The following is a 57671-nucleotide window of genomic DNA, read 5'->3' as shown; positions in this document are numbered from 1 at the left end:
GATCCAGCAGCAGCTCGTAGGCGTTACCGTCCACCATTGACTGGCTACGGGCACGCATACGATACAGACGAAAAGCGGGCAGTTCACGCTCACGCAGAGTAAACAGACGACCATCACGGATGGTAAATGCCACAGTGGAGTTACCGGCGTGATCTTCCGCATCTTCAAAGAAGAAGAAGGAGTGAATATGCAGGCCGTCATCGTCTTCAAAGAAACGTGCCGATGCTTCGATGTCTTCCAGTTCCGGGCGGGTTGCCAGGCTCTGGCCAAGTTCAGATTGTACGCGCAGTCGCTCGTCGTCGTCCGGTTCGACAAGATCAATCCATACTGCATTTACAAGGGGTTGTGACTCTTCGACTTCCAGCCGGGTCAGTCGGTTATTTTCCAGTTGAAATGCGCTCAGCATGACCGGGACTCCCAATGCTTAAAATATCGGACAGTTCGGTGGGCACACAGAAACAAATTGGGTTTCAGACCATTAAACAGCCTGACTCAGCGCGACGGGAAAAATTGAGGTCGCTGACAACCGCTAAGGCTATCAGCAAAAAGGGATAGCCTTAGGAGTTGATCCTGGATGACAGGATAATGAGCCAGTATCTACTGGGTGTGTCCAAGGCGAATGTCCTCTTAGAGTGATCGTGCGCGCATGTTACGCCAGCAAAATTTTGCCGTCAACACGCAACAGAACACCACAGAACAATAGTTGAACTTCGCGCTTTTTGGTACTCGTCAAGGTCGCTAACAGGATAAAAAAATCCCACATTCAGGGCCTATAATGGCGCATCGGCTATTCATTGGTAAAGGAATGATCACCTTGAATCTCAAACGGATTTTTCTCACCCTCACCTTACTTCCCTTGTTTGCTGTTGCCGCTGATGATTGCGCACCCTCAGATCCGACGCTGACCGTACAGGCGTATACCGTTAATCCTCAAATAGAGCGGGTGAAAATGTACTGGCAAAAAGCCAATGGCGAAGCGTGGGGAACGTTACATGCTCTGCTGGCGGATATTAATAGTCAGGGTCAGGTGCAGATGGCGATGAACGGCGGCATCTATGATGAAAGCTATGCGCCGCTCGGTTTGTACATCGAAAACGGTCAGCAGAAGGTGGCGTTAAATCTCGCTTCAGGTGAAGGGAATTTCTTTATTCGTCCTGGCGGAGTGTTTTATGTCGCGGGAGATAAAGTCGGCATCGTTCGTCTGGATGCCTTTAAAACCAGTAAAGAGATTCAGTTTGCGGTGCAGTCAGGGCCATTGTTGATGGAAAACGGTGTAATTAATCCGCGTATTCATCCCAACGTCGCCTCACGTAAAATTCGTAACGGTGTTGGGATTAATAAACATGGGAACGCCGTGTTTTTGTTGAGCCAGCAGGCGACAAATTTTTATGATTTTGCCTGTTATGCCAAAGCGAAACTGAACGTTGAGCAGCTGCTTTATCTTGATGGCACAATTTCACATATGTATATGAAAGGCGAGGCAATCCCGTGGCAACGCTATCCTTTTGTCACCATGATTTCCGTCGAGCAGAAAGGTTAAACATTGTACACTCGAGGAGGCCAGACAAACTGGGGCTGGCTACACAGCTGGAAAATCATCAGATAAATGAAGGGAAACAAAAATGAAAAAAACGCTCGCAACATTATTTTTATTAACCTGTCTGGGGTCATCATCCGCTTATGCGGATAACGCTTTGATTTTACAAACGGATTTTAGCCTGAAAGATGGCGCCGTCTCGGCGATGAAAGGGGTCGCTTTCGGCGTTGACCATAATCTTAAAATATTTGATTTAACACACGAAATTCCACCGTATAACATCTGGGAAGGCGCTTACCGCCTGTATCAGACTGCCAGTTACTGGCCGCAAGGTTCGGTGTTTGTTAGCGTGGTCGATCCAGGTGTTGGTACAGAGCGTAAATCGGTAGTGCTGAAAACCAAAAACGGTCAGTACTTCGTTTCACCAGATAACGGTACGCTTACGTTGGTGGCGGAATCGCTGGGTATTGAGAGCGTCCGGCAAATCGATGAAAAAACCAACCGTCTGAAAGGTTCCGAAAAGTCATATACCTTCCACGGTCGTGACGTGTATGCCTACACCGGTGCACGTCTGGCTTCCGGGGCGATCACGTTCGAGCAGGTGGGGCCAGAGCTTCCTGCAAAAGTTGTCGAACTTTCTTATCAGAAAGCCAAAGCAACAAAAGGTGAAGTGAAGGGCAATATCCCGATTCTCGATATTCAGTACGGCAACGTCTGGAGCAATATCAGCGACGAGTTGCTGAATCAGGCAGGAATCAAACTCAACGACACGTTGTGTGTGACCATTTCCGAAGGTTCCCAGCAAAAATACGCAGGGAAAATGCCGTATGTCGCAAGCTTTGGCGATGTGCCGGAAGGCCAGCCGATGGTGTATCTGAACAGCTTATTGAATGTTTCCGTGGCGCTGAATATGGATAATTTCGCGCAGAAACATCAGGTTGCGTCTGGTGCTGACTGGAATATTGATGTGAAGAAGTGCGCTAAGTAAGGTGCTGATGCGGAATGCGGTGTGGCGCACCGCATTCCGCAACGTCACACCGTCTCCAACCGGGCGTAAGCCGCCACCAGCCATTTAATACCCTGGCCCTGGAATGCCACCTGCAAACGGCTATGTTCACCGCTGCCTTCCATATTGACGATGGTGCCTTCACCAAACTTAGCGTGGCGTACGCGCTGGCCGAGCTTGTAGCCGCTGTCGTTCTCGACCATCGGCGTACCCATCCGTTGATGGCTGACCGGACGGCTTACCGTAGCGCGCAGGCGCACCTCTTCCACACACTCTTCCGGCAGCTCGCCAATAAAGCGCGACGGGCGATGGTAAACCTCTTTGCCATACAGACGGCGGGTTTCCGCGTAGGTCAGCGTCAGTTTCTGCATCGCGCGGGTTACGCCAACGTAGGCCAGACGGCGTTCTTCTTCCAGACGCCCGCCTTCATCCAGCGACATCTGGCTTGGGAACATGCCCTCTTCCATACCAACGATAAACACCTGCGGGAATTCCAGACCTTTCGCCGAGTGTAGCGTCATCAACTGCACCGCGTCCTGCCAGGTATCCGCCTGCCCCTCGCCCGCTTCCAGCGCCGCATGGGAGAGGAATGCCTGCAGCGGCATTAAATCTTCGTCTTCTTCGTTGTAGCTGAACTGGCGCGTTGCCGTCACCAGTTCCTCTAAGTTTTCGATACGCGTCTGACCTTTTTCGCCCTTCTCCTGCTCGTACATGGTGCGCAGGCCGGAGTCTTTAATTACCCGGTCAGTCTGTACATGCAGCGGCATATCGGCAGTTTCCTGCGCTAAGGCGTCGATCAGCTCCATAAACCGCTGTAAGGCGCTGGCAGCACGTCCGGCGAGGGCTTTTTCCTGCAACAGTTCACGACATGCCTGCCAGAGTGTTAACTGGCGATCTCGCGATGTCTGACGTACCACGTCCAGCGTCCGGTCACCAATACCCCGCGTTGGCGTATTAACCACACGCTCAAAGGCCGCGTCGTCGTTGCGGTTGGCAATCAGGCGCAGATACGAGAGCGCATCTTTGATTTCCTGGCGTTCGAAGAAGCGCATCCCGCCGTAAATACGATACGGCATACTCGCCTGCAATAACGCCTCTTCCAGCACACGCGACTGGGCGTTGCTGCGGTAGAGAATGGCGCACTCGGCAAGCGCCCCGCCGTTGTCCTGCCAGGTTTTGATGCGGTTAACCACAAAACGCGCTTCGTCGAGTTCGTTAAAAGCGCAATAGAGGGAAATAGGCTCACCGTCCGCGCCATCGGTCCACAGTTTTTTACCCAGACGCCCGTTATTGTTTTCAATCAGGGCGTTAGCGGCGCTCAGAATATTGCTGGTAGAGCGGTAGTTCTGCTCCAGACGGATAGTTTCAGCACCGGGGAAATCATTGAGGAAACGCTGAATATTCTCCACCTGCGCTCCGCGCCAGCCGTAGATTGACTGGTCGTCATCGCCAACGATCATCACTTTGCCAGTATCGCCTGCCAGCAGTCGGATCCACGCATACTGAATGTTGTTGGTGTCCTGGAATTCATCCACCAGAATATTGGTGAAACGTTCGCGGTAATGTTGAAGGATATGCGGTTTGTTGAGCCATAATTCGTGGGCACGAAGCAGCAATTCAGCAAAATCAACCAGGCCCGCGCGGTCACACGCTTCCTGATACGCCTGATACACCTTCTGCCAGGTCTGCTCCACCGGATTACCGTAGCTCTGAATATGATGCGGACGCAGCCCCTCATCTTTCTGGCTGTTGATGTACCACATTGCCTGGCGCGGCGGCCACTGCTTCTCGTCGAGGTTCATCGCCTTGATTAGGCGTTTGAGCAGGCGTAGCTGGTCCTCGCTGTCGAGGATCTGGAAATCCTGCGGCAGGTTGGCGTCCATATGGTGCGCACGCAGCAGGCGGTGCGCCAGCCCGTGGAAGGTGCCGACCCACATGCCGCCCTGGCTGGTGCCCATCAGTTGCCCGATACGATGACGCATCTCCGCCGCCGCTTTGTTGGTAAACGTCACCGCCATAATCGAATACGGCGAGCAGTTTTCCACGCTCATCAGCCAGGCGATACGATGCACCAGTACGCGCGTCTTACCACTGCCCGCGCCCGCCAGCACCAGAAGGTTGCTGCGTGGCGCGGCCACCGCTTCGCGCTGTTTATCATTAAGGCTGTCGAGCAGGTAAGAAACGTCCATTGGCACCGCCGCGTAAAAATAGGTTGGGCGGAGAAGCGCAACGCCCTCCGCCAAAAAGCTGGGTATATATACAGATTTGCTGATTATATCAGCGAGGTCAGAGATGCCAACCGGGAAATTTCCAGATGCGGCAGTAAACGGCTGTCCCAGGTTTGCATCAGATCGCCATTTTCCGGTCTGATCCAACAGGCCTGCATTCCGCTGCGAATTGCCCCACCCACGTCGGTGGAAAGATCGTCACCTACATGTAAGATCTCGCCGATCGGCACGTTGAGTTTTTCCGCCGCCAGGAAGTACATATCGCTGAACGGTTTCGAACGCCCGTGCGGGCCAGCGCGCAGCACAAACTCAAAATAATCCCCCAGACCAAACAGCTCCGGCTGGGCGTTACCGTTGGTGATCGCCACCAGCGGCCATTTCTTCGCCAGCTGTTTTAAGGTGTCGTGAGTTTGCTGCGGGACGTCGATTCGGCTGCGCCATTTGGCAAAGTTAATCATTGCTGCGTGTGCGCCTGCACTGGCTTCTTCGGCACTCAGCCCGGCGTCGAGCATCGCTTGTTCAATCGAACGAAAACGCCAACGCGTCACGTCGTGATAAATCTCGGGTTCCGCTTCCCGTACCGCCTGGCGCAGGCGTTGCAGATCTTCATTCTGGAAGCTGCGCAGCGCCGGATGATAATTTTGCACAAAGGTAAGCGCCTCTCGCTCGGTGCGCAAAATCACCGGACGGTTATCGTAAAGGGTATCATCCAGGTCAAAGGTGAGCGCCGAGATGCGCCCCAAAGGCCGGTAAAAACGCATTATTTCCCCCGTTTGGCGCGTGGATGCGCCGCATCGTACACCGAGGCAAGGTGTTGAAAATCAAGATGAGTATAGATTTGCGTGGTGGAGAGGTTGGCATGACCCAGCAGCTCCTGCACACCACGAAGATCGCCGCTCGACTCCAGCATATGCGTAGCGAACGAGTGACGTAATTTATGCGGGTGAACGTGATTATTCAGCCCTTGTTTTATGCCCCATTCGGCAAAGCGTTTCTGCACATTACGCGCGGAGATACGTTTGCCCAGTTTCGACAGAAAAAGCGCGTCGTCTTCACTACCAAACAGGTCGCGCAAATCAAGCCAGTGCTCAATCCACGCCACGGCGTTGCGACCAATCGGCAGGCGGCGCTCTTTGCTGCCTTTTCCCATCACCCACACTTCGCCAGACTCCAGGTCGAGGTGTTTGATATCGAGCCCCACCAGCTCGGAAAGACGCAGACCCGCGCCGTACATCACTTCCAGCATTGCCCGATCGCGCACGGCGAGGGGATCGTTGATATCAATATCCAGCAGCCGATTCATATCATCGACGTCGATGTTTTTCGGCAGATGACGCGGCGCTTTCGGTGCCGAAACACCTTTCGCCGGGTTAGCTTTGAGTTCGTTCTGGCTGACCAGCCAGTCAAAAAAGCTACGTAGCGCAGAAAGCCGTAACGCCAGACTTGCAGCTCCCAGCCCTTTACGGCGACTGCGTACAGCAAAATTACGCACCATCGTCACATCACATTGCTGCCAGCTTTGCAGGCCGTTTTCGCTGGCAAAATGGATGATCGCCTCAAGCTGTCGCTGGTAGTTAAGCAGGGTTATCGGGCTAAGCTGGCGCTCCACGCTCAGATAACGTAGATAGCGTTCTACATCGGTGTGTAAATCGGTCATACGCGTTCAATCCAACGCGCCAGAAGCTCCGGCAACATCAGTGCAATTTCATGAAGTAACTGCGTTCCCTGCCCTTGTTGATAGTGACTGGCATCGCGACTGGTAAACAGCACAACACCCAAATCAGCATCGCTTCCCAGCATCGACATCGCCACCGATCCCACCGCTTTCGCTTCCGGTAGCACCACCAGAAGCTCCGGTCCGTTAAGCGGCCCCAGATAGTGCTGTTCCTGCCCCAGACGCTGAATACGCAGCGGTTCGAAAGACTGACGGCTTAATGCCAGATGAGTGTGGTTCGACGGCGCACCTAAGCGCCAGCGATCCGGAAACAGACGCAGACTCGCACCTGCCAGCCCTAAATCACGCGCCCAGCGATGGAAACGCATCAGCATATCGTCGAGACTACTGGCGGCGGTGAGACTGCGCTGCAGGTAGAGTAGACGATAAAACAGGCCTTCGTTGGCGATAGCCTGTTCCATCAACAACGCCATGTTCTCTTCCAGAACATGAATATGATTACGTGCGCGGGCCATGTGCCACTCGACCAACGAAACGGTGCCGCGTACCGGATGCGGCACACGTATCGCTTCTACTGCGCGCGCATTGCGGATAAAAAACTCAGGATTTTTAATCAGATAATCGACAACCGCCCGGTCATCAAGCTCCGTGAGTGTTTCCTGCAGTTCTTCCCCTGGTTGCTTCATAGATGAATAAATCCGTCGTAGACATGTACCGCCGGGCCAGTCATATATAACGGGTGACCCGGACCTTTCCAGGCGATATCAAGACGACCGCCAGGGAGTTCCACGCGTACTTCTTCGGCCAGCAAACCTTGCTGAATCCCTACCGCCACCGCCGCACACGCGCCGCTGCCGCAGGCCTGGGTTTCTCCTGCCCCACGCTCATAAACGCGTAAACGAATATGCTCGCGCTTAACCACTTGCATAAAACCGATATTGGCGCGCTCCGGAAAACGCTCGTGGCTTTCCAGAACAGGACCAAGCGTTTCTACCGCCGCGGTATCGACATCATCGACCTGAATCACGCAATGCGGATTTCCCATCGACACCACGCCGCATAAGATTGTCTGCTCGGCGGCGCGCATAATATAGGTCTTTTCCGCTTTGTTAGCGCGAAACGGCACGGCGGAAGGTTCGAAGTTGGGTTCGCCCATATTTACGCGGACCAGATCATCATCGGTGACGGTCAGAACCATCCGCCCGTTGGCGGTGCTGACGCGGATATCGCGCTTATTGGTCAGCCCTTTCAGGCGCACAAAACGGGCAAAGCAGCGCGCGCCGTTGCCGCACTGCGCCACTTCACTGCCATCAGCATTGAAAATGCGATAGTGAAAATCCAGTTCAGGATCATACGGCGGCTCAACCACCAGCAATTGGTCAAACCCTACCCCCAGGTGCCGATCCGCCAGGCGACGAATCAGATCCGGTGAAAAAAAGACATTCTGCGTTACCGCGTCGACGACCATAAAATCGTTGCCAAGGCCATGCATTTTCGAGAACTGCATCATTTACTCCAATCACGCGGGTACAGAAACTGACTTTTAGTAATTCACCTGGGATGGACCATCGCCAGTGGCGCGGTCGTTTTTATCCGGCACCGTGGATTGCGTTTGCGTCTCTACCGGTTTGGTCGGCGGCGGTGCGTTTTTATCTGCAGGCGGGAAATAGAGCGGACCTTTCAGACCGCAGCCCGTCAGGCTGAAGAGAGTAAGTAATACAGTGAGTGCCTTAAACACGTTTTTCATTATGGATTGCCTGTAAAGTTCATCGCTTTCTGCTTTCTATCATCGCAGGAGAAGGCGTAAAAGCAAGCGTTTAGCGACTCTTTATGAAGTCTGAAAAGTGAGGAATTGCTGCGAGTATAACGCTTACACGTGGCGATTTATGTTTTGCTGGTAGTTTCGTGATCGGCACCTCGCGCCAGGATGGCTTTATGCACTATCGCAATGTGGTTTGTTTATTGTCTTGTTCGTTGTTCTTATCGTCGGCATGGGGATGTCGGCTTGATGAGCCGGAACATAATATTTACCAGAAACAGGGAAAAGGCGTGGTGTACCTGCGCCCTTATGAAAAGACCAATCTTTCGCTACCGCAGATTAACTACAAGCGTCTGCGTCTGTTACCGAATTTGCTAATTGACCCAACCAAACTGGAGGATTGGGAAACGGTGCCCCCAGCTACCAATCTCATGACAGACGTTGTCTACAGCGGCGCAAACGCAACTCTTCCCCATTACTCTTACTATAGCGATGGTCGCGCTATTCTCTACGCTGGCGAGATTGTGCAAAACCCTCCAGGCACACCGCCAGTCGATATCTCGTCATTTCAGGCATGGGGTGATTTTGCCGCAGATAAGTACAGCCTCTATTACGAAGGCAAACGCACCGATAGCAACCAGCAACTAAACCGCCGAACGTTGCGTCAGGTAGAATTTAACCCGCAATGGAAACCAGACTGGCTAGGTTTGATTCTCCGTGACAAGCACTATCTTTACGCAAATGGTCAGCGCCTTGATGATCCCGACACCTTTACGGTACTGGCTCAAAAGTCATGGGATCAGCGCGGTAAATTCTCTACAGCATTTAATCCCTGCCTTCTTGCCCCATTTGGCCCCTGGGATACGCTAGCCCGCACACAGACGAAAATCATGATCAACGGAGAACAACTGGATGCCGACCCGGACACCTTTTCCGTCGTGCGCTGGATGCCCGGCTCACTCTTGACCTGGCGTGATAAAAACGGGTTACAGCGTAAAGTCCTCGACAAGGAAAATCTGGCGTGGGATGAGGATCTAACAAAGCACTGTCTGGATTTTTCTCTGCTGGAAAAGAAAGTGTTCTGGCGTCAGGGGCCTGACTGTAAACAGGAAGAATTACCGGGACTCGATCCGGAACAGTTTCACCCCATCAGTGATGCTGTCGCCCAGTATCAGGACTCGCTTTATACCATCATCGAAACAGAGTCAGGTGACCGCAAGTTGGAGATCGTGAAACTTGATGATCCCAATCTTATTATCAACAAACGTTTCAACGCCGGGAAACGCCACGGCTATTTACTTACGCGTGCCGAAGGGTGGCCATACCATTCCGGTTTACACGTGTTTGAATCTGACGGACCGCTGATCTTACTGGATAACCGTTCTCCGGATGAACGCGAAGCCCATCTTAATGACCATCCCTTTTTGCGCAGATGGTATGCCCGCGATAACCGCTACGTTTACAGCTTTGATGGCGCGCAGCTCTGGCGATACCGCACTGCGGATCCGAAACAAGTTCGCTTAATCTGGAAGGAACAACATTCGGGATATGGCTACGGGGTAAATTACAAAACGGGATATCTGGACGGAAAAATTACCGATGACGGCGAATTTATTCCTGCCCCGCGCAATGAGGCGACAAAATGAATGGTCAAATAATCACTGTTGCACTCATCCTGTTGGGGCACATATTTCTGACGCCTGCTGTACAGGCCATAGGGTTCGACTATTACAATGATCACGGTGTTATGTCTTACGGTAAAGGTTATGGGGAGGATGAGAAAATCATTGCCCAATTTCCGAAGATGAACAGAGCCGATTTGCGCCTTGTGACAAATATATCCGGGGAGCGGGAGTTGGTGGAAGGCTATATACCCACCGATGAAATAAGCATAAAAAATGAGGAATACCATTGGGTGACAGACGGCCGCGTTATTCTCTGGCGTGGCAAAATCGTTAGCAATCCACCGGGAACACCCACTGTCGATATTGCCAGCTTTCAGGCTATGGGCCGCTTCGCGGTCGATAAATATAGCCTCTATTTTGACGGACAGCGCACCGAAAGTAATAGCGGCGCGTCACGTGTTGATCTGGCGACACTAAAAGCTATCGAAGGTAACTCTACCACGCTGGTGGATAGTAAAAATCTCTACTTGTCCGGTCGACGTCAGGGGAGCAGCAGTAATGTTACTGTATTAGAAAAAAGATGGTGGGGTATTAATCCACGTCTTATGAGTGTAAACAGAAATTTGTATTCCAATGATCTGCTTATCCGCAGTGGGCAGAATATTTATTTAAATGGCGCTCACCTTACGGCGAATGCAGACTCATTTGAGATAATTCGCTGGATACCTCATTCACTGCTGGTTTTTCGCGACAATAAGGGTCTGCATCGTTATCCCTTTGGTCAATTATCTGGCAAAGCGATACCCGTAGATGATGACGTCTCTTTTGAAGTAGGGGAAAGTCGCGTTCGCTGGCGTAAACAGCTCACGCCCGACCGTCAGTGGAGCCAGTGGATAGACCTACAAGGTATTGAACCTGAACAATTTCATCTGATTACTGACAATATTGCGCAGTATAAAGATCGGCTGTATGTAACAAAATTATCGACTTTTGGTGAAGACCAGCTTGAAATAATCCCGCTGGATTCGCCAGACCTGGTCATTGATCACTCATTTAATCGCGGCAAACAGCATGCTTACTTTATCCACCAATTACGGTCACGCAAGAGCGTGCAAATTATTCCAACTAACAACGGCCCGCTAACTAAAAACGATCGCTTTGCTTATGACGATCGCAATGTTTATACATGGACCGATACAGAGGTAAGGATTACGCCCTCCCCCTGCCCGGCGAAAACACGCGTCAGAGAAGAGAATGTGCATGAACTTCACAACAGAGACATTATTATTCCGTTGACGGATGAATCATGCCAGAACGCAGCAGACGAGCAAACTTTGAAGCCCTGACCCCATGCCGCTATACTGCCGCCATCACTTAAAAACAGGATACAACAATGAACGACAGTGAATTTCATCGCCTGGCTGATCAACTCTGGCTGACCATTGAAGAACGCCTGGACGACTGGGATGGCGACAGCGATATCGACTGTGAAATCAACGGCGGTGTACTAACCATTACCTTTGAGAACGGCAGCAAAATCATTATCAACCGCCAGGAACCACTGCACCAGGTGTGGCTGGCAACCAAACAGGGTGGCTACCATTTTGATCTGAAAGGCGACGAGTGGATTTGCGATCGTAGCGGTGAAACCTTCTGGGATTTGCTGGAACAGGCGGCGACGCAGCAGGCGGGTGAAACAGTTAGTTTCCGCTAAGATTGCATGCCGGATAAGCCTCGCTTTCCGGCACGTTCATCACGAAAAATACTGCTGCAACAGCGGCGCGTCATGCTCCTGATTGGCAGGTGGCATGTTACCGATAGATTTGGTGCGAAACGGAATCACCTGTTCACGACCATCAACCTTCACAATCTGATAGAACTGCGGCAGGTTGAAGTTGATGAAGCTTGAGCCGTAGGTGAAACGGTCGTGCGAAGACGAGTAGAAGCGACTGACGTCACGCACCAGTTCCTCTTTGCTGCCTTCGCAGTGGTGATACACCTCAACCCGGTTGCTTTCGTCGAGAATGTAGATATTAAAGCCATTCTCGTCTTGCGTTTCTTCGAAGAAAAACTGGATGATCCCTTCGCTGGCAAAGCCGTCCACCACCGCCGGTAATTTGACGTGATTGGTTTCAACCTGCACTGACAGGCCGTGCAGTTTGTTATGCGAAATAGCGCCATAAAACTCGATGGCGTTTTCCAGTTTCTGTACCGAGACATTCAGCCGTTCGAAGAACAAGCCCCAGGTTTGACCGGAGACGCGCAGCGCCTTGAAGCGCCCGGTTTCCTGGCGGGTGCTGGAAAGACGCAGTTCAATACACTCAGAAACCAGTTGCTGCACGCGAGTACGGATTAAGCCGCGCAGATGCTGGCTATAACAGAAGACTTCCACGCTATCTGGCGGTGCGGCGTCCTGATGCATTTTGCCGAGAATAGTTTTCAGGGCTTCGATCATCGATTGCTCGCCGTTGAAGTGCAGCGTACGCACTTCGTTCCACGAGTTGCGATACAGCAGGTCAACGCTACCTACCAGGCAATTTTGATTCTCGCCAAAGCTGAAGACATCCAGCTTACGGAAATCAAAATGCACCACCTGATTGCGGAACGCAGCTGTCGGGTCATATTCCAGGTTAACGATAATCGCCAGATGGCGGATCTCACACGGGCTGTAGAGCGCCTTCGGTGTCGGTGCAGGTAAGCGCAGCGGGAAATGGTGCGACACGTCGGCGACCATCTCCTGCAACTTAGGCAAATCGACAATGCCGTTACCTTTAATATACAAGCGGGTGCGCGAGGTCAGCAGGCCGTTAAACCATGCCCACGCCACCAGTTTATTCAGGTAACGGTTATATTCCAGCGGCTGATGGCTGATGATCGACTCAATATTTGGCGCGCGGTTATACAGATACCAACCTGAACGGTTAGCCCGGCCCGGCGGCACATAAATAAAGGTCAGATTCGGTTCCGAGAGATCGGGTGAAATCTGCGGGTTTACCAGCGTCACTTTACCCGGTAACGCTTCAAACGCGGCGTACAGTTTACGTGTCAGAACACCGATATCCTGCGGGCTGGCGGAAACGCTAAGGTTATTGCGACGCGCAAAGCGGATCAGATTGCGGTAGCTCTGCATCATCGCGTCGAGCAACTCGTTGTGCGCCTCACGCACCTGATCTATCTTCCAGTTAGCGCGGTTATCAAGCATTGCCAGACGAGAATCGTCCCATTCCCACTCTTTCACCAACTGGCTTAACACTTCACGACGCCAGCCTACGCAGGCGCGTTCACGGCTGAGTTTTTCGCAAACTTTTAAATAGAAGCATCGGCGAACTAAATCCAGACGAGTAAAATCTTCGATCGCCGTCAGATATTCAGTGACGCGCTCCAGCATCATGCAATACGGGTCGAGACCAAACGACACTATTTCGCCGTCGTGCAAACGCTGTTTGATATCTTTCGCCAGCAGACGTGGGTTCGGGTATTCCCAGGAATAGGCTTCCAGCAGCAGTGTTTTCAGCACCGCTTTGTATGGGGAATCGATACTCTTGTAGAGCTGCCAAAGGCTGGCACCAAAGTACTCTTCAGCAGAAAGCGAGCTTAAGCCACCAAGATCCAGCCATTCATTTGGCGTCAACACGCCCTGCGCGTAAAGCGTCATCACATAGTCGTCGTAATGCTCTTCTTCGTCGCACGGCACCATATTCCACAGAATACGCTTACCGGCGAGACGCACGGCGGTACGATAAAATTCGTCAAGCAGCAGTATATGCTGGGTGGAGCCACAATCTTCGCCCCCCAGGCTGCCGCTTTCATTATGACGGAAGCGGTTTTCATCAATCAGGAAGAAGCTGACTTCCACACCCAGCGAGGCGGCCCAGCTTTCCAGCAGACTACATTTACGTTGTAGCAACTGGCGCTCTTCGCTATCGAGCCAGGATTGATGACAGACCCAGATATCCAGGTCAGAGGAACAACTTTGCCCTACGGACGAGGTGCTGCCCATGGTGTATACACCAGTAATTGGAAGCTCACCTTTCGGTGGGTCCTGTACTGACATTCCACGATACAGTTCAAGCTCGTTCAGGTAGTGGCGTTGAGTTTCATCAGGCGTGTAAAGGCAAATGCCTTTGGGAACGTTACCATCAAGGTAACCCGGCATTAGCGGATGGTGATAGTGCAACAATGTCGGCAGTAGACTGTAGACCTGTTGGAATGCAGGCCCCATAGCAGCAAGCGCGCGATCCACACGCAATTGATTTATGGCATCCAGTCTCTGTTTCAGAGTCTCAATATAGAGGTACAAGACGTATCGCCTGATTTGCTACCCGTCATGACTGTGATTCCGCCAACATCAACGGTAACACGCGGCATTCGGGATATTTCGTATGTCAAAGGTAACCGTTACCACTTTTCGCGCCTGGTTTTTTTAGTTTCACGACGAAAAAATGGTCTAAAACGTGATCAATTTAACACCTTGCTGATTGACCGTAAAGAAAGATGCGCTACATACAAGTGTAGCACCGTTTATTCTCTGTAAATTCCTTATTACGAAGGCTCAAAGCGCCTGTCAGGATCCACTGCCAGACCTCATTTTACGGTTTGCGCAGGCGTCTACGTTTCACCACAACACTGACATCGCTCTGGCAAGGATGTTAGGATGGACCACGGATGATAATGACGGTAACAAGCATGTTAGACAATGTTTTAAGAATTGCCACACGCCAAAGCCCACTTGCACTCTGGCAGGCACACTATGTCAAAGACAAGTTGATGGCGAGCCATCCGGGCCTGGTCGTTGAACTGGTACCGATGGTGACGCGCGGCGATGTGATTCTTGATACGCCGCTGGCAAAAGTAGGCGGGAAAGGCTTATTTGTGAAAGAGCTGGAAGTCGCGCTCCTCGAAAATCGCGCCGATATCGCCGTACATTCAATGAAAGATGTGCCGGTTGAATTCCCGCAAGGTCTGGGGCTGGTCACTATTTGCGAGCGTGAAGATCCTCGCGATGCATTTGTGTCCAATAACTATGACAGTCTGGATGCGTTACCGGCAGGCAGTATCGTCGGGACGTCCAGTTTACGTCGCCAGTGCCAACTGGCTGAACGCCGCCCGGATCTGATTATCCGCTCCCTGCGCGGCAACGTCGGCACTCGTCTGAGCAAACTGGATAACGGCGAATATGATGCCATCATTCTTGCCGTAGCCGGACTAAAACGTTTAGGTCTGGAGTCCCGCATTCGCGCCGCGTTGCCACCCGAGATTTCTCTTCCGGCGGTAGGGCAAGGTGCGGTGGGCATTGAATGCCGCCTTGATGATGCACGCACTCGCGAGCTGCTCGCCGCGCTGAATCACCACGAAACTGCACTGCGCGTTACCGCCGAACGCGCCATGAATACCCGTCTCGAAGGCGGATGTCAGGTGCCAATTGGTAGCTACGCCGAGCTTATTGATGGCGAAATCTGGCTGCGTGCGTTGGTTGGCGCGCCGGACGGTTCGCAGATTATTCGCGGTGAACGCCGCGGTGCGCCGCAAGATGCCGAACAAATGGGGATTTCGCTGGCAGAAGAGCTACTGAATAACGGCGCGCGCGAGATCCTCGCTGAAGTCTATAACGGAGACGCCCCGGCATGAGTATCCTGGTCACCCGCCCGTCTCCCGCAGGAGAAGAGTTAGTGAGCCGTCTGCGCACACTGGGGCAGGTGGCCTGGCATTTTCCGCTGATTGAGTTTTCTCCGGGTCGACAATTACCGCAACTTGCTGATCAACTGGCAGCGCTGGGAGAGAGCGATCTGTTGTTTGCCCTCTCGCAACACGCGGTTGCTTTTGCCCAATCACAGCTGCATCAGCAAGATCGTAAATGGCCCCGACTACCTACTTATTTCGCCATTGGACGCACCACCGCGCTGGCACTACATACCGTAAGCGGACAGAAGATTCTCTACCCGCAGGATCGGGAAATCAGCGAAGTCTTGCTACAATTACCTGAATTACAAAATATTGCGGGCAAACGTGCGCTGATATTACGTGGCAATGGCGGTCGTGAGCTAATTAGGGATTCCCTGACGGCGCGCGGTGCTGAGGTCACTTTTTGTGAATGTTATCAACGATGCGCAATCCATTACGATGGTGCAGAAGAAGCGATGCGCTGGCAATCCCGCGAGGTGACGACGGTCGTTGTTACCAGCGGTGAAATGTTGCAGCAACTCTGGTCGCTGATCCCACAATGGTATCGTGAGCACTGGTTACTACGCTGTCGACTATTAGTCGTCAGTGAGCGTTTGGCGAAACTCGCCCGGGAACTGGGCTGGCAAGACATTAAGGTCGCCGATAACGCTGATAACGATGCGCTTTTACGGGCATTACAATAACTCTCATAACAGGAAGCCATAATGACGGAACAAGAAAAAACCTCCGCCGTGGTTGAAGAGACCAGGGAGGCCGTGGACACCACGTCACAACCTGTCGCAACAGAAAAAAAGAGTAAGAACAATACCGCATTGATTCTCAGCGCGGTGGCTATCGCTATTGCTCTGGCGGCGGGCGTCGGTTTGTATGGCTGGGGTAAACAACAGGCCGTCAATCAGACTGCCACCAGCGATGCCCTGGCTAACCAACTTACGGCACTGCAAAAAGCCCAGGAGAGCCAAAAAGCCGAGCTGGAAGGCATTATCAAGCAACAAGCTGTACAGCTTGAGCAGGCGAATCGTCAGCAAGAAACGCTGGCAAAACAGCTGGATGAAGTCCAACAAAAGGTCGCCACCATTTCCGGCAGCGATGCTAAAACCTGGCTGCTGGCCCAGGCCGATTTTCTGGTGAAACTCGCCGGACGGAAGCTGTGGAGCGATCAGGACGTCACGACCGCTGCAGCGTTGCTGAAAAGTGCAGACGCCAGCCTGGCGGATATGAATGACCCGAGTCTGATTACCGTTCGCCGGGCAATTACCGATGATATCGCCAGCCTTTCTGCGGTATCGCAGGTGGATTATGACGGTATCATCCTTAAGCTTAATCAGCTTTCAAATCAGGTAGATAATCTGCGTCTGGCCGATAATGACAGCGATGGTTCGCCGATGGATTCTGACGGTGAAGAGCTTTCCAGTTCCATCAGCGAATGGCGTATCAATCTGCAAAAAAGCTGGCAGAACTTTATGGACAACTTCATTACGATTCGCCGTCGTGATGACACCGCCGTACCGCTGTTAGCGCCAAATCAGGATATCTATCTGCGCGAAAATATTCGCTCTCGCCTGCTGGTCGCAGCACAAGCTGTACCGCGTCACCAGGAAGAGACTTATCGCCAGGCGCTGGAGAACGTCTCCACCTGGGTACGTGCTTACTACGATACTGATGATGCCACCACCAAAGCGTTCCTCGACGAGGTGGACCAGTTAAGCCAGCAAAATATCTCGATGGATCTTCCGGAAACCCTGCAAAGCCAGGCGATGCTGGAAAAATTGATGCAGACCCGCGTGCGTAACCTGCTGGCACAACCGGCAGCAGGGACAACGGAAGCTAAACCTGCACCTGCACCTGCACCTGCACCTGCACCTGCACCTGCACCGCAAGCTGATGCTCCGGCAGCCGCGCCGCAAGGAGAATAACCATGCTAAAAGTGTTATTGCTCTTTGTGTTGCTGATTGCGGGGATCGTGGTTGGCCCGATGATTGCCGGCCATCAGGGTTACGTGCTGATCCAGACCGACAACTACAATATTGAAACTAGCGTCACGGGCCTCGCGATTATTTTGATTCTGGCGATGGTAGTGCTGTTTGCCATTGAGTGGCTACTGCGGCGAATCTTCCGCACAGGCGCGCACACCCGTGGGTGGTTTGTCGGACGTAAGCGTCGCCGTGCACGTAAGCAGACCGAACAGGCGCTGCTGAAACTGGCGGAAGGCGATTATCAGCAAGTTGAAAAGCTGATGGCGAAAAATGCCGATCACGCTGAACAACCGGTGGTGAACTATCTACTGGCAGCCGAAGCCGCGCAACAACGTGGTGATGAAGCACGCGCCAACCAACATCTGGAACGCGCAGCGGAGCTGGCCGGCAATGACACCATTCCGGTAGAAATCACCCGTGTACGTCTGCAACTGGCCCGTAATGAAAACCATGCAGCACGTCACGGCGTGGATAAGCTGCTGGAAGTTACGCCACGCCATCCGGAAGTATTACGTCTGGCGGAACAGGCGTATATCCGCACTGGTGCATGGAGTTCGCTGCTGGATATCATCCCATCAATGGCGAAAGCCCATGTTGGTGATGAAGAACATCGTGCAATGCTGGAACAACAGGCATGGATTGGCCTGATGGATCAGGCGCGTGCCGATAACGGTAGTGAAGGTTTGCGTAACTGGTGGAAAAACCAAAGCCGGAAAACGCGTCATCAGGTGGCCTTGCAGGTGGCAATGGCGGAACATCTTATTGAGTGTGACGATCATGATACTGCCCAGCAAATTATCATCGACGGCCTGAAACGCCAGTATGACGATCGCCTGCTGCTGCCGATCCCGCGTCTGAAAACCAATAACCCGGAACAGCTGGAAAAAGTGCTGCGCCAACAGATCAAAAACGTGGGCGATCGCCCGCTGTTGTGGAGCACACTGGGTCAGTCGCTGATGAAACACGGAGAATGGCAGGAAGCATCGCTCGCCTTCCGCGCAGCGCTGAAACAACGTCCGGACGCCTACGATTACGCATGGCTTGCCGACGCGCTGGACAGACTGCACAAGCCGGAAGAAGCCGCAGCGATGCGTCGCGACGGTTTGATGTTAACGTTGCAGAACAACCCGCCACAGTAGCTCTTTCTCACCCGGAGGCAAGCACCTCCGGGGCCTTTCTGATATATAAAAAAACGCCTGCTCTTATTACGGAGCAGGCGTTAAAACAGGTCTGTATGACAACAAGTGGGTGCTTCACTCAACGTTGTGTCCATGGTGTCTGATGAGGCATAAGCGACATCTGTCAGTGGACGATAAGCACCGTAAACGGCTCTGCGTCATTCCGGAGTTTATGAGGCACTAAGGCGAACATAAGAGATGGAATGAGCATCTACTCTTTTATTATGCCACAGAGAACCGGGAAATAACATCCCTTAACACTTGTTATGAGATAATTCTGTAATCCTCTTTACTTCCTGAGTAATAACTTCCTGAGTGAATATTTCTCCTGCGCACAATTCTACACATATATATAATGAATAATAAAAGTCATTCAATTAATAACATATATATTAATTGCCGTTAAAACTAAAAACAGCATCAATAATCAACGCGATATAACATCACCGCCTTACATATCACCTGCGCCAGAGGTAGGATTGAAAATGCTCTCCTGATTTTTCAATTCATTTTCTGGATAAATAAATAATTTATTTTTATCACTATTATTTATGCAATCATCCTGTCAGGGAGAGGGATCTCAATTATCAATGCTTAATTACGTCATCATTTTGACGACATGAAACCGGAGCATTTTGCATGGAATTTTCGTTTTCACCCAAACTTCTTGTTGTTGCTGTCGCCGCAGCTCTTCCTCTCATAGCCAGCGCAGCAGATACCCCGTCAACCGCCACCGCACGCAAAGGCTTTGCCGGATACGATCACCCAAACCAGTATCTGGTTAAACCGGCGACCACTATTGCCGACAACATGATGCCGGTGATGCAGCATCCTGCACAAGACAAAGAAACCCAGCAGAAACTGGCGGAACTTGAGAAAAAAACCGGTAAGAAACCGAACGTGGTTGTTTTCTTGCTGGATGATGTGGGCTGGATGGACGTTGGCTTTAACGGCGGCGGCGTGGCGGTGGGTAACCCTACACCAGATATCGACGCCGTTGCCAGCCAGGGGCTGATTTTAACTTCGGCGTATTCTCAACCGAGTTCTTCCCCAACCCGCGCCACGATTCTCACCGGACAATACTCCATCCACCACGGCATTCTGATGCCGCCAATGTACGGGCAACCGGGCGGTCTGCAAGGGTTAACCACGCTGCCGCAGTTGCTGCACGATCAGGGCTACATCACCCAGGCTATCGGGAAATGGCATATGGGGGAAAACAAAGAGTCGCAGCCGCAGAACGTTGGCTTTGATGATTTCCGCGGCTTTAACTCGGTGTCCGATATGTATACCGAATGGCGTGATGTTCATGTCAACCCGGAAGTCGCCCTGAGCCCGGCTCGTTCTGAATACATCCAAAAACTGCCGTTCAGCAAAGATGACGTTCATGCCGTGCGCGGTGGTGAACAGGAAGCCATTGCCGACATTACGCCGAAATATATGGAAGACCTGGATCAACGCTGGATGGAATATGGCGTTAAGTTCCTCGACAAGATGGCGAAGAGTGATAAGCCTTTCTTCCTCTATTACGGCACTCGCGGCTGTCACTTCGATAACTACCCGAACGCCAAATATGCGGGTAGCTCTCCGGCGCGCACCTCTTACGGCGACTGCATGGTGGAGATGAACGATATCTTCGCCAATCTGTATAAAGCACTGGAGAAAAACGGTCAGCTTGATAACACGCTGATTGTGTTCACCTCTGATAACGGTCCGGAAGCCGAAGTTCCGCCGCACGGTCGCACGCCGTTCCGCGGTGCGAAAGGTTCTACATGGGAAGGCGGCGTTCGTGTGCCAACCTTCGTTTACTGGAAAGGCATGATCCAACCGCGTAAATCTGACGGCATTGTCGATCTGGCGGATCTCTTCCCTACGGCGCTGGATCTGGCGGGGCATCCTGGGGCGAAAGTAGCGAATTTAGTACCGAAAACCACCTTTATCGATGGTGTGGACCAGACATCTTTCTTCCTGGGAACAAATGGTCAGTCTAACCGTAAGGCCGAGCATTACTTCCTCAACGGTAAACTTTCTGCTGTGCGTATGGATGAGTTCAAGTATCACGTCCTGATTCAGCAACCTTACGCTTATACCCAGAGCGGATATCAGGGTGGATTCACCGGCACAGTAATGCAAACGGCGGGATCGTCGGTGTTTAACCTGTACACCGATCCGCAGGAAAGCGACTCTATCGGCGTGCGCCATATCCCAATGGGTGTACCGCTACAGACCGAAATGCATGCGTATATGGAGATCCTGAAAAAATATCCACCACGCGCGCAGATTAAATCTGATTAAGCCGGCGCTATCGCTGAGATCTACCTTTGCCGGATGCGATGCTGACGCATCCGACAATCAACCGCAGGCGGCCACAAAATGGCTACTTTTTTACTTATTCACCACCAGCAAATGCGCCTGCATAATGTCGCTGGCCGGACGACCGTGCGCCAGCAAATCAACCATTGCTTTAAGATATGGCGGTAGATGGCGGAAATAACGCTGATACCCGGCACACAAATAATTCAGCCCGGGTTTGCCGCTGGCATCGAGCATAAAGCGGTGTTTCGGGCAGCCTCCCCAGCACGCTTTTAACACGTTGCAACTGCGACACTGTGCCGGTAACTGCTTGAATTTATCTTCACCAAATGCCTGCTGTTGCGGGGAATCAATCATTTCTGCAATCATCTGCTGAAGCATATTCCCTAGTCGATACTGCGGATAAACATAGTGATCGCAGGCATAAACGTCACCGTTGTGCTCAACAATCACCGAGCGCCCACAGGTTGGCTGATGATGGCAAACCGCGCCCGGTGCGCCGACAAAATTGGCGAACGCCCATTCGATATTCATTACGAAAATCTTGCCGACGTCGCGCTTAATCCAGTGGTCGAAAATCGCCACCAGAAACTCACCGAACTCTTGCGGGCACACCGACCATTCCGTCAGTTCGCCCTGAATATCGCCGGGAGCATGTAGCTTAAGTCCAGCATGAGCAGCCGTTTCATCAGCCAGGCGCTCGACCACCGGAATAAACTGGATGAACTCAACACCTGCATCACACAGAAAATCATAGACTTGCAAAGGTTGTAACGCACTGGTGCGATTGACGCAGACCAGCACGTTATAGTCGACATGATGTTTTTGCAGGAGCGACAGGGCACGCATCACCAGCTTATGCGTTGGTCTGCCACCTTTGGTCACGCGATATTGATTGTGGATCTCAGCCGGACCATCCAGCGATAACCCTACAAGAAAATGATTTTCTGCCAGAAATGCACACCATTCGTCATCGAGCAGCACGCCGTTAGTCTGGAAGCTATTACTTATCTTCCTGCCAGCACCATATTTCGCCTGTAGCGCCACGGCACGGCGGTAAAAATCCAGCCCGAGTAACGTTGGTTCGCCGCCCTGCCAGGTAAAAGCCACTTCGTTTTGGGTTTCGCTGGCAGCGATATAGTGACGGACATACGCTTCCAGCGTGTCATCGTCCATATGCGTGACTGGCTTTTCGTGGTAAAGGGATTGTTTTTCGAGATAAAAACAGTAGTCACAGTTCAGATTACAATCAGAACCGCTCGGTTTCGCCATCACATGAAAAGCACGCGTTGGAACCTGTTGCTGCATGGTCGCTCCTTGCCTGAAGTCATCCTTCAATAAGTTAAGGGCGAAATCATACCGTGGCGCAATGCGTTATTACGGGCGTTTATTGCGAAGGGAAAGTGACGAAATGCACAGAAAACAAAAAAACCCGCCGAAGCGGGGTTCAAAATTGGTCGGCGAGAGAGGATTCGAACCTCCGACCCACTGGTCCCAAACCAGTTGCGCTACCAAGCTGCGCTACTCGCCGAAATACTGCTTTTTGAATTTTTAGTTCAATTCTTTAAAGTCGTGGTGCGAGGGGGGGGACTTGAACCCCCACGTCCGTAAGGACACTAACACCTGAAGCTAGCGCGTCTACCAATTCCGCCACCTTCGCATTGTCACAACTTCTAATAATGGGGTGGCTAATGGGATTCGAACCCACGACAACTGGAATCACAATCCAGGGCTCTACCAACTGAGCTATAGCCACCACTACAAATCTTGTTACGCGGTATTACTACCACCGCAGCTCAAGCGCCGGGACTAAATGGCGCGCCCGACAGGATTCGAACCTGAGACCTCTGCCTCCGGAGGGCAGCGCTCTATCCAGCTGAGCTACGGGCGCTTAGCGCCGTTGCGGGGGTGGATAATACGGACTTCCCACCCCTCTGTCTAGTCCCTTTTTAAATAAATTGCGCGTTTGGTTACGGTTTGTGCGTTTTGCTGCTTATTCCTCCAGTTTATGCGCTTTACCGTGGCGATTAAGCCCAAAAACTTTATAAATCGCCGTCACCACCAGCATAAAGATGATGCCGACAAACAGCGACATACGCGTATCTTCATTAAAGTACATGCCGATCAAAACGCAAATCAGGAATGCCATTGTTACGTAGTTGGCCCAAGGGAACAGGATTGAGCGGAACGGATGGCTGGCAATTGCCGCTTTGTGTGCACGGCGAAAACGCAGCTGGCTTATCAAAATCACAAACCATGGCACCATACCCGGAAGCACGCTGGCGCTGTAGACGTAGACAAACACACGCTGTGGATTGGGAATGATGTAGTTCAGGCATGAACCAATTAGCAGAATAGCAATAGATACTGCCACACCCGCAACCGGTACGCCGTGACGGGAAACTTTCGCCATTGCCGCCGGTAACTGACGGTTTTTCGCCAGTGCATAGAGCATACGTCCGCAACTGTACATGCCGCTGTTACAGCCAGAGAGCGCAGCCGTCAGCACCACAAAGTTGATAATGCCCGCCGCTGCGGTAATGCCGATTTTGGCGAAAGTCAGTACGAACGGGCTACCGTTGCTGCCTATTTCATTCCACGGGAAGATAGTAACGATAACGAAAATCGCGCCAACGTAGAAAATCAGGATTCGCCACAGCACCTTGCCTACGGCACTGCGCAGCGTCACCTGCGGATTCTTCGCTTCACCGGCAGTAATGCCAATCAGCTCCACGCCCTGGTAGGACGCCACCACAATACACAATGCGGTCAGGAACCCTTTCCAGCCACCAGCAAAGAAACCGCCATGCTCTGTGAGATTGCTAAAACCAATCGACTGCCCGCCATTGCCAAAGCCAAAGAAAATCACGCCCAGGCCAATGACAATCATCACGATAATCGTGGTGACTTTGATCATCGCGAACCAGAACTCGATTTCGCCGTACAACCTCACCGCAGCCAGATTCGCCAACGCCACCAGCGCCACCGCGATCAATGCGGGTATCCACTGCGCCATCTCCGGGAACCAGAACTGGACATAAACGCCAATGGCGGTGATTTCTGAGATCCCCACCGCCATCCACATAAACCAGTAAGACCAGGCGGTGAGATAACCAAAGAACGGGCTCATATAACGATGCGCGTAAACGGCGAACGAACCGGTAACCGGTTCGAGGAACAACATTTCGCCCATTGAACGCATGATGAAAAAGACGAACAGCCCGGCGATGATATAGGCCAACAATACGGATGGCCCGGCCCATTTCAGGGTACTGGCGGCCCCCATAAACAGGCCGACGCCAATGGTGCCCCCCAGGGCGATGAGTTCGATATGTCGAGCTTCCAGCCCACGCTGTAGCTCTGGTTTGTTATCTGCCATAAATCCTCGTGTTGTGTTTGCATGCTTTCCGGTGTTACCGGTTATCGTTATGGGTACATCGAGTGTTGCGAATGTTTTCGTAATTCAGGAGAAATGGCAAATAAAGCATTAAAAATTTGAATGCTTTGTGTAATAAAAAAGCAGACAGGCGACGAAGTGACCACTCCGTCGCTTTACAAAGAGAGGAAAATCAGAGGTTGCCGGTGTAATGCCAGCGTAAATAACGCAGCAAACGAAGCTGACGCTTAATGCGGCTCGGCTGCGAAAGCAGGCGGTAGAGCCACTCCAGCCCCAGCGTTTGCCAGATTTTCGGTGCGCGTTTTACGTGACCGGTGAAAACATCGTAGGTCCCGCCAACGCCCATATACAGCGCATCTGGATGCACCAGACGGCAGTCGCGCATGAAGATCTCCTGCTTTGGCGATCCCATCGCAACGGTGACGATTTGCGCTCCGCTGGCATGAATGCGTTCAAACAGCGCCTGACGCTGCTCGGGTTTAAAATAACCATCCTGACTGCCAACGATATTCACATTCCACTGGTTGCGCAGTTTAGCTTCAGTTTGCGCCAGCACTTCAGGTTTACCGCCCACAAGAAATACCGGTGTCCCTTCTTTGCCTGCGCGCGCCATCAGCTCTTCCCAGAGATCGGCCCCAGCAACGCGGGAAACCTGCGCCTGCGGGTACTTTTTACGTACTGAACGTACAACGCTGATGCCATCCGCATATTTAAATTCGGCAGCGTTAATTAACTCCCTGACCTCGGCGTTATCTTCAATGGTCAGCATTTTTTCGGCATTAATGGCAACCAGCGTTCCCTGCTTAAGCTGCCCGTCAGCGAACAGATAATCGAGGGCATGCTGCATATCACGCCAACCAATCAACTGTAAGCCACGCAGCGTATAGGTCGGTGCCGTGGTGTTGTTATTCATTGTTATCCTTCAACCTGCGTCCGGAGCGATGATTTTGTTCGTTTATGAATGAGTCCGGCGCTTTCAAAAAGCCAGTACAACAGTTTTGCGATCATCAGACATGCGCCGAAGACCACGATAAAAAAGACCACGCGTGAGACAAACGAATCCAGCCCTTCACGCGCCAGCACGATCATATTGAAGATCGCCCCGAAGCAGAAACTGTGCAATATCGCAGCCTTATAGCGATTAGTCTCGCGGTTGCCCAGCTCATACAGCCAGTCGAACCATTTGATAATCAGTCCAACCACAATCGCCCCGAGCGGGATGAACAACGCGCCGCCCATAACAACCAGTGAGCCTATAAGCGTAGGCGAGATCGCCAGTCCGGAGTGGTTATTCAGCACTTCCCAGGTAAAGTAGTTGGCGGAGTTCAGCACCATACTCGGGCGACCCGGCCACAGCCAGGAAGGGATAAAGACATAGAAATCGCGGACAATTGGAGCCAGGCCCTGGAAGTCGATGTTGTCGTAGTTCTGCAACAGCAACGCCAGATTCTCCCACGGCGAGAAAGTGTCGCGAGTGAGATAGAGAAACGTATAGAACGCTTCATCGCCGCTCACATTCATTCCATAGCGTTTTAGCGCCAGCCAGAACATGCCCACAATCCCCAGCACGCCCGCCGCCGCCAGCATCCACAACGAAATCCAGCCGCGAATAATGCCAATAAACAGGAAGATAGCGAATGCGATGATGATATTGGCGCGAGTGCCGCCGACAATCATGTAAGTCAACAAGCCAAAGGCAACCGTGCTGACGAGGAAAAACAGCCACGCTTTGCTATCCTGGCGCAGAAAATAAACCACCAGCATCGCCGGGATGAAAAAGTAAAAGAAGCGTTTTAATGCCACGCCGGAGACTTCGCTGGAAAAGATCTGACTGTAAGAATTAAGCCGGAACAGCAAAAAGCCGTTGTGCATGAAGAAGATGCCGACGCTCACCAGAGCGATGCCCATCAGGATCACCCACGTGAGATTGGTCTCCACGCGGTTCATGGTAAACAGCGGACGGCGCGGTGCATCAGCAACGCGTTTGCGTAGACGGGTTTTGTAGGTGACATAGTAAACCGCGTAGAAGCAGCCTGCAGAAAGCAACGCCTGCAACAAGATTTCTGGCGGCGCGACACCAACATCAAAGCGAAATACCAGCACGCTGGTCAGCGGAAAGCCGAAGAAAAAGGTGAGCAAAAACAGCAATGAAAAGAAGACATTGAAGTTAAAGCGCACACGGCGAAACTCAAACCAGGTCAGCGTGGCAATAAACAGCGTGCAGAGCAGCCAGACAACAAACAGGCCACTGAATTGCAGCAGACTCATGCGACCTCCCCGGCGGCAATCGCCAACGCCCGCTGCCAGCCTTGTAGATAGTTAGGGCTAAAGAAGGCAATGGTGTTTTTATCCACCGACGCCAACTGGCGCTGCGCTTCACGCACAATATCCTCGTTGAGATCATCGGTAGTAAACAGTACTGGCAAATGCTGTTCCGTCATATCCTGCCAGAACGGATTTTCCCGGTTAAGCACGCAAGGAATGCCCGCCTGAATCAGTAAGCAAAGCGTACCAATGCCCTGCTGGCGGGCAAAAATAAAGTAACCGAGATCGCACTGGCGAAGTAGCGTCAGATAGGCGTCAAATTCCAGTTTTTCGCTCAGAACTTGTAGGTTTTCTTCGCTGAATAACTCCAGTCCCGCCTGACGAACTTCCTCGATGTACGCTTCGTTATTAGGCGGATATCCCATCGGCACCACCACTTTTACCGTATCGCCAAATTGCTGATGAACGGCGCGCAAGGCAGCAATATGCTCATTGCTGCGGTCACCGGAGTTCCCCACCAGAATGGTCATTTTTCCTTCACGTTGCCGATCGTTCGCCATCGTATTAAGAGAAGGGTCCATCCGCGTCGGGAAGTACAGCAGTTCTCCCCGCACCTTTGGATGCGTTTTGGCAAAAAAGCTCAAATCACCGCGGGTGGCAAATACACAGCCGACTCTCTTTTGCGCCAGGCGACGTAGCGGGTAAAAAAGCTTATATCTCAAGCCACTGGAAAGCTCATACAGGTCTGCTCCCCAGATATGCCAGAAAAACTGGCTGGGCTTAATGCCACCACTCAGCAGAGCCAGCCACAGTTTGGGATTGAACTGACCGTGGAAAAAAAATCGCTGCTGACGGTTAGCTTTTGCTTTCGCGATGACCGCTTCCGCCAGCGATTTTTTCCCAGGGAAAAATTGCACAGAAAGCGCCGGACAGCTATCACTTAAGCCGTCGTCCTTGCCAGCAACCATAAACTCGCGCGCGTGCCCGCTCGTCGCGGCCAGCGCGTCGTTGAAAAACCGCAGAACGGTTCGGTTATGGTGAGGGATATCCGATCCCAGTACGTGAATCAGTACAGTCATGCCCGCCTACGCCAGAGTAAAAACACGCCACAACAAAGAGAAAAATAGACGATATAGGTTGCCATATAGGCCTGTGCTGCGCCCAGTGCGCCATGCGCAGGGATTAGCCAGTGGGCAAATACCATCAATAAAGTGAACTGGCTGATTTCCGCCAGAATATAAAACCGCAGTGACGCTTTGGCGATCACCAGATAACCAAAGACATAAGCGCCCACTTTTAACACATCACCCACCAACTGCCAGGCAAAGAGATCGCGCATAGCGGTAAATTTATTCGACAACAGCAGCCAGATAGCAAAATCACGCAGCAACCAGACGGTAAAACTCGCCGCCGCCACTGCCGGTAAGACGAATTTCAGCGATTTAACCACTTCCCGGGTGATATCGCGCTTTTCCGTTAGCCGCGACAACGTGGGCAGCAAATATACGCTGAACGATGCCGTAATAAATTGCAGGTAGGCATCGGAAATACTGCTCACCCCTTGCCAGATCCCCACTTCATCCCAGCTATACTGCGCCGCCAGCAGTTTACGCATCATGATGTAAGCAACAGGCAAGGTCACCGACGTAATCAACGCCATGAGCGTAAATTTGCTCAACTGCCCTGCCAGACCGTTATCCCAGCTGGGTTTCAGATAGCTTAACGGGATGACACCACGTTTGATCAACATGATAACAGCAGGAATTACCACCAGCGCGGGAATCAGCGCCAGACCCAGCAACGCCCCTTCATAACCGCCCAAACGATAACTGACGTAGTACGCGAGAACGCCAATCAAGCTACCGACAATCAGAGATAACGCATTACCTGCGGCATCGCGAAAGCCTTTCATCAACGCCAGTAACAGGTTGCCCCAGGCAATCCCCATTTGCACCAGCGCCACTAAACGCACCAGCCCCTGATAGTCGGTATTACCAAACAACCCCTGGCTGATTGGCGCAGCTGCCAGCACAAAAACCAGCGCCATTAGCGTAGAGAAGCCAAGTACCATCGCTGATGAAGTGCCGACCACACGGCGCAGCTGTTGGGGATTATCATGATACTGGGCAACGTATTTGGTTACGCCGTTAAAGATGCCTGCCCCGGCAAGCACGCCGAGCACGGTAATCAACTGGCGGAAATTTGCCGCCAGCCCAAGCCCCGCCGGACCAAATGACACTGCCAGCAACTTACCGACCAGTAACCCGGCACCAATCTTGACCAGTGTACTGGCCGCCGTCCACAAGGACGCTTTTGCCAACGACATATCAGGAGAAGTAGTTCAACAAGGTCGCAATTACCGTACGCTGATTGACGGGCGACAGGTTGTAGAACAACGGCAGGCGCAGCAAGCGCTCGCTCTCTTTGGTGGTGTAGCGATCTTCGCCGTGGAACTCACCAAAGCGTTCCCCCGCAGGGCTTGCGTGCAGCGGAATGTAATGGAACACCGCCATGATTTCCGCTTCCTTCAGGAAGCTAATCAACGCGCTCCGGTCATCAATATCCCGCAGCTTGATGTAGAACATATGCGCGTTCTGCACGCAGTCATCCGGAATCGACGGCAGCTCGATACGCCCGGCTTCCGCCAGAGGTGCTAACGCATCGTAGTAGTTTTGCCACAGCGCCAGACGTTGCTGGTTGATGCGTTCGGCTGCTTCCAGTTGCGCCCACAGGTACGCAGCTTGCAGATCGGACATCAAATAGCTGGAGCCAATATCGCGCCAGGTATATTTATCGACCTGACCACGGAAGAACTGGCTGCGGTTTGTGCCTTTTTCACGGATGATCTCGGCTCGTTCGATCAACGCTTTATCGTTAATCAGCGTCGCGCCGCCTTCACCACCCGCCGTGTAGTTTTTGGTTTCATGGAAGCTAAAGCAGCCAATATGACCAATGGTTCCCAGCGCACGCCCTTTGTAAGTGGACATCACGCCCTGAGCGGCATCTTCCACCACAAACAGATTATGCTTTTTCGCCAACGCCATAATGGTGTCCATTTCGCAGGCCACACCCGCGTAATGGACCGGCACGATAACGCGCGTTTTGTCGGTGATCGCCGCTTCAATCAACGTTTCGTCGATGTTCATGGTGTCCGGGCGAACATCCACAAAAACGATTTTTGCGCCACGCAGCACAAAGGCATTGGCGGTGGAGACAAAGGTGTAGCTCGGCATGATCACTTCATCGCCAGGCTGGATATCGAGCAGCAGCGCCGCCATCTCCAGCGAAGCGGTGCAGGATGGCGTCAGTAACACTTTGGCGCTGCCAAAACGTTGCTCCAGCCACTGCTGGCAGCGACGGGTAAAACCGCCATCGCCGCACAGTTTGCCGCTACCCATTGCCGACTGCATATAGTCGAGTTCGGTTCCCACCACCGGCGGTGCGTTAAATGGAATCATGTGATCACCTGTATAACCAGTACGCGGTGCTTTCTACATTCGCACCACTTTGTATATATCGTTTAAGCGCGGCGGTGTTGCCCATCTGGGTCGCCACCCGCAAAGTTATTTTACCGCGAGCATACGCCCAGTTTAGCGCCGTTTGCATAAGCTCAGCACCTGCACCGCGTCCAGCCAGCAGGCCAATTCGCGCATCTGTCGCATTGAGTTCCCGTAAAGAGACATAACCGCGAATATCGCCGGACGCCGCACGTAAAATCAGACATTGATGATCAAAGGTGCCGCGCACGGCATTTTCAATCCACTGTGCATAAAAGCGACCGCTGGCGTCAGGCGCATACCACGGCGCACGAAAACGGCTTTGCGCAAATGCGGCGCTGGCTAACTGACGTAATGCGGGAATATCTGTCTCTTGTGCCACTTCTGCGCCGCTATCACCGACATTGTTCACGGGTAGCGCCAAATCAACTTCACCTTCTACCAGGGAGAATCCCAGCTGTTGCAGGGCATCCAGTTCACCCGTATTTGATGCCGCAATTTTGGCCTGCACCCGTGACCACGGCGCTAACGCGTCTGGCGTCAGGAGCGGTGCTTCAGACGTAATGCGCACGATGGCGCTGTTAACACCAAAGAAGGCGTTTTCCCAGGTTAGTGGCTCAATACTGGCGCGGACGGGCACGAAGTAACTCCAGCAGATATTGGCCGTAGCCAGTTTTCGCCAGCGAGCTGGCGGCGCGCTTCACGCCTTCGTCATCAAGCCAGCCGTTACGCCAGGCGATCTCTTCCAGGCAGGCAATCTTAAAGCCCTGGCGTTTTTCTACTGTCTGCACAAAAGTGCTGGCCTCAATCAGGCTGTCGTGAGTGCCGGTATCCAGCCAGGCAAATCCGCGCCCGAGCAGTTCAACGGTCAGGTTGCCCGCCTCGAGGTACATCTGGTTGATGGAGGTAATCTCCAGTTCACCACGCTCCGACGGCTTCACCTGCTTTGCGTACTCCACGACTTTACTGTCGTAGAAATAAAGCCCGGTCACCGCCCAGTTTGATTTCGGCTGTTTTGGTTTTTCTTCCAGCGAGATAGCGCGGAAATTGTCGTCAAACTCCACCACGCCAAAGCGTTCCGGGTCCATCACCTGATAGCCAAATACCGTCGCCCCTTCCGTGCGCGCCGCAACATGACGCAGCTTCGGACTGAAGCCCTGTCCGAAGAAGATGTTATCGCCCAGCACCAGACAAGAAGGTTCACCGTTGAGGAAGGTTTCACCGATGATAAAGGCCTGCGCCAGACCGTCCGGACTGGGCTGTTCGGCGTATTCCAGCTGGATACCGAACTCACTACCATCGCCCAGCAGGCGCTGGAAATAACCTTTATCTTCCGGCGTAGTGATGATGAGAATTTCGCGGATACCGGCCAACATCAGCACCGACAGCGGATAGTAAATCATTGGCTTATCGTAAATCGGCAACAGTTGCTTCGATACGCCGCGCGTAATCGGATGCAATCGGGTGCCGGAACCGCCCGCCAGGATAATACCTTTCATGTTTGCCTCCGCTGAAAATTAGCCTTTCAGACCTAAACGCTCGCCCTGATAGCTGCCGTCCTGCACCTGCTTACACCAGCTTTCATTAGCCAGATACCACTGCACCGTTTTACGCATTCCACTTTCAAAGGTTTCCTGCGGCAGCCAGCCAAGTTCACGGGCAATTTTCGAAGCATCAATGGCATAACGCAGATCATGCCCCGGACGGTCAGCGACAAAGGTGATCAGGTCACGATAGTGCGCCACGCCGTGCGGCTTATTAGGAGCCAGTTCTTCCAGCAGCTCGCAAATGGTTTCCACAACATCGAGATTCTTACGCTCGTTGTGACCACCAATATTATAGGTTTCACCGACTTTCCCTGTGGTCGCCACGCAATACAGCGCGCGGGCGTGATCTTCAACATACAGCCAGTCACGGATTTGCTGCCCGTTGCCATATACCGGCAGCGGTTTACCCGCCAGCGCGTTGAGGATCATCAGCGGGATCAGTTTTTCCGGAAAGTGGTAAGGACCGTAGTTATTCGAGCAGTTGGTGATAAGCGTCGGCAAACCATAGGTCCGCAGCCAGGCGCGCACCAGATGGTCGCTGCTGGCTTTTGACGCGGAATAAGGGCTGCTCGGCGCATACGGCGTGGTTTCGGTGAAGAAATCATCCGTCGAGTGCAGGTCACCATATACTTCGTCGGTGGAGATATGATGAAAACGGAACGCTGATTTTTTATCTTCCGTCAGCGCAGTCCAGTAAGCCCGCGCCGCTTCAAGCAGTGTATAAGTCCCGACAATGTTGGTTTCAATAAACGCTGCCGGGCCGTCAATAGAACGGTCAACATGGCTTTCGGCTGCCAGATGCATGACACAGTCTGGCTGATACTCAGTGAATACGCGCGCCAGTTCTGCCCGATCGCAGATATCAACTTTCTCAAAGGCAAAGCGCTCGCTTTGCGCGACCGGTGCCAGAGACATCAGGTTTCCGGCGTAGGTCAGCTTATCGACCACCACCACCGCGTCGCTCGTTTCGTTGATGATATAACGCACCAGCGCCGAGCCAATAAACCCGGCACCACCTGTTATCAGAATCTTTCTCATCAGCGCCAGACTCCTTTGGCATCGACGACATACTGCTGATGGACGTTGTCGCCATTGATAACTTTGAACTGACTATGATCGACCAGCATCACCAGCACATCTGCCGTTGCCAGCGCCTCGTCAAGCTGCGCCAGAGTACAAAGCCCGGTCAGTTTCTTCGGCAACTGGTGGATGTTAGGCTCAACAACCAGCGTTTCGCCGCTGTGCCACCGGGCGATCAGTTCAGCGATTTCCATTGCCGGACTTTCGCGCAGGTCATCAATATTCGGTTTAAACGCCAGACCAAAGCAGGCGATTTTCAGTTCACTGACGCGTTTATCGGTAGCAGCCAGACAATCAGCCACCGCCGCTTTCACCTGATCGATAACCCAGAACGGTTTGTGATCGTTCACTTCGCGCGCGGTACGGATAAGCCGCGCCTGCTGGGGGTTCTGTGCCACGATAAACCACGGATCAACAGCGATGCAGTGACCGCCCACGCCAGGGCCTGGCTGAAGAATATTGACGCGAGGGTGACGATTCGCCAGGCGAATCAGTTCCCAGACGTTAATCCCCTGATCGGCACAAATCAGCGACAATTCATTAGCAAAAGCGATATTCACATCGCGGAAGCTGTTTTCGGTGAGCTTACACATTTCTGCCGTCCGCGAGTTAGTGACGACACACTCACCCTCGAGGAAAATTTTGTACAGTTCGCTGGCACGGGCCGAACAAACCGGCGTCATACCACCAATCACGCGATCGTTTTTAATCAGCTCGACCATAACCTGGCCCGGTAATACGCGTTCCGGGCAGTAAGCAATGTTGACGTCCGCCAACTCGCCCACCTGCTGTGGGAAAGTGAGATCTGGACGCATCTCTGCTAACCATTCTGCCATCTTCTCGGTTGACCCCACCGGCGAGGTGGATTCAAGGATCACCAACGCGCCTTTTTTCAACACTGGCGCGATGGAGCGGGCAGCCGATTCGACGTACGTCATATCTGGCTCATGATCGCCTTTAAACGGCGTCGGTACAGCAATCAACCAGGCATCCGCTTCAACTGGCGTCGTGCTCGCTCGTAAAAAACCGCCTTCTACGGCAGTTTTTACTACGCTCGCCAAATCAGGCTCGACGATATGGATTTCGCCACGATTGATGGTATCAACCGCGTGTTGGTTGATATCGACACCAATCACCTGTTTTTGCCTTGAGGCAAACGCAGCTGCTGTAGGCAACCCGATGTAACCCAGTCCGATAACAGAAATGGTCGCAAAACTCATAGTGATATCCGATTATTTTTTAACGCTTCCAGAATGCGAGAGCATGCCTGACCATCACCATACGGGTTATGGGCGCGGCTCATAGCTTGATATTCGTTTTCGTCTTTTAAAAGACGCGTCACTTCCTCGACAATTCGCTGCTTATCCGTGCCGACCAGACGCACCGTACCCGCCGTCACCGCTTCCGGACGCTCAGTGGTATCGCGCATCACCAGCACCGGTTTCCCCAGCGAAGGCGCTTCTTCCTGAATGCCGCCTGAGTCGGTCAAAATCAGCCAGGCGTGGTTCATCAGCCAGACAAACGGTAAATACTCCTGGGGATCGATCAGAATGACATTTTTCACATGCCCCAGAATGCGATTGACCGGCTCTCTGACGTTCGGGTTGAGATGCACCGGATAGACAATCTGGATGTCCTGGTGCGTGGTGGCGATGTCTGCCAGCGCATGGCAGATTTCTTCAAAGCCACGACCGAAGCTCTCACGCCTGTGACCGGTCACCAGAATCATCTTTTTATCGGGGTCGATAAACGGGTAATTTGCCGCCAGTTCTGAACGCAGCGTATCGCTGCTCATCACCTGGTCACGCACCCATAACAGTGCATCAATGACTGTATTACCAGTAATGAAGATTCGGCTATCCGCAACATTTTCACGCAGCAAGTTTTGCCGGGAAGTTTCGGTTGGAGAGAAGTGATACATCGCCAGATGCCCGGTCAATGTACGGTTAGCCTCTTCCGGCCACGGCGAATAGAGATCGCCCGTGCGCAGACCAGCCTCAACGTGACCAACAGGAATACGCTGATAAAACGCCGCCAGGCTGGTTGCCAGCGTCGTCGTAGTATCGCCGTGAACCAGCACGACATCTGGTTTGAACTCGGCAAGAATAGGTTTTAGCCCTTCCAGAATCCGACAGGTTATCTCTGTAAGGCCCTGTCCTGGCTGCATTATGTTGAGATCGTAGTCAGGTACAATGGAAAAGAGTTTCAGCACCTGATCGAGCATCTCCCGATGCTGCGCAGTGACGCAAACTTTAGCCTCAAAAAAAGGATCTTTTGCCAACGCATGCACCAACGGTGCCATCTTGATGGCTTCCGGGCGCGTACCAAATACAGTCAGTACTTTCACATCGATTCTCTTCGAATAAGCGGCGAGCGCCTTTGCGCTCACCGCAGCAGTGTTGCTATTTCGAGCAACGGCGGGTTAATGCGACACCAGCCCCGATCAGTCCCCCGACAATGCCCCACATAATCATCAGGAAGGCACGACGTGGGCTATCGCGTTTTACCGGTTCTTCCGGCGTACGCAAATAGCGATAGGTCTGAAAACGCGGATCCAGGGTTGGACCAACATTCAGGGTGTTTAACATGGCCCGATTCTGATCATAGTCGAGATCAAAGGCCGGACCGACGGCCTGTAAATTTTCCAGTCGAGCCTGGAGCATTGGACGCCCAAGCAGGAACATTTCTGAATCAGGTAATTCCTCGGCAGGCACATCTGTCGCACTGCGCGAAATATTATGCTGCTCAGCAATTTTCAGCGCCTGTTCAATACTGTTCATCCGGCGATCGTAGATGGCTTTCGCCACCTCTTCCTGACGCTTCACCTGAGCTTTCATCTGGATGGTGCGTGCCGCCCATGCGCCTTTCAGCTCATCATTCAGATGGCTGGCTGCACGCTGGCTGGCAAAAGCAACATACTGACGTAACAGGTTATTAGCGTCAGGCGCAGTTTCGGCAATCAGCTTCACGCTGTCATTGACCGCGCGGGTGAAGTCACCGGGAATAAACACGATGTTGTTGATCATTTCATCCAGCAACGCCGCATCTGCTTTGCTGTTGCCCACCATCCGCTGCTTGTAATAGTCGGTTTGCAGCCAGAACTCTCTGCGGGTATCCCACGAGGCCAGTTGCATAACAAACTCTTTATAGGCTTCGTCCATGACCGATGGTTGGTCGGCAGAAGCCATGTTTGAACGGACATCCAGGTTACGCAAAAATTGCTGCTGTGAGTAATATCCCCCCAGCATATTCACCGTTGGACGATCGGTAATCGCCGTCGAGCTCCACTCCTGACGAGCAAAAAAAGTATACGCCAGCGCGATTAACGCAAACGCCAGCCCCATGCCAATAATCCACAGCTTCCCAGCCCACAAGGTACGAAACAACCCACGAATATCCAGTTCATTTTCAGCGTCTTCGGCCGGTTTCCCAGGCATTGGTTGTGTCATCACATCCTCATTTATTTGGTTAAATTGGGGCTGCCACCACGATTTCTACGCAGTCTGCGTTTTACGCGCTTAATAAAGCGAGCAACTTTCCAGGCACGCTTAATGCAATATCCATAGAGGAAGAATGCTAGCAAAAAGAGCACCAGCATGACCCACTCCGGGACAAAATGAGAATATTCTGCCAGCACGCCAATGGAAGCGAGCAGTGCTGCGGCAAGGGTAATCAGCACAAACGCCTGGCGGGAAGTAAACCCGGCACGCATGATCAAATGGTGAATATGCTGACGGTCAGGAGAGAATGGGCTCATGCCTTTACGCAGGCGACGGTACATAATCGCCACCATATCCATTAGCGGAATGGCGATAATCCACAAAGCGGTAACCGGGCTGATGGGATGAGTTTTGCCCTGGGTCGTTTCGAGCAGGATCCAGATCACGGTAAAACCAATCAGCGTACTGCCCGCATCCCCCATAAAGACTTTGTAGCGGCGACCCAGTATACCAAGGTTAAGCATGATGTATGGCAGGATGGCGGCGATCATCGCAAAGCACCAGATTGCGAGACTGGTTTGCCCGTCGAACAACAAAATCATACCGATTGCTGCAAACGAGACGCAGGACAACCCGCCCAGCAAGCCATCAATGCCATCAACCATGTTGAACGCATTAATGGCCGCCCAGACGGCAAATAGCGTCAGGAAGTAACCAAACGGTCCGAGCACCATCTCCCAGGAGCCAAAGATATAACCCAGGCTACTGAGATAAAGTTTGCCGAACACCATCATAACAATGCCAACAGCGGCCTGTATGGTGGCACGGATTTTTACGCTGATATCAAAACGGTCATCCACCGCGCCAATGAAAACAAGCACACCAGCACAAGCGAGATAGAGAGATGCATGCGGAATATAGTAATCAACAATTCCGAACGTGAAGCAAATCCCTGCGTAAACCGAAATCCCCCCAACGAGAGGTATCAATCCCTGGTGACGTTTGCGGAAGTTTGGTTTATCCACTAAACCGACTTTTTTTGCCACCTTACGGGCAAAAAACAGAAACAGTGTCGTGAATAAAAAAATACTGATGAGATCAGTACTCACTGTCAGTAAATTCACAATGCATGCTCTCAGAGAAAATTATTAGCAGAAGTATAACCACGAAGACCTTTATTCAGAAGGGAAAGTCCGTTCCGAACCCACCAGTCCTGTGCAAAAATTAACCACTTGATATGCAAATTGCATAACACACCAGCAAATTCCAGGAATTTTCCTAGCATCGCCAGCGCGGCATTAAGATTACAGATATAAAAGCAAAACGCCACGTAAACACGTGGCGTTTTTGGCATAAGACAAATTTATGAGCGTTTCATCATTTCGAAGAAATCGTCATTGGTCTTGGTCATTGCCAGTTTATTAATGAGGAATTCCATTGCATCGATTTCGCCCATCGGGTGAATGATTTTGCGCAGGATCCACATTTTCTGCAGTTCTTCCTGAGTCGTGAGCAGCTCTTCTTTACGGGTACCGGAACGGTTGTAGTCGATAGCCGGGAAGACGCGTTTTTCAGCGATCTTACGAGAGAGGTGCAGTTCCATATTGCCTGTACCTTTAAACTCTTCGTAGATAACTTCGTCCATTTTAGAACCGGTATCGATAAGCGCCGTCGCGATAATGGTCAGGCTGCCGCCCTCTTCCACGTTACGCGCCGCACCGAAGAAGCGTTTCGGACGATGCAGGGCGTTGGCGTCCACACCACCGGTCAACACTTTACCTGACGCCGGAACAACGGTGTTGTAAGCGCGCGCCAGACGAGTGATGGAGTCGAGCAGAATGATAACGTCTTTCTTGTGCTCAACCAGGCGTTTCGCCTTCTCGATCACCATTTCCGCAACCTGAACGTGGCGAGATGCGGGTTCGTCAAAGGTAGAAGCAACAACTTCACCTTTTACCAGACGCTGCATCTCGGTTACTTCTTCCGGACGTTCGTCGATCAGCAGAACCATCAGCACACAATCCGGGTGGTTGTAAGCAATGCTCTGAGCAATGTTCTGCAGCAGCATGGTTTTACCGGCTTTCGGCGGTGCCACAATCAGACCACGCTGACCACGACCGATAGGTGATGCCAGATCCAGTACGCGAGCGGTTAAATCTTCCGTAGAACCGTTACCACGTTCCATACGCAGACGAGAGTTTGCGTGCAGCGGGGTTAAGTTCTCAAAGAGGATTTTGTTGCGGGCGTTTTCAGGTTTGTCGAAGTTAACTTCGTTAACTTTCAGCAGCGCAAAATAGCGTTCACCTTCTTTCGGCGGGCGAATCTTACCAGAGATGGTATCACCAGTGCGGAGGTTGAAACGGCGGATTTGGCTAGGGGAAACGTAGATGTCATCAGGACCGGCGAGGTAGGAGCTGTCTGCGGAACGGAGGAAACCAAATCCATCCTGCAATATCTCCAGTACGCCATCACCAAAGATATCTTCGCCACTCTTTGCGTGCTGCTTCAGGATGGCAAAAATAATGTCCTGCTTACGCATACGAGCCAGGTTTTCCAGCCCCATATTTTCGCCGAGAGTGATCAGCTCAGAAACCGGCGTATTCTTTAATTCGGTAAGATTCATAGTGGTGTGAGTTCTTAAACTTGGGGTAAATCTCGAACTTAATGTTGTGAATGGTATGGCAGGATCATCCATGCCTGTTTACGGTCATCGACTCATGTCTTTTCGCTGCCTGGTCACAGGAGAGTACGCAGAACTGAAACGACAAAACGGATTGAGTGACGAGCCAGAAATCTGTTCACTTCGCATTTAAGATAAAACGGGAAGCGTTGGAAATTACAAGATTCAAACTTAATAAGGTATGTTTAATACGAAGTCAACACTAAGTTAGCATGACTCACGCCGGGCGTCCAGTTTTTAGCGACGGGGCACCCGAACATGAAATTCCCTTACGCCAGGTTAGCGTCGAGGAACTCTTTCAACTGACCTTTAGACAGTGCGCCCACTTTGGTTGCCGCCACTTCACCGTTTTTGAACAGCAGCAGAGTCGGGATACCACGGATGCCATATTTCGGCGCAGTGCCAGGGTTTTGATCGATGTTCAGTTTTGCAACGGTCAGTTTGCCCTGATATTCGTCAGCGATTTCATCCAGAATCGGGGCGATCATTTTGCACGGACCGCACCACTCTGCCCAGAAATCAACGAGGATCGCCCCGTCCGCTTTGAGTACATCCGTGTCAAAACTGTCGTCAGTCAGGTGAATAATTTTATCGCTCATATATAACTCCACAGGAATAAGCCTGGCGTGTTGGTTTCGTTGTTGGTGTAACATTAACCAACTAAAGGTTGACTTTATTTCACCGGATACGCTTTCGTAAAGCAATAGTAAGCTGATATTCTACCACACTATGAGCAAAACACATTTAACAGAACAGAAGTTTTCCGACTTCGCCCTGCATCCGAAGGTTGTAGAAGCCCTTGAAAAAAAAGGGTTTCATAACTGTACGCCCATTCAGGCACTGGCCCTTCCGCTGACGCTGGCGGGTCGTGACGTAGCCGGGCAGGCGCAAACCGGTACCGGGAAAACGATGGCGTTTCTTACGTCAACGTTTCATTATCTTCTCTCTCATCCCGCGATTGCCGATCGCAAAGTGAATCAACCGCGTGCCTTAATTATGGCACCGACGCGTGAACTTGCCGTGCAGATCCACGCCGACGCGGAACCGCTGGCGGAAGCTACTGGCCTGAAGCTGGGTCTGGCTTACGGTGGTGATGGCTACGACAAACAGCTGAAAGTGCTGGAAAGCGGCGTTGACATTCTGATTGGCACCACGGGTCGTTTAATTGACTACGCCAAGCAGAACCACATTAACCTCGGTGCCATTCAGGTGGTGGTACTGGACGAAGCCGATCGCATGTACGATCTGGGCTTTATTAAAGATATCCGCTGGCTGTTCCGCCGTATGCCGCCTGCAAACCAGCGCCTCAACATGCTGTTCTCCGCCACGCTTTCGTACCGGGTACGTGAACTGGCGTTCGAGCAGATGAACAATGCCGAATATATTGAAGTGGAACCGGAACAGAAAACGGGCCACCGTATTAAAGAAGAGCTTTTCTACCCTTCTAACGAAGAAAAAATGCGTTTGCTGCAAACGCTGATCGAAGAAGAGTGGCCAGACAGAGCGATTATTTTCGCCAACACCAAACACCGTTGTGAAGAGATCTGGGGCCACCTGGCGGCAGATGGTCATCGTGTCGGTTTATTGACAGGCGATGTCGCGCAGAAAAAACGTCTGCGTATTCTTGATGAATTTACCCGTGGGGATCTGGATATTCTGGTTGCCACCGACGTTGCCGCGCGTGGTTTGCACATCCCTGCTGTGACACACGTCTTTAACTACGATTTACCCGATGACTGTGAAGATTACGTTCACCGTATTGGTCGAACAGGTCGCGCTGGCGCAAGTGGTCATTCCATCAGCCTGGCATGTGAAGAGTATGCATTGAATTTGCCTGCTATTGAGACCTATATTGGTCACTCAATTCCGGTAAGTAAATACAATCCGGACGCATTGATGACCGATCTGCCAAAACCGCTGCGCCTCACGCGCCCGCGCACAGGTAATGGTCCGCGTCGTACTGGCGCTCCGCGTAATCGTCGTCGTTCAGGTTAAATAAAAAATGTCATACTCCAAATCATTCAAGCTGTATCAAGATGGCAAGAGAATGAATCCCGATGAGTTTACTGTCGTAAGTGATTCAGGTGAAAGAATGCAGCCAACACAGAGACAGATTGAAGGATGAAGAGTATGGGTTCCACCTCGTCGCTGTATGCAGCCATTGATCTCGGTTCGAATAGTTTTCATATGCTGGTTGTGCGCGAGGTGGCTGGAAGCATCCAGACGCTGACGCGAATAAAACGCAAAGTGCGTCTGGCTGCCGGCCTGAATAGCGAAAATGCCCTGTCTAATGAAGCAATGGAGCGCGGTTGGCAATGTCTGCGCCTGTTTGCTGAACGTCTGCAAGATATCCCTCCCTCGCAAATTCGCGTTGTCGCTACGGCGACATTACGCCTTGCCGTCAATGCGGGTGATTTTATTGCCAAAGCGCAGGAAATCCTCGGTTGTCCGGTACAGGTGATCAGCGGTGAAGAGGAAGCGCGTCTGATTTATCAGGGCGTTGCTCACACCACTGGCGGTGCCGATCAGCGCCTGGTGGTGGATATCGGCGGAGCCAGTACTGAACTGGTAACCGGCACGGGTGCACAAACCACCTCTTTGTTCAGCCTGTCGATGGGCTGCGTTACCTGGCTGGAACGCTATTTTGCCGATCGTAATCTGGGGCAGGAAAATTTTGATGCTGCAGAAAAAGCGGCACGCGAAGTGTTACGTCCGGTTGCCGATGAATTACGGTATCACGGCTGGAAAGTGTGCGTTGGCGCTTCCGGCACCGTGCAGGCGTTACAGGAAATCATGATGGCACAGGGGATGGATGAACGCATTACCCTGGAAAAGTTGCAGCAACTGAAACAACGCGCCATTCATTGCGGTCGGCTGGAAGAGCTAGAGATTGACGGGCTGACGCTGGAACGTGCGTTAGTGTTCCCGAGTGGTCTGGCGATCCTGATAGCCATTTTTACCGAACTGAATATTCAGTGTATGACCCTGGCGGGCGGTGCGCTGCGTGAAGGCCTGGTCTACGGTATGTTGCATCTTACCGTCGAGCAGGATATTCGCAGCCGTACGCTGCGTAATATTCAGCGCCGCTTTATGATCGATATTGATCAGGCACAGCGCGTAGCCAAAGTTGCGGCTAACTTCTTCGATCAGGTGGAAAATGAATGGCATCTTGAAGCAATAAGCCGCGATTTGCTCATCAGCGCCTGTCAGCTTCATGAAATCGGCCTGAGCGTTGACTTCAAACAAGCGCCGCAACACGCTGCTTATCTGGTACGTAATCTGGATCTTCCCGGTTTTACCCCCGCACAGAAAAAACTGCTGGCGACGCTACTGCTCAACCAGACTAATCCGGTCGATCTCTCATCGCTGCATCAGCAAAATGCCGTACCACCGCGCGTCGCAGAACAACTCTGCCGTTTACTCCGCCTGGCTATCATTTTTGCCAGCCGTCGCCGTGACGATCTCGTGCCAGAGATGACATTACAGGCTAACCATGAACTGTTGACCTTGACGCTTCCGCAAGGTTGGCTAACCCAACATCCGCTGGGTAAAGAGATTATTGATCAGGAAAGCCAGTGGCAGAGCTATGTCCACTGGCCGCTGGAAGTGCATTAATGAGTAAGTGCCGGATGCGATGCTGACACATCTTTTCCGGCCTTGATTATTTCCCTCGTTTTGCTGCCATCATCGCTTTCAGATTTGCCAAATGACTTTGCCCTTTCAGCATCCGTTCTTCGGCGCTGACCACTTTGCGCTCCTGTTCCCAAATCAAATCATCCTGCGGCAGCTCCAGCAGGAAGCGGCTCGGCTCCGGGCGCACCAGTTCGCCGTACTGACGGCGTTCTTTACACAGCGTAAAGGTCAATTCCTTCTGGGCGCGGGTAATGCCGACATAGGCCAGCCGCCGCTCCTCATCGATATTATCTTCATCGATACTGCTCTGGTGCGGCAGAAATCCTTCTTCCATACCGACCATGTAAACATAAGGAAACTCCAGTCCTTTTGACGCGTGCAGGGTCATCAGTTGCACCTGATCCAGCTCTTCCTCGCTCTCGCCGCGCTCCATCATGTCGCGCAGAGTAAAGCGCGTCACCACCTGGGTGAGCGTCATCGGCTCATCCAGTTCGCTGCCTTCCAGCATCTCCGTCATCCAGCTAAACAGTTGGTTGACGTTCTTCATGCGCATTTCGGCAGCTTTCGGGCTGGGCGATGTTTCGTACAGCCAGGATTCATAATCCATGCCGTGGATCAGATCGCGCACCGCGGCAATCGGCTCCCGCTCCGCCAGACGCTGGATTTCTGCCAGCCAGTGAGTGAAGCGGGTCAATGCTTCATAACCACGTCCGCTAAGCGTCTGACTCAGGCCCATATCAAAGCTGGCGGTAAACATGCTTTTATTGCGCGTCATCGCCCATTCACCTAGCTTTTTCAGCGTCGCCGGGCCAATCTCTCGCTTCGGCGTGTTAACGATACGCAGAAATGCGCTGTCATCGTCCGGGTTAGTCAGCACGCGCAGATAAGCCAGCAAGTCCTTGATTTCAGGACGAGAGAAAAACGACGTACCGCCAGATATTTTGTACGGGATGCGGTTTTGCATCAGGAATTTTTCAAATACCCGCGACTGATGGTTGCCGCGATAAAGAATGGCGTAATCTTTGTACTGCGTTTTATTGACGAAGTGATGGGCGATCAGCTCGCCGGTGACGCGCTCGGCTTCATGTTCCTCGTTATTCGCGCTTAAAACTTTTAGCTCTGTGCCGTAACCCAGTTCGGAGAACAGACGCTTTTCAAAGACGTGCGGGTTATTGGCGATCAGGATGTTCGCCGCTTTCAAAATACGTCCGGAAGAGCGGTAGTTCTGCTCAAGCTTAATCACCTTCAGCGCCGGAAAATCCTGGCTCAGCAGCACCAGATTCTGCGGACGTGCGCCGCGCCAGGAGTAGATCGACTGGTCGTCATCGCCCACCACGGTAAAGCGCGCGCGGCTGCCCACCAGCAGTTTCACCAGTTCATACTGGCTGGTGTTGGTGTCCTGATACTCATCCACCAGCAGGTAGCGAATTTTGTTCTGCCAGCGCTCGCGGACTTCTTCATTGCGTTGCAGCAGCAACGTTGGCAATAAAATCAGATCATCGAAGTCGAGAACGTTACAGGCTTTCAGGTGTGCATCATACAGCCCATAACAATGGGCAAAAATACGGTCCCGCTCGCCCTTTGCCTCTGCCGCCGCCTGCGCCGGTGTTTTGAGATCGTTCTTCCAGTTGGAGATGGTCGAAATTAGCTGTTGCAGGAGAACTTTGTCATCTTCAATCAGCCCCTCGGTCAACTCTTTAAGCAAAGCAAGCTGATCGGTATCGTCAAACAGCGAAAAGTTAGCCTTCATCCCCAGCGCCGCATACTCGCGTTTGATGATATCCAGCCCCAGCGTGTGGAAGGTGGAAATCATCAGCCCACGCGCCTCTTTGCGCCCCAGCGTCTGCCCGACACGCTCTTTCATCTCGCGTGCCGCCTTATTGGTAAAGGTCACCGCCGCGATATGTCGCGCCTGATAACCGCAACCGCGGATCAGATGGGCGATTTTATTGGTGATAACACGAGTTTTACCGGAACCCGCGCCCGCCAGCACCAGGCAGGGGCCGGTAACGAATTCGACAGCTTGTTGTTGGCCGGGGTTTAGACGCATAGGAAAATCGCTCAATGAAAGTCGGGAGGGGAAAATAACAGCGTGGTAGTATAGCCAGCCTCATCCTTACCACTCAAGGCACGATCATGGCAAAAACAGCAGCAGCACTGCATATCCTTGTAAAAGAAGAGAAACTGGCTCTGGATCTTCTCGAGCAGATCAAGAACGGTGCCGATTTCGGCAAGCTGGCGAAGAAACACTCCATTTGCCCGTCAGGCAAACGCGGCGGTGATTTGGGTGAATTCCGCCAGGGTCAAATGGTTCCGGCGTTCGATAAAGTGGTTTTCTCTTGTCCGGTACTGGAGCCAACCGGCCCGCTGCATACCCAGTTCGGTTACCACATCATTAAGGTGCTGTACCGTAACTAACAGCAAGGCCTTCTCCGGGAGAAGGCCTTGAACTCTGAATCGCTATTAACCCGCAACAGCAATACGTTTCATATCCGTCATATAGCCGCGCAGTTTCTTACCTACCTGCTCAATCGCATGGCTGCGAATCGCTTCATTTACATCACGCAGCTGCGCGTTATCTACCGCACCTTCCGGAATAGCTTTACCCAGGTCGCCCGGTTGCAGCTCTGCCATAAACGGTTTCAGCAGTGGCACACAAGCGTAAGAGAACAGATAGTTACCGTACTCGGCAGTATCGGAGATAACCACGTTCATTTCGTACAGACGCTTACGGGCGATGGTGTTGGCAATCAGCGGCAGTTCGTGCAGTGATTCATAGTAAGCAGATTCTTCGATGATGCCGGAATCAACCATGGTTTCAAACGCCAACTCAACTCCTGCTTTTACCATCGCGATCATCAGTACGCCTTTATCGAAGTACTCCTGTTCGCCGATTTTGCCTTCATACTGCGGCGCGGTTTCGAATGCGGTTTTGCCAGTCTCTTCACGCCAGGTCAGCAGTTTCTTATCGTCGTTGGCCCAGTCAGCCATCATGCCGGAGGAGAATTCGCCGGAGATGATGTCGTCCATATGTTTCTGGAACAGCGGCGCCATGATCTCTTTCAATTGCTCAGAGAGCGCGTAAGCACGCAGTTTCGCCGGGTTAGAAAGACGGTCCATCATCAGGGTGATGCCGCCCTGTTTCAGCGCTTCGGTGATGGTTTCCCAACCGAACTGAATCAGTTTTTCTGCGTATGCCGGATCGGTGCCTTCTTCCACCAGCTTGTCGAAGCACAGCAGAGAACCAGCTTGCAACATACCGCACAGGATGGTTTGCTCGCCCATCAGGTCAGATTTCACTTCCGCAACGAAAGAGGATTCCAGAACGCCCGCACGGTGACCGCCGGTTGCAGCCGCCCATGCTTTAGCGATCGCCATGCCTTCGCCTTTCGGATCGTTTTCCGGGTGAACGGCAATCAGCGTCGGTACGCCGAATCCACGTTTGTACTCTTCACGTACTTCGGTGCCAGGGCATTTCGGCGCAACCATTACGACGGTGATGTCTTTACGGATCTGCTCACCCACTTCTACGATATTGAAACCATGAGAGTAGCCCAGCGCCGCGCCGTCTTTCATCAGCGGCTGAACGGAACGCACTACGTCAGAGTGCTGCTTGTCTGGCGTCAAGTTAACCACCAGATCCGCCTGCGGGATCAGTTCTTCGTAAGTGCCAACTTTGAAGCCGTTTTCGGTCGCTTTACGCCAGGATGCGCGCTTCTCGGCAATCGCTTCTTTACGCAGAGCGTAGGAGATATCGAGACCAGAATCACGCATGTTCAGGCCCTGGTTCAGACCCTGTGCACCACAGCCGACGATGACTACTTTTTTACCCTGAAGGTAGCTCGCGCCATCGGCGAATTCATCGCGCCCCATAAAGCGACATTTGCCCAGCTGTGCCAACTGCTGGCGCAGATTCAGTGTATTGAAGTAGTTAGCCATGGTGATTCCTCGTGATGTTGTGCTTCTTATTGTTCGGTTCGCGTTTGCGAGATTGAATTCACTATATGACAGGAAATTTATTGCGGAAATTGATATATTCACAACGTCACATTGCAATTTCTGCAACGTCAACATTAAGGGCTGCGCCATTGGATTTACGCGATCTGAAAACCTTCCTGCATCTGGCGGAAAGCCGCCATTTTGGCCGCAGCGCGCGGGCAATGCACGTTAGCCCGTCCACGCTCTCTCGGCAGATTCAGCGCCTGGAAGACGATCTCGGTCAGCCGCTGTTTGTGCGCGATAACCGCACGGTAACGCTAACCGAAGCAGGCGAAGAACTGCGCGTTTTCGCCCAGCAAACGCTGTTGCAGTATCAACAGCTGCGCCACACCATCGATCAGCAAGGACCGTCGCTCTCTGGCGAATTACATATCTTCTGCTCGGTGACCGCTGCCTACAGCCATCTGCCGCCGATTCTCGATCGCTTCCGCGCGGAACACCCGTCGGTGGAGATTAAACTCACGACTGGTGATGCGGCAGATGCGATGGAAAAGGTCGTCACTGGCGAAGCGGATCTGGCGATTGCCGGGAAACCGGAGACTCTGCCCGGCGCAGTGGCATTTTCGATGCTGGAGAATCTGGCAGTAGTGCTGATTGCCCCTGCGCTACCCTGCCCGGTGCGTAACCAAGTTTCGGCAGATAAGCCGGACTGGTCTACAGTGCCGTTTATCATGGCCGATCAGGGACCGGTGCGCCGGCGCATTGAACTGTGGTTTCGACGCAACAAAATCAGCAACCCGATGATTTACGCTACGGTCGGCGGGCATGAAGCGATGGTGTCGATGGTAGCGCTCGGCTGTGGCGTAGCCTTGTTGCCGGAAGTGGTGCTGGAAAACAGCCCGGAACCGGTGCGTAACCGCGTGATGATTTTAGAGCGCAGTGATGAAAAAACGCCGTTTGAACTGGGCGTGTGTGTGCAGAAAAAGCGGCTACATGAGCCGCTGATTGAGGCGTTCTGGAAGATTTTGCCGAACCACTAACCCGCCAAAAAGAACCTGAACGCCGGGTTATTGGTTTCGTCGTGGCAATCGTAGCCCAGTTCATTCAGCCGGGTTTCAAAATCCGGTTCATGATCGCCAAGCTCGAACGCCGCCAGTACGCGCCCGTAGTCGGTGCCATGGCTGCGATAGTGGAACAAAGAAATGTTCCAGTGCGTACCCAGCGTGTTGAGGAAGCGCAACAGCGCGCCCGGCGATTCCGGGAATTCGAAGCTGTAGAGGCGTTCCTGCAACGGATGCGACGGACGCCCGCCGACCATATAGCGCACATGCAGCTTCGCCATTTCGTCGTCGGAGAGATCCACTACGCTGTAGCCGCCATCGTTGAGCATCTGCAAAATTTCTTTGCGCTCTTCGAGACCACGGCTCAGGCGCACACCAACAAAAATGCAGGCGTTTTTGGCATCGGCAAAACGGTAGTTGAACTCGGTGACCGAGCGCCCGCCAAGCAGCTGGCAGAACTTCAGGAAGCTGCCCTTCTCTTCCGGGATGGTTACCGCCAGCAACGCTTCACGCTGTTCGCCCAGTTCGCAACGTTCCGAGACGTAGCGCAGGCCGTGAAAGTTCACGTTAGCACCAGAAAGAATATGCGCCAGCCGCTCACCGCGAATGTTGTGCTGGGCGATATATTTTTTCATTCCCGCCAGTGCCAGCGCGCCAGAGGGTTCCGCCACCGCGCGCACATCTTCGAACAGGTCTTTCATCGCCGCACATATGGCATCGCTATCGACGGTGATGATGTCGTCGAGATACTCCTGGCATAAACGGAAGGTTTCGTCGCCGATGCGTTTCACCGCAACACCTTCGGCAAACAGCCCCACGCGTGGCAGATCAACCGGATGACCTGCATCCAGCGCCGCTTTCAGGCAGGCGGAGTCTTCCGCTTCCACGGCAATCACTTTGATTTGCGGCATCAGTTGTTTGATCAGTACCGCCACGCCCGCCGCCAGACCGCCGCCGCCGACTGGCACAAATACGCGGTCGAGATGGGCGTCCTGCTGGAGCAGTTCCAGCGCCAGCGTGCCTTGCCCGGCGATCACCATCGGATGGTCGAACGGCGGCACCCAGGTGAAGCCCTGCAGCTGTGATAGTTCGATCGCTTTCGCTTTTGCTTCATCAAAGTTCGCGCCGTGAAGAAGCACTTCGCCGCCGAAGCCGCGCACCGCGTCGACTTTGATATCGGCGGTGGCGGTTGGCATGACGATCAGTGCCTTCACGCCTAACCGTGCGGAAGAAAACGCGACGCCCTGCGCGTGGTTACCCGCAGAAGCGGTGATCACGCCGTGCGCTTTCTGTTCTTCCGTCAGGCCCGCCATCATGGCATATGCGCCGCGCAGCTTAAAGCTATGAACTGGCTGACGGTCTTCGCGTTTCACCAGAATCACGTTATCGAGACGCGACGAGAGTTTTTCCATTTTTTGTAGCGGCGTAACCTGCGCCGCTTCGTAGACCGGCGCGCGCAGCACCGATCTTAAATATTCGGCGCCTTCCGGGGCGCCGGAGAGAGGTTGTGAGTCTGCCATCATTAACCCCCCAGTTTCGATTTATCACGCACCGCGCCTTTGTCGGCGCTGGTTGCCAGGCTGGCGTAGGCACGCAGCGCAAAGGAAACCTGACGTTCACGATTTTTCGGTGTCCAGGCTTTGTTGCCACGAGCTTCCTGCGCTTCACGACGCGCCGCCAGTTCGGCATCGCTTACCTGTAACTGAATGCCACGGTTCGGAATGTCGATAGCGATCAGGTCACCATCTTCAATCAGGCCAATGCTGCCGCCACTTGCCGCTTCCGGTGAGACGTGGCCGATGGAAAGACCAGAGGTGCCGCCAGAGAAACGACCGTCGGTGATCAGCGCACAGGCTTTACCGAGACCCATTGATTTCAGGAAACTGGTTGGGTAGAGCATTTCCTGCATCCCCGGACCGCCTTTCGGGCCTTCATAGCGAATTACTACCACATCTCCGGCGACAACTTTACCGCCGAGAATCGCTTCTACCGCGTCGTCCTGGCTTTCGTAGACTTTCGCCGGGCCAGTGAATTTGAGGATGCTGTCATCGACGCCTGCGGTTTTAACGATGCAGCCGTTTTCTGCGAAATTACCGTAGAGCACCGCCAGGCCGCCGTCTTTGCTGTAGGCGTGTTCCAGCGAGCGGATACAGCCATTGGAGCGATCGTCGTCCAGCGTATCCCAGCGGCAATCCTGCGAGAATGCCTGTGTAGTACGAATGCCCGCCGGGCCAGCGCGGAACATATTTTTTACCGCATCATCCTGGGTCACGATGATGTCGTATTGTTCCAGCGTTTGCGGCAACGTCAGGCCAAGTACATTTTTCACATCACGGTTCAGTAACCCCGCACGATCCAGCTCGCCGAGAATACCGATAACACCACCAGCACGGTGAACATCTTCCATATGGTATTTTTGGGTGCTCGGCGCAACTTTACACAGCTGCGGTACTTTGCGGGAGAGCTTATCGATATCACTCATGGTGAAGTCGATTTCCGCTTCCTGCGCCGCCGCCAGTAGGTGAAGAACGGTGTTGGTAGAGCCGCCCATCGCGATATCCAGCGTCATGGCGTTTTCAAACGCCGCCTTACTGGCGATGTTACGCGGCAGTGCGCTTTCATCATCCTGTTCGTAGTAACGTTTGGTCAATTCAACAATGCGTTTACCAGCATTGAGGAACAGTTGCTTGCGATCAGCGTGGGTTGCCAGCAGCGAGCCGTTGCCCGGCTGCGACAGGCCCAGCGCTTCGGTCAGGCAGTTCATTGAGTTAGCAGTAAACATCCCGGAGCAGGAACCGCAGGTTGGGCAGGCGGATCGTTCAACCTGAGCGCTCTGGGAGTCAGAAACTTTCGGGTCTGCGCCCTGGATCATCGCATCAACCAGATCGAGCTTAATGATCTGATCGGACAGTTTGGTTTTCCCGGCCTCCATCGGGCCGCCGGAAACAAAGATCACCGGAATATTCAGGCGCAGGGAAGCCATCAGCATCCCCGGGGTGATTTTGTCGCAGTTAGAGATGCAGACCATGGCGTCGGCGCAGTGGGCGTTGACCATATATTCAACGGAATCAGCGATCAGTTCGCGAGATGGCAGTGAATAAAGCATGCCCCCGTGGCCCATAGCGATCCCATCATCCACCGCAATGGTGTTGAACTCTTTGGCAACGCCGCCAGCCGCTTCAATTTGTTCGGCAACCAGTTTACCGAGATCGCGTAGATGGACGTGACCCGGTACAAATTGGGTGAACGAGTTCACAACCGCGATAATCGGCTTACCGAAATCGGCGTCGGTCATTCCGGTGGCGCGCCACAGCGCACGAGCACCCGCCATATTACGACCATGAGTGGTGGTGGCGGAACGGTACTTAGGCATACTTTATTTACTCCCAGTGTCTGTCTCGTAAATGGGACGGTGCGTGCCGTCCCATTTTTTGTATTTATTGATTAACTTGATCTAACCAGCCCCATTTATCTTCGGTTTCGCCAGTGAAGAGGCCGAAGAAGGCTTGCTGAATGCGTTTGGTAACCGGGCCGCAACGGCCTTCACCAACCTGAATACCATCTACACTGCGCACTGGCGTGATTTCTGCCGCCGTACCGGACATAAAGACTTCATCCGCCAGGTACAGGGATTCGCGCGACAGCACCTGTTCACGCACTTCAATTCCCAGCTCTTTCGCCAGTTTGATGATGGCATCACGGGTAATACCCGGCAGCGCGGAGGAGGTGAACGGTGGAGTGAACAGCACACCGTCTTTCACTTCAAACAGGTTTTCTCCTGCGCCTTCAGAGATATAACCATTCACATCCAGCGCGATACCTTCCTGATAACCGTGGCGGCGCGCTTCGCTACCCACCAACAGGGAAGAGAGGTAGTTACCTCCAGCTTTCGCTGCGGTTGGGATGGTGTTTGGTGCAGCACGGTTCCAGGAGGAAACCATCGCATCGATCCCCTGCTCCAGCGCTTCTGCGCCCAGATACGCCCCCCACGGGAAAGCGGCGATAATCACATCGGTTGAGTATCCCGCTGGCGGGTTTACGCCCATGCCAACATCACCGACGAAAATCAGCGGACGGATATAGGCGCTGGTGAGATTGTTTTTGCGGATCACGTCGCGACAAGCTTCCATCAGCTCATCAATGCTCTGCGAAACCGGGAAACGATAGATTTTGGCGGAGTCATGCAGACGCTGCATATGCTCACGATGGCGGAATACAACCGGTCCTTTGTGCGAGTCGTAGCAACGGATGCCTTCAAAAACCGAGGTGCCATAGTGCAGCGCGTGCGACATCACATGCACCTTCGCGTCTTCCCAGCGAACCATCTCCCCATTGAACCAAATGTAATCAGCTTTCTTCGTGGTCATTTTTATATTCCTTTTGCGCTCAGGCGCGGATTTGTTGTGATGTGGTTGTGCTCTGGCAGATGGCAACGTGTGCGACGTCCACCAGTTTATTTAACTGACTAAACAGTAAGTCGACCGACCGTGGGCTGGCAACGGTCAATTCGATATTTATATTTTGTGCATCGCTGGCGGCGGCCATATTCATTGAGCAGACGTGGAAACCACGATGACGCACCACGCGTAAAACACGTTCTAAGGTTTCCGGATTGAAGCGAGCCGATACATTGACCTGATGTTGCATCATGATAATTTCTCCAACATTTCTGAATTACTGGCACCTGGCGGCACCAGCGGCCAGACGTTCTCAAGTTCGTCGATTGAGACATGAAGCAGGTATGGCCCATCACTGTTCAGCATGGTGTCGAGTGCCGCTTCAACCTGGTCTTTATGGGTGATGTGTTGGCCAGGGATGCCGAAGGCGCTGGCTAACATGAGGAAATCGGGGTTATCGGTAAGGGTTGTTTCGCTGTATCGTTCCTGGAAAAACAGTTGCTGCCATTGTCGAACCATCCCTAACCGTTGGTTATCGAGTAAGACGATTTTCAACGGTAACTGCTTGCGTTTTACGGTGCCCAGCTCTTGCACATTCATCATGAAAGAGCCGTCACCGGAGATACAGACGACGGTATCGTTCGGTCGCGCGACTTGTGCGCCAACCGCCGCCGGTAAACCAAAACCCATGGTGCCTAAGCCGCTGGAGGTGATGAAATTTTCCGGGCGAGTGTGGGCGATGTGCTGCGCAGCCCACATCTGGTGCTGCCCCACATCTGTGGTCACGACGCAATCCGCAGGTTTTCGATCCGACAGTTGTTTTAACAACAACGGCGCGTAGATAGCGTCACCGGGATGGTCGTAACGCCAGGTATGTTCATCACGCAGCTGCGCGCAGTATTGCTGCCAGTCATTGATATTTAACGGCTGCTGTAATGCTGGTAACAGAGCATTTAAATCACCCTGTAATGCCACATGTGCCTGACGCAGCTTGTTCATTTCTGCCGGGTCGATATCCATATGGATAACGCTGGCGTGTGGTGCGAAGGTGTTCAGTTTGCCAGTCACCCGGTCATCAAAACGTGCACCCACGGCGATCAGTAGATCGCACTCCTGCACTGCGAAGTTCGCCGCTTTGGTGCCGTGCATCCCCAGCATGCCCAGATAGTACGGATAATCTGCTTCTACTGCGCCCAGCCCTTTCAACGTACAGGTGGCAGGCATTTTTGTGGCAGCGAGAAATTCACGCAAAGCCGAAACTGCCTGCGCCATGCCCACGCCACCGCCAACGTACAGCATCGGTTTTTGCGCTTTTGCCAGCATCTGACGCGCTTGCTCGACTTCGGCATGTGGGAAAGTCACTTCGTTTTCAACAGTGGTGAACCACGGTTCCAGATCGCCGCTGGCTAACTGGATATCTTTTGGAATATCGACCAAAACCGGACCAGGACGACCAGAGCTGGCGACGTCAAACGCTTCGGCCATGATACGCGGTAACTCTTCCAGTGATTGCACCAGGAAACTGTGCTTGGTGCAGGCTAACGACAACCCCAGAATATCCACCTCCTGAAATGCGTCAGTGCCGATAAACGGTGCGGATACCTGACCGGTGATAGCAACAACGGGGATGGAATCTAACAGCGCGTCCGCAAGCCCGGTTATCAGGTTGGTTGCACCTGGACCAGACGTGGCGATGCAAACGCCAGTTTTGCCGGTAGCACGGGCATAACCGATAGCCGCCATTGCTGCACCTTGCTCGTGTCGGCACAGCAAGTGTTCCACGCCACCGTCATACAATGCATCGTAAACCGGCATAATTGCGCCACCCGGATAACCGAAAACGGTGTTCACACCCTGTGCCCGCAACGCATGTACCACCCACTGTGCGCCATTCATAGTTAGTTCCCCGTCCTGAATCTTGAGAAACAGAATTTTGTGCTGTTATTCATTGTCTGCTCCTCAGTTATGTTTTTAAGGTCAAAAAAAACCCCCGGACCTTTCGGTGCGGGGGTCTTAGTTCGTTAAGGCTTGATCTCTAAGCCTTTCCTCGTCCAAGTGCAGCCCCGCACGGTGGGATAATAATCACCACCATGCTAATCACGACCAGGCTAATCACTCGTAGAAGGGCTGTCATTTTGTCTTTTCTTGCATCTTGTTCGAAGGAATGCCTAAAGAGTTACCATAGATTTTGCGAATAGCACAAGATATTTTTTGGCCGATTTTTATGATGTCTTTAATAATCTCAAGAGAAATTGTTGTTTTTTAAAAAGAAAATAGTGAGTGAAAAAAATTCAATTTCAGTATGAATGTTGTTCCCTTCCTCGTAGTTCATCCTTTGCCCGCTGCATTTTTGCGAGCATCATTCCACCGCCAGAACAACTCAACTTCACTTGCACAAATAAACAGGAATCAGCCACTAAAATTCACGAATTAGCGGGCTACAGCAGCGATATCTTATGCACATAATGGTGACTCAAGGAGGGCTTATGTCACTGTCAATTGTTCATACCCGCGCAGCCCTGGGAGTAAATGCGCCCCCAATCACTGTTGAGGTACATATCAGTAAAGGTCTACCAGGCTTAACGATGGTGGGCTTACCAGAAACAACGGTAAAAGAAGCTCGCGATCGCGTGCGCAGCGCCATTATCAATAGCGGATATGAATATCCGGCGAAAAAAATCACCATCAACCTTGCTCCAGCCGATCTGCCAAAAGAAGGGGGACGATATGATTTGCCTATCGCTATTGCGTTACTGGCGGCCTCAGAACAGCTTACAGCCAATAAGTTAGATGAATATGAATTAGTCGGAGAACTGGCGCTTACAGGCGCTCTGCGTGGCGTTCCCGGCGCAATCTCCAGTGCAACTGAAGCTATTAAGTCGGGCAGAAAAATTATCGTCGCGAAAGATAACGAAGATGAAGTGGGGCTAATTAACGGTGAAGGATGCCTGATAGCCGATCATCTGCAGGCTGTCTGCGCGTTTCTGGAAGGTAAGCACGCTCTCGAACACCCGAAACCAACTAATGCAGTATCCCGGGCGCTACAACATGATCTCAGTGATGTTGTCGGTCAGGAGCAAGGAAAGCGAGGACTGGAAATTACCGCCGCTGGCGGGCACAACCTTTTACTGATTGGACCGCCGGGAACAGGTAAAACAATGCTCGCCAGCCGTATTAATGGCCTTTTGCCAGATTTAAGCAATGAAGAGGCACTGGAGAGCGCTGCGATATTAAGTCTGGTAAATGCTGAATCAGTACAAAAACAATGGCGGCATCGCCCGTTCCGCTCACCTCATCACAGTGCGTCGTTAACTGCGATGGTGGGCGGTGGTGCAATTCCAGGGCCAGGTGAAATTTCGCTGGCGCATAACGGCGTGCTTTTTCTTGATGAGCTACCTGAATTTGAACGGCGTACACTGGATGCCTTGCGAGAGCCGATTGAATCCGGGCAGATCCATCTTTCACGCACACGAGCAAAAATAACCTATCCAGCCCGTTTCCAGCTTGTCGCGGCAATGAATCCCAGCCCTACCGGACATTATCAGGGAAACCATAACCGCTGCACACCAGAACAGACATTACGTTATCTCAACCGGCTCTCGGGGCCCTTTCTCGACCGCTTCGATCTCTCACTGGAGATCCCATTACCGCCCCCCGGCATTTTGAGTAAAACGGTAGTGCCGGGAGAAAACAGCACCACCGTTAAACAACGTGTAATGGCCGCCAGAGAGCGCCAATTTAAGCGGCAGAATAAACTGAACGCCTGGCTGGATAATCCGGAAATACGCCAATTCTGCAAGCTTGAAAGCGAAGATGCGCAGTGGCTGGAAGAAACGCTGATCCATCTGGGGTTATCGATTCGTGCCTGGCAGCGGTTATTGAAAGTTGCACGAACCATTGCTGATATTGATCAGTCTGACATTATCACACGTCAGCATTTGCAGGAGGCAGTTAGCTATCGTGCGATTGACCGTTTGCTCATCCATCTGCAAAAACTACTGACATAAAAAAAGGGCATTTCGCCCTTTTTATTAATCGTCAGAATCGGTGTAGTCTTCAGCACCTTCAACCTGCGGTTTACCGCCGGAAAGGGTGTGAAAACGTTTTGGACGCTTGATACGCGTCATATACTTGGACCACACGCGTTCTGCTTCTGTCACTGGTTCACGTTCGCCACGGCATACTGCTACGAAGAGTTTCTCTTCCTCGGTAACCGGCTCGCGTTTGCCAAGATCCAACTCATTGAAGGCATAACCATGACGCTCAAGCAGTTGTGCCTCTTTGATGGTGAAGTCACCATGACGAGAGAATCCACGTGGATAATGTTTATTGTCGAAATATCGATTAGTCGTCGTAAAGCTTTCCGCCATCCTGCACGCTCCTAATTCTTTGACCGAGCTAGTTATGGCGCGGAGTATTAGTTACGCTTGACAGAGTGTAAAACAAAACATTTAAATCATAACGACAAATAATTTTGCGGAGAGCACTGTGGATACGGAATTGTTAAAAACTTTCCTGGAAGTTAGCCGAACGCGTCACTTTGGTCGAGCGGCTGAATCGCTCTATCTGACCCAATCAGCCGTGAGCTTTCGAATCAGACAACTGGAAAATCAACTGGGTGTGAATCTTTTCACCCGCCACAGAAACAATATCCGTTTAACCGCTGCCGGAGAAAAGCTTCTTCCTTATGCAGAAACGCTCATGAGCACCTGGCAGGCCGCCCGCAAGGAGGTGGCGCATACCTCACGACATAATGAGTTTTCTATCGGTGCCAGCGCCTCGCTGTGGGAGTGTATGCTTAATCAGTGGCTGGGACGTTTGTATCAAAATCAGGATGTCCATACAGGCTTACAGTTCGAAGCGCGAATTGCCCAACGGCAGTCTCTGGTAAAACAGTTACATGAACGCCAGCTTGATCTTCTTATTACAACTGAAGCCCCCAAAATGGACGAATTTTGTAGTCAGTTGCTGGGGTATTTCACTTTAGCGCTTTATACCAGTGCCCCTTCTAAACTAAAGGGAGATCTTAACTATCTGCGACTAGAGTGGGGGCCAGATTTTCAACAGCATGAGGCAGGTTTGATCGGTGCTGACGAAGTTCCCATTCTGACAACCAGTTCTGCTGAACTGGCACAGCAACAGATTGCGATGCTTAATGGTTGCACCTGGCTACCCGTCAGTTGGGCACGTAAAAAAGGCGGCCTGCATACCGTTGTCGATAGCACAACACTTTCGCGGCCGCTTTATGCCATATGGCTACAAAATAGCGATAAAAATGCGTTGATTCGCGATCTATTGAAAATTAACGTGCTGGATGAAGTGTATTAATCTGAATGGCTGGCAAGGATGCCGGTAGAAGGATTTACTTCGGAGAGGGTTATTTCAGATAAAAAAAATCCTTAGCTTTCGCTAAGGATGATTTCTGGCAGGGGCGGAGAGACTCGAACTCCCAACACCCGGTTTTGGAGACCGGTGCTCTACCAATTGAACTACGCCCCTAATTAGGGTGGCGGAACGGACGGGACTCGAACCCGCGACCCCCTGCGTGACAGGCAGGTATTCTAACCGACTGAACTACCGCTCCACCGAATTCTTTTACAACCACCGGTTTATAACCGGCTTACTGCTAAATTTGATGCCTGGCAGTTCCCTACTCTCGCATGGGGAGACCCCACACTACCATCGGCGCTACGGCGTTTCACTTCTGAGTTCGGCATGGGGTCAGGTGGGACCACCGCGCTAAGGCCGCCAGGCAA

At 52.4% G+C, this 57671-nt stretch carries 52 protein-coding genes, 6 tRNA genes and 1 rRNA gene (1 of these 59 running past the window's edge); 16 read left to right on the top strand and 43 right to left on the bottom strand.

Annotated features, from left to right (window positions below; genetic code table 11):
- A protein-coding gene (gene corA / locus C4F37_RS22105; RefSeq protein WP_000947159.1) for a magnesium/cobalt transporter CorA crosses the window boundary here: on the bottom strand, positions 1–406 show its 5' end (the start). Its footprint begins 545 nt before the window's first position; only the first 406 of its 951 coding nucleotides appear in the window; the start codon lies at positions 404–406; its stop codon lies off the left edge, out of view.
- Between the two features lie 151 nt (positions 407–557).
- The gene (gene ysgD / locus C4F37_RS27950) at positions 558–614 is read right to left on the bottom strand and encodes a YsgD/CorL family protein (RefSeq protein WP_212723238.1); all 57 of its coding nucleotides are present in this window, start codon (positions 612–614) and stop codon (positions 558–560) included.
- A 161-nt stretch (positions 615–775) separates the two neighbouring features.
- Here ysgD and C4F37_RS22100 point away from each other — a divergent pair, with 161 nt between their 5' ends.
- Positions 776–1540, top strand: coding sequence for a phosphodiester glycosidase family protein (locus C4F37_RS22100; RefSeq protein ID WP_001557157.1), 765 nt, complete (start codon positions 776–778; stop codon positions 1538–1540).
- Between the two features lie 82 nt (positions 1541–1622).
- The gene (locus C4F37_RS22095) at positions 1623–2525 is read left to right on the top strand and encodes an SAM hydrolase/SAM-dependent halogenase family protein (RefSeq protein ID WP_001540210.1); all 903 of its coding nucleotides are present in this window, start codon (positions 1623–1625) and stop codon (positions 2523–2525) included.
- Positions 2526–2569: 44 nt separating this feature from the next.
- Here C4F37_RS22095 and uvrD read toward each other — a convergent pair whose 3' ends face one another.
- The 6 genes from uvrD to lptM all read right to left on the bottom strand — a co-directional run bounded on the left by uvrD (position 2570) and on the right by lptM (position 8193).
- Positions 2570–4732: a DNA helicase II gene (gene uvrD / locus C4F37_RS22090; RefSeq protein WP_000383407.1), complete on the bottom strand. Its 2163-nt coding sequence runs from the start codon at positions 4730–4732 to the stop codon at positions 2570–2572.
- A gap of 83 nt (positions 4733–4815) precedes the next feature.
- A complete protein-coding gene (gene yigB / locus C4F37_RS22085) occupies positions 4816–5532 on the bottom strand; it encodes a 5-amino-6-(5-phospho-D-ribitylamino)uracil phosphatase YigB (protein ID WP_001774088.1) in 717 nt (238 codons plus the stop codon).
- On the bottom strand, positions 5532–6428 hold the full coding sequence (xerC, locus tag C4F37_RS22080; protein ID WP_000130676.1) for a tyrosine recombinase XerC: 897 nt from the start codon (positions 6426–6428) through the stop codon (positions 5532–5534). The genes yigB and xerC overlap by 1 nt, the downstream gene beginning before the upstream one ends.
- The gene (locus C4F37_RS22075) at positions 6425–7132 is read right to left on the bottom strand and encodes a DUF484 domain-containing protein (protein WP_000812795.1); all 708 of its coding nucleotides are present in this window, start codon (positions 7130–7132) and stop codon (positions 6425–6427) included. Before C4F37_RS22075 ends, xerC begins: the two co-directional genes overlap by 4 nt.
- Positions 7129–7953: a diaminopimelate epimerase gene (gene dapF, locus C4F37_RS22070; protein WP_001160645.1), complete on the bottom strand. Its 825-nt coding sequence runs from the start codon at positions 7951–7953 to the stop codon at positions 7129–7131. The genes C4F37_RS22075 and dapF overlap by 4 nt, the downstream gene beginning before the upstream one ends.
- Before the next feature lie 36 nt (positions 7954–7989).
- Complete coding sequence (lptM, locus tag C4F37_RS22065) at positions 7990–8193, bottom strand: LPS translocon maturation chaperone LptM (RefSeq protein ID WP_000799889.1); 204 nt, start codon at positions 8191–8193, stop codon at positions 7990–7992.
- A gap of 188 nt (positions 8194–8381) precedes the next feature.
- Here lptM and C4F37_RS22060 point away from each other — a divergent pair, with 188 nt between their 5' ends.
- From C4F37_RS22060 to cyaY, 3 genes are read left to right on the top strand one after another with little or no spacing between them, the layout of a single operon-like run.
- The gene (locus C4F37_RS22060) at positions 8382–9851 is read left to right on the top strand and encodes a hypothetical protein (RefSeq protein WP_001540206.1); all 1470 of its coding nucleotides are present in this window, start codon (positions 8382–8384) and stop codon (positions 9849–9851) included.
- A complete protein-coding gene (locus C4F37_RS22055) occupies positions 9848–11176 on the top strand; it encodes a hypothetical protein (protein ID WP_001014271.1) in 1329 nt (442 codons plus the stop codon). Before C4F37_RS22060 ends, C4F37_RS22055 begins: the two co-directional genes overlap by 4 nt.
- 47 nt (positions 11177–11223) lie before the next feature.
- Positions 11224–11544, top strand: coding sequence for an iron donor protein CyaY (cyaY, locus tag C4F37_RS22050; protein WP_000999947.1), 321 nt, complete (start codon positions 11224–11226; stop codon positions 11542–11544).
- A gap of 39 nt (positions 11545–11583) precedes the next feature.
- Here cyaY and cyaA read toward each other — a convergent pair whose 3' ends face one another.
- A complete protein-coding gene (cyaA, locus tag C4F37_RS22045) occupies positions 11584–14130 on the bottom strand; it encodes a class I adenylate cyclase (RefSeq protein WP_000281694.1) in 2547 nt (848 codons plus the stop codon).
- Positions 14131–14516: 386 nt separating this feature from the next.
- On the opposite strand from cyaA, the gene hemC reads away from it, so the two are divergent.
- The 5 genes from hemC (at position 14517) to aslA (ending at position 20961) form a co-directional block, all read left to right on the top strand.
- On the top strand, positions 14517–15458 hold the full coding sequence (gene hemC, locus C4F37_RS22035) for a hydroxymethylbilane synthase (protein WP_001314260.1): 942 nt from the start codon (positions 14517–14519) through the stop codon (positions 15456–15458).
- Positions 15455–16195 (top strand): uroporphyrinogen-III synthase, encoded by a 741-nt coding sequence (gene hemD / locus C4F37_RS22030; protein WP_000026076.1) that lies wholly within the window; start codon positions 15455–15457, stop codon positions 16193–16195. The genes hemC and hemD overlap by 4 nt, the downstream gene beginning before the upstream one ends.
- 21 nt (positions 16196–16216) lie before the next feature.
- Positions 16217–17428, top strand: coding sequence for a uroporphyrinogen-III C-methyltransferase (gene hemX / locus C4F37_RS22025; RefSeq protein WP_000139092.1), 1212 nt, complete (start codon positions 16217–16219; stop codon positions 17426–17428).
- A gap of 2 nt (positions 17429–17430) precedes the next feature.
- The gene (gene hemY, locus C4F37_RS22020) at positions 17431–18627 is read left to right on the top strand and encodes a protoheme IX biogenesis protein HemY (protein WP_000921791.1); all 1197 of its coding nucleotides are present in this window, start codon (positions 17431–17433) and stop codon (positions 18625–18627) included.
- A gap of 678 nt (positions 18628–19305) precedes the next feature.
- The gene (aslA, locus tag C4F37_RS22015) at positions 19306–20961 is read left to right on the top strand and encodes an arylsulfatase AslA (protein ID WP_000395835.1); all 1656 of its coding nucleotides are present in this window, start codon (positions 19306–19308) and stop codon (positions 20959–20961) included.
- A gap of 90 nt (positions 20962–21051) precedes the next feature.
- Here the strand turns inward: aslA and C4F37_RS22010 are convergent, their stop codons facing one another.
- The 21 genes from C4F37_RS22010 to trxA all read right to left on the bottom strand — a co-directional run bounded on the left by C4F37_RS22010 (position 21052) and on the right by trxA (position 39484).
- Complete coding sequence (locus C4F37_RS22010) at positions 21052–22287, bottom strand: anaerobic sulfatase maturase (protein ID WP_001540199.1); 1236 nt, start codon at positions 22285–22287, stop codon at positions 21052–21054.
- A 146-nt stretch (positions 22288–22433) separates the two neighbouring features.
- A tRNA-Pro gene (locus tag C4F37_RS22005) sits at positions 22434–22510 on the bottom strand.
- A gap of 42 nt (positions 22511–22552) precedes the next feature.
- Positions 22553–22639 (bottom strand) — tRNA-Leu (locus C4F37_RS22000).
- 20 nt (positions 22640–22659) lie between these two features.
- A tRNA-His gene (locus C4F37_RS21995) sits at positions 22660–22735 on the bottom strand.
- A 58-nt stretch (positions 22736–22793) separates the two neighbouring features.
- A tRNA-Arg gene (locus C4F37_RS21990) sits at positions 22794–22870 on the bottom strand.
- Positions 22871–22972: 102 nt separating this feature from the next.
- Positions 22973–24358, bottom strand: coding sequence for a bifunctional threonine/serine APC transporter ThrP (thrP, locus tag C4F37_RS21985; RefSeq protein WP_000774735.1), 1386 nt, complete (start codon positions 24356–24358; stop codon positions 22973–22975).
- A gap of 190 nt (positions 24359–24548) precedes the next feature.
- Positions 24549–25289, bottom strand: a complete 741-nt coding sequence (gene wecG, locus C4F37_RS21980; RefSeq protein WP_001064038.1) for a lipopolysaccharide N-acetylmannosaminouronosyltransferase — start codon at positions 25287–25289, stop codon at positions 24549–24551.
- Between the two features lie 2 nt (positions 25290–25291).
- On the bottom strand, positions 25292–26644 hold the full coding sequence (gene wzyE, locus C4F37_RS21975) for an ECA oligosaccharide polymerase (RefSeq protein WP_000055119.1): 1353 nt from the start codon (positions 26642–26644) through the stop codon (positions 25292–25294).
- Positions 26641–27720: a TDP-N-acetylfucosamine:lipid II N-acetylfucosaminyltransferase gene (rffT, locus tag C4F37_RS21970; RefSeq protein WP_000217276.1), complete on the bottom strand. Its 1080-nt coding sequence runs from the start codon at positions 27718–27720 to the stop codon at positions 26641–26643. The genes wzyE and rffT overlap by 4 nt, the downstream gene beginning before the upstream one ends.
- Positions 27717–28967 (bottom strand): lipid III flippase WzxE, encoded by a 1251-nt coding sequence (gene wzxE / locus C4F37_RS21965; RefSeq protein ID WP_000050272.1) that lies wholly within the window; start codon positions 28965–28967, stop codon positions 27717–27719. Before wzxE ends, rffT begins: the two co-directional genes overlap by 4 nt.
- 1 nt (position 28968) lies before the next feature.
- On the bottom strand, positions 28969–30099 hold the full coding sequence (rffA, locus tag C4F37_RS21960; RefSeq protein WP_000612054.1) for a dTDP-4-amino-4,6-dideoxygalactose transaminase: 1131 nt from the start codon (positions 30097–30099) through the stop codon (positions 28969–28971).
- 4 nt (positions 30100–30103) lie between these two features.
- Entirely contained in the window at positions 30104–30778 is a 675-nt protein-coding gene (rffC, locus tag C4F37_RS21955; protein WP_001540197.1) for a dTDP-4-amino-4,6-dideoxy-D-galactose acyltransferase, read from the bottom strand.
- Positions 30756–31637 (bottom strand): glucose-1-phosphate thymidylyltransferase RfbA, encoded by an 882-nt coding sequence (gene rfbA / locus C4F37_RS21950; protein ID WP_000676056.1) that lies wholly within the window; start codon positions 31635–31637, stop codon positions 30756–30758. The genes rffC and rfbA overlap by 23 nt, the downstream gene beginning before the upstream one ends.
- Before the next feature lie 18 nt (positions 31638–31655).
- The gene (rffG, locus tag C4F37_RS21945) at positions 31656–32723 is read right to left on the bottom strand and encodes a dTDP-glucose 4,6-dehydratase (protein ID WP_001540196.1); all 1068 of its coding nucleotides are present in this window, start codon (positions 32721–32723) and stop codon (positions 31656–31658) included.
- Positions 32723–33985: a UDP-N-acetyl-D-mannosamine dehydrogenase gene (wecC, locus tag C4F37_RS21940; protein ID WP_000006615.1), complete on the bottom strand. Its 1263-nt coding sequence runs from the start codon at positions 33983–33985 to the stop codon at positions 32723–32725. The genes rffG and wecC overlap by 1 nt, the downstream gene beginning before the upstream one ends.
- Positions 33982–35112 (bottom strand): non-hydrolyzing UDP-N-acetylglucosamine 2-epimerase, encoded by a 1131-nt coding sequence (wecB, locus tag C4F37_RS21935; RefSeq protein WP_000866670.1) that lies wholly within the window; start codon positions 35110–35112, stop codon positions 33982–33984. The genes wecC and wecB overlap by 4 nt, the downstream gene beginning before the upstream one ends.
- 55 nt (positions 35113–35167) lie before the next feature.
- A complete protein-coding gene (gene wzzE, locus C4F37_RS21930) occupies positions 35168–36214 on the bottom strand; it encodes an ECA polysaccharide chain length modulation protein (RefSeq protein ID WP_001314258.1) in 1047 nt (348 codons plus the stop codon).
- Positions 36215–36225: 11 nt separating this feature from the next.
- Entirely contained in the window at positions 36226–37329 is a 1104-nt protein-coding gene (wecA, locus tag C4F37_RS21925; RefSeq protein WP_001050975.1) for a UDP-N-acetylglucosamine--undecaprenyl-phosphate N-acetylglucosaminephosphotransferase, read from the bottom strand.
- Between the two features lie 239 nt (positions 37330–37568).
- Positions 37569–38828: a transcription termination factor Rho gene (rho, locus tag C4F37_RS21915; RefSeq protein WP_001054527.1), complete on the bottom strand. Its 1260-nt coding sequence runs from the start codon at positions 38826–38828 to the stop codon at positions 37569–37571.
- A gap of 84 nt (positions 38829–38912) precedes the next feature.
- Positions 38913–39014: a rho operon leader peptide RhoL gene (gene rhoL / locus C4F37_RS21910; protein ID WP_014640242.1), complete on the bottom strand. Its 102-nt coding sequence runs from the start codon at positions 39012–39014 to the stop codon at positions 38913–38915.
- A 140-nt stretch (positions 39015–39154) separates the two neighbouring features.
- Positions 39155–39484, bottom strand: a complete 330-nt coding sequence (gene trxA / locus C4F37_RS21905) for a thioredoxin TrxA (RefSeq protein ID WP_001280776.1) — start codon at positions 39482–39484, stop codon at positions 39155–39157.
- Between the two features lie 130 nt (positions 39485–39614).
- On the opposite strand from trxA, the gene rhlB reads away from it, so the two are divergent.
- Positions 39615–40880: an ATP-dependent RNA helicase RhlB gene (gene rhlB, locus C4F37_RS21900; protein ID WP_000047499.1), complete on the top strand. Its 1266-nt coding sequence runs from the start codon at positions 39615–39617 to the stop codon at positions 40878–40880.
- Between the two features lie 135 nt (positions 40881–41015).
- Positions 41016–42500 (top strand): guanosine-5'-triphosphate,3'-diphosphate diphosphatase, encoded by a 1485-nt coding sequence (gene gppA / locus C4F37_RS21890; protein ID WP_001314257.1) that lies wholly within the window; start codon positions 41016–41018, stop codon positions 42498–42500.
- Between the two features lie 46 nt (positions 42501–42546).
- Here gppA and rep read toward each other — a convergent pair whose 3' ends face one another.
- A complete protein-coding gene (gene rep, locus C4F37_RS21885; RefSeq protein ID WP_001238868.1) occupies positions 42547–44568 on the bottom strand; it encodes a DNA helicase Rep in 2022 nt (673 codons plus the stop codon).
- A gap of 86 nt (positions 44569–44654) precedes the next feature.
- Here rep and ppiC point away from each other — a divergent pair, with 86 nt between their 5' ends.
- The gene (gene ppiC / locus C4F37_RS21880; RefSeq protein ID WP_001140251.1) at positions 44655–44936 is read left to right on the top strand and encodes a peptidylprolyl isomerase PpiC; all 282 of its coding nucleotides are present in this window, start codon (positions 44655–44657) and stop codon (positions 44934–44936) included.
- Between the two features lie 45 nt (positions 44937–44981).
- On the opposite strand, the gene ilvC is transcribed toward ppiC, so the two are convergent.
- Positions 44982–46457 (bottom strand): ketol-acid reductoisomerase, encoded by a 1476-nt coding sequence (gene ilvC, locus C4F37_RS21875; protein WP_001296589.1) that lies wholly within the window; start codon positions 46455–46457, stop codon positions 44982–44984.
- Between the two features lie 149 nt (positions 46458–46606).
- On the opposite strand from ilvC, the gene ilvY reads away from it, so the two are divergent.
- Positions 46607–47497 carry an HTH-type transcriptional activator IlvY gene (gene ilvY, locus C4F37_RS21870; RefSeq protein WP_000365762.1) on the top strand — a complete coding sequence of 297 codons (891 nt, stop codon included), beginning with the start codon at positions 46607–46609 and terminating at the stop codon, positions 47495–47497.
- Here the strand turns inward: ilvY and ilvA are convergent.
- From ilvA to ilvL, 7 genes are all read right to left on the bottom strand, one after another.
- Positions 47494–49038, bottom strand: a complete 1545-nt coding sequence (gene ilvA / locus C4F37_RS21865) for a threonine ammonia-lyase, biosynthetic (RefSeq protein ID WP_024193512.1) — start codon at positions 49036–49038, stop codon at positions 47494–47496. The two genes, ilvY and ilvA, sit on opposite strands and share 4 nt — an antisense overlap.
- 2 nt (positions 49039–49040) lie before the next feature.
- Positions 49041–50891, bottom strand: a complete 1851-nt coding sequence (ilvD, locus tag C4F37_RS21860) for a dihydroxy-acid dehydratase (protein WP_001127366.1) — start codon at positions 50889–50891, stop codon at positions 49041–49043.
- 64 nt (positions 50892–50955) lie between these two features.
- Positions 50956–51885, bottom strand: a complete 930-nt coding sequence (ilvE, locus tag C4F37_RS21855) for a branched-chain-amino-acid transaminase (RefSeq protein WP_000208520.1) — start codon at positions 51883–51885, stop codon at positions 50956–50958.
- A 19-nt stretch (positions 51886–51904) separates the two neighbouring features.
- Positions 51905–52168 carry an acetolactate synthase 2 small subunit gene (gene ilvM, locus C4F37_RS21850; RefSeq protein ID WP_000983255.1) on the bottom strand — a complete coding sequence of 88 codons (264 nt, stop codon included), beginning with the start codon at positions 52166–52168 and terminating at the stop codon, positions 51905–51907.
- The gene (gene ilvG / locus C4F37_RS21845; RefSeq protein ID WP_001540188.1) at positions 52165–53811 is read right to left on the bottom strand and encodes an acetolactate synthase 2 catalytic subunit; all 1647 of its coding nucleotides are present in this window, start codon (positions 53809–53811) and stop codon (positions 52165–52167) included. The genes ilvM and ilvG overlap by 4 nt, the downstream gene beginning before the upstream one ends.
- Positions 53812–53813: 2 nt before the next feature.
- Positions 53814–53864 (bottom strand): peptide IlvX, encoded by a 51-nt coding sequence (gene ilvX / locus C4F37_RS21840; RefSeq protein ID WP_001387183.1) that lies wholly within the window; start codon positions 53862–53864, stop codon positions 53814–53816.
- Positions 53865–53950: 86 nt separating this feature from the next.
- Positions 53951–54049, bottom strand: a complete 99-nt coding sequence (ilvL, locus tag C4F37_RS21835; RefSeq protein ID WP_032139988.1) for an ilv operon leader peptide — start codon at positions 54047–54049, stop codon at positions 53951–53953.
- Between the two features lie 352 nt (positions 54050–54401).
- Between ilvL and C4F37_RS21825 the strand changes: the two genes are divergently transcribed.
- On the top strand, positions 54402–55922 hold the full coding sequence (locus C4F37_RS21825) for a YifB family Mg chelatase-like AAA ATPase (RefSeq protein ID WP_001540186.1): 1521 nt from the start codon (positions 54402–54404) through the stop codon (positions 55920–55922).
- 24 nt (positions 55923–55946) lie between these two features.
- On the opposite strand, the gene maoP is transcribed toward C4F37_RS21825, so the two are convergent.
- On the bottom strand, positions 55947–56285 hold the full coding sequence (maoP, locus tag C4F37_RS21820; protein ID WP_000841001.1) for a macrodomain Ori organization protein MaoP: 339 nt from the start codon (positions 56283–56285) through the stop codon (positions 55947–55949).
- Positions 56286–56403: 118 nt separating this feature from the next.
- Here maoP and hdfR point away from each other — a divergent pair, with 118 nt between their 5' ends.
- Entirely contained in the window at positions 56404–57243 is an 840-nt protein-coding gene (gene hdfR / locus C4F37_RS21815) for an HTH-type transcriptional regulator HdfR (RefSeq protein WP_000379257.1), read from the top strand.
- A 95-nt stretch (positions 57244–57338) separates the two neighbouring features.
- Here hdfR and C4F37_RS21810 read toward each other — a convergent pair.
- From C4F37_RS21810 to rrf, 3 genes are all read right to left on the bottom strand, one after another.
- Positions 57339–57414 (bottom strand) — tRNA-Trp (locus C4F37_RS21810).
- A gap of 8 nt (positions 57415–57422) precedes the next feature.
- Positions 57423–57499 (bottom strand) — tRNA-Asp (locus C4F37_RS21805).
- A 53-nt stretch (positions 57500–57552) separates the two neighbouring features.
- A 5S ribosomal RNA gene (gene rrf, locus C4F37_RS21800) occupies positions 57553–57668 on the bottom strand.
- Between the last annotated feature and the right edge of the window lie 3 nt (positions 57669–57671).

It is taken from the genome of Escherichia sp. R1 (assembly GCF_003000935.1).
Taxonomy (GTDB): Bacteria; Pseudomonadota; Gammaproteobacteria; order Enterobacterales; family Enterobacteriaceae; genus Escherichia; species Escherichia coli.
Note: the sequence above shows the minus strand (reverse complement) of the source record. Positions and strands in the feature narration are given on the sequence as shown.

Coding starts and splice junctions, on each gene's coding strand:
- ppiC (WP_001140251.1), top strand. CDS start 44,655: ATGGCAAAAACAGCAGCAGCACTGCATATCCTTGTAAAAGAAGAGAAA.
- ilvG (WP_001540188.1), bottom strand. CDS start 53,811: ATGAATGGCGCACAGTGGGTGGTACATGCGTTGCGGGCACAGGGTGTG.
- wecG (WP_001064038.1), bottom strand. CDS start 25,289: ATGAATAACAACACCACGGCACCGACCTATACGCTGCGTGGCTTACAG.
- yigB (WP_001774088.1), bottom strand. CDS start 5,532: ATGCGTTTTTACCGGCCTTTGGGGCGCATCTCGGCGCTCACCTTTGAC.
- dapF (WP_001160645.1), bottom strand. CDS start 7,953: ATGCAGTTCTCGAAAATGCATGGCCTTGGCAACGATTTTATGGTCGTC.
- thrP (WP_000774735.1), bottom strand. CDS start 24,358: ATGGCAGATAACAAACCAGAGCTACAGCGTGGGCTGGAAGCTCGACAT.
- gppA (WP_001314257.1), top strand. CDS start 41,016: ATGGGTTCCACCTCGTCGCTGTATGCAGCCATTGATCTCGGTTCGAAT.
- hemX (WP_000139092.1), top strand. CDS start 16,217: ATGACGGAACAAGAAAAAACCTCCGCCGTGGTTGAAGAGACCAGGGAG.
- lptM (WP_000799889.1), bottom strand. CDS start 8,193: ATGAAAAACGTGTTTAAGGCACTCACTGTATTACTTACTCTCTTCAGC.
- C4F37_RS22100 (WP_001557157.1), top strand. CDS start 776: ATGGCGCATCGGCTATTCATTGGTAAAGGAATGATCACCTTGAATCTC.
- wzyE (WP_000055119.1), bottom strand. CDS start 26,644: ATGAGTCTGCTGCAATTCAGTGGCCTGTTTGTTGTCTGGCTGCTCTGC.
- C4F37_RS22095 (WP_001540210.1), top strand. CDS start 1,623: ATGAAAAAAACGCTCGCAACATTATTTTTATTAACCTGTCTGGGGTCA.
- rhoL (WP_014640242.1), bottom strand. CDS start 39,014: ATGCGAAGTGAACAGATTTCTGGCTCGTCACTCAATCCGTTTTGTCGT.
- xerC (WP_000130676.1), bottom strand. CDS start 6,428: ATGACCGATTTACACACCGATGTAGAACGCTATCTACGTTATCTGAGC.
- ilvL (WP_032139988.1), bottom strand. CDS start 54,049: ATGACAGCCCTTCTACGAGTGATTAGCCTGGTCGTGATTAGCATGGTG.
- cyaY (WP_000999947.1), top strand. CDS start 11,224: ATGAACGACAGTGAATTTCATCGCCTGGCTGATCAACTCTGGCTGACC.
- ilvM (WP_000983255.1), bottom strand. CDS start 52,168: ATGATGCAACATCAGGTCAATGTATCGGCTCGCTTCAATCCGGAAACC.
- wzxE (WP_000050272.1), bottom strand. CDS start 28,967: ATGTCGTTGGCAAAAGCGTCCTTGTGGACGGCGGCCAGTACACTGGTC.
- C4F37_RS21825 (WP_001540186.1), top strand. CDS start 54,402: ATGTCACTGTCAATTGTTCATACCCGCGCAGCCCTGGGAGTAAATGCG.
- wecC (WP_000006615.1), bottom strand. CDS start 33,985: ATGAGTTTTGCGACCATTTCTGTTATCGGACTGGGTTACATCGGGTTG.
- rho (WP_001054527.1), bottom strand. CDS start 38,828: ATGAATCTTACCGAATTAAAGAATACGCCGGTTTCTGAGCTGATCACT.
- C4F37_RS22075 (WP_000812795.1), bottom strand. CDS start 7,132: ATGAAGCAACCAGGGGAAGAACTGCAGGAAACACTCACGGAGCTTGAT.
- rffG (WP_001540196.1), bottom strand. CDS start 32,723: ATGAGAAAGATTCTGATAACAGGTGGTGCCGGGTTTATTGGCTCGGCG.
- rhlB (WP_000047499.1), top strand. CDS start 39,615: ATGAGCAAAACACATTTAACAGAACAGAAGTTTTCCGACTTCGCCCTG.
- ilvA (WP_024193512.1), bottom strand. CDS start 49,038: ATGGCAGACTCACAACCTCTCTCCGGCGCCCCGGAAGGCGCCGAATAT.
- C4F37_RS22010 (WP_001540199.1), bottom strand. CDS start 22,287: ATGCAGCAACAGGTTCCAACGCGTGCTTTTCATGTGATGGCGAAACCG.
- rep (WP_001238868.1), bottom strand. CDS start 44,568: ATGCGTCTAAACCCCGGCCAACAACAAGCTGTCGAATTCGTTACCGGC.
- C4F37_RS22060 (WP_001540206.1), top strand. CDS start 8,382: ATGCACTATCGCAATGTGGTTTGTTTATTGTCTTGTTCGTTGTTCTTA.
- rffA (WP_000612054.1), bottom strand. CDS start 30,099: ATGATTCCATTTAACGCACCGCCGGTGGTGGGAACCGAACTCGACTAT.
- hemY (WP_000921791.1), top strand. CDS start 17,431: ATGCTAAAAGTGTTATTGCTCTTTGTGTTGCTGATTGCGGGGATCGTG.
- maoP (WP_000841001.1), bottom strand. CDS start 56,285: ATGGCGGAAAGCTTTACGACGACTAATCGATATTTCGACAATAAACAT.
- hemD (WP_000026076.1), top strand. CDS start 15,455: ATGAGTATCCTGGTCACCCGCCCGTCTCCCGCAGGAGAAGAGTTAGTG.
- rfbA (WP_000676056.1), bottom strand. CDS start 31,637: ATGAAAGGTATTATCCTGGCGGGCGGTTCCGGCACCCGATTGCATCCG.
- ilvD (WP_001127366.1), bottom strand. CDS start 50,891: ATGCCTAAGTACCGTTCCGCCACCACCACTCATGGTCGTAATATGGCG.
- wzzE (WP_001314258.1), bottom strand. CDS start 36,214: ATGACACAACCAATGCCTGGGAAACCGGCCGAAGACGCTGAAAATGAA.
- C4F37_RS22055 (WP_001014271.1), top strand. CDS start 9,848: ATGAATGGTCAAATAATCACTGTTGCACTCATCCTGTTGGGGCACATA.
- hemC (WP_001314260.1), top strand. CDS start 14,517: ATGTTAGACAATGTTTTAAGAATTGCCACACGCCAAAGCCCACTTGCA.
- ilvC (WP_001296589.1), bottom strand. CDS start 46,457: ATGGCTAACTACTTCAATACACTGAATCTGCGCCAGCAGTTGGCACAG.
- trxA (WP_001280776.1), bottom strand. CDS start 39,484: ATGAGCGATAAAATTATTCACCTGACTGACGACAGTTTTGACACGGAT.
- rffT (WP_000217276.1), bottom strand. CDS start 27,720: ATGACTGTACTGATTCACGTACTGGGATCGGATATCCCTCACCATAAC.
- uvrD (WP_000383407.1), bottom strand. CDS start 4,732: ATGGACGTTTCTTACCTGCTCGACAGCCTTAATGATAAACAGCGCGAA.
- aslA (WP_000395835.1), top strand. CDS start 19,306: ATGGAATTTTCGTTTTCACCCAAACTTCTTGTTGTTGCTGTCGCCGCA.
- ilvE (WP_000208520.1), bottom strand. CDS start 51,885: ATGACCACGAAGAAAGCTGATTACATTTGGTTCAATGGGGAGATGGTT.